The sequence below is a fragment of the Affinundibacterium flavidum genome (genome assembly GCF_014284175.1).
GTDB classification, from domain to species: Bacteria; Pseudomonadota; Gammaproteobacteria; order Burkholderiales; family Burkholderiaceae_D; genus Undibacterium; species Undibacterium flavidum.
This window is the reverse complement of record NZ_JACOGA010000009.1, coordinates 173,015-230,101: the sequence shown is the minus strand read 5'-3', so window position 1 is coordinate 230,101 and position 57,087 is coordinate 173,015. Positions and strand designations below refer to the sequence as shown.

General features: G+C 45.5%; 64 protein-coding genes and 1 riboswitch (2 of these 65 only partly in view). Of the genes, 15 read left to right on the top strand and 49 right to left on the bottom strand.

Annotation, left to right across the window (positions count from 1 at the left end; genetic code table 11):
* Positions 1–460: the 3' portion of an indole-3-glycerol phosphate synthase TrpC gene (gene trpC / locus H8K55_RS11510; protein WP_186942216.1), read on the top strand. Its footprint begins 341 nt before the window's first position; 460 of the gene's 801 nt are visible here — the last part of the coding sequence; the start codon falls outside the window, past its left edge; it ends in the stop codon at positions 458–460.
* A gap of 74 nt (positions 461–534) precedes the next feature.
* Here trpC and metF read toward each other — a convergent pair whose 3' ends face one another.
* From metF to H8K55_RS11485, 5 genes are all read right to left on the bottom strand, one after another.
* On the bottom strand, positions 535–1,362 hold the full coding sequence (gene metF, locus H8K55_RS11505) for a methylenetetrahydrofolate reductase [NAD(P)H] (protein ID WP_186942215.1): 828 nt from the start codon (positions 1,360–1,362) through the stop codon (positions 535–537).
* Positions 1,349–1,702: a phage holin family protein gene (locus tag H8K55_RS11500; protein WP_186942214.1), complete on the bottom strand. Its 354-nt coding sequence runs from the start codon at positions 1,700–1,702 to the stop codon at positions 1,349–1,351. Before H8K55_RS11500 ends, metF begins: the two co-directional genes overlap by 14 nt.
* A 153-nt stretch (positions 1,703–1,855) precedes the next feature.
* On the bottom strand, positions 1,856–3,274 hold the full coding sequence (gene ahcY, locus H8K55_RS11495; protein ID WP_186942213.1) for an adenosylhomocysteinase: 1,419 nt from the start codon (positions 3,272–3,274) through the stop codon (positions 1,856–1,858).
* 48 nt (positions 3,275–3,322) lie between these two features.
* Positions 3,323–3,455: riboswitch (S-adenosyl-L-homocysteine riboswitch) on the bottom strand.
* Positions 3,456–3,543: 88 nt separating this feature from the next.
* Positions 3,544–4,086 carry an adenine phosphoribosyltransferase gene (locus tag H8K55_RS11490; RefSeq protein ID WP_408057969.1) on the bottom strand — a complete coding sequence of 181 codons (543 nt, stop codon included), beginning with the start codon at positions 4,084–4,086 and terminating at the stop codon, positions 3,544–3,546.
* A gap of 20 nt (positions 4,087–4,106) precedes the next feature.
* Positions 4,107–6,089, bottom strand: coding sequence for a monovalent cation:proton antiporter family protein (locus tag H8K55_RS11485; RefSeq protein ID WP_186942211.1), 1,983 nt, complete (start codon positions 6,087–6,089; stop codon positions 4,107–4,109).
* Between the two features lie 379 nt (positions 6,090–6,468).
* Between H8K55_RS11485 and H8K55_RS11480 the strand changes: the two genes are divergently transcribed.
* The 8 genes from H8K55_RS11480 (at position 6,469) to H8K55_RS11445 (ending at position 13,476) form a co-directional block, all read left to right on the top strand.
* Positions 6,469–7,503: a KpsF/GutQ family sugar-phosphate isomerase gene (locus tag H8K55_RS11480; RefSeq protein WP_186942210.1), complete on the top strand. Its 1,035-nt coding sequence runs from the start codon at positions 6,469–6,471 to the stop codon at positions 7,501–7,503.
* Positions 7,504–7,592: 89 nt separating this feature from the next.
* Complete coding sequence (locus H8K55_RS11475) at positions 7,593–8,096, top strand: KdsC family phosphatase (RefSeq protein ID WP_230408579.1); 504 nt, start codon at positions 7,593–7,595, stop codon at positions 8,094–8,096.
* On the top strand, positions 8,086–8,739 hold the full coding sequence (lptC, locus tag H8K55_RS11470) for an LPS export ABC transporter periplasmic protein LptC (protein ID WP_186942208.1): 654 nt from the start codon (positions 8,086–8,088) through the stop codon (positions 8,737–8,739). Before H8K55_RS11475 ends, lptC begins: the two co-directional genes overlap by 11 nt.
* Before the next feature lie 5 nt (positions 8,740–8,744).
* Positions 8,745–9,359, top strand: a complete 615-nt coding sequence (gene lptA, locus H8K55_RS11465; protein WP_186942207.1) for a lipopolysaccharide transport periplasmic protein LptA — start codon at positions 8,745–8,747, stop codon at positions 9,357–9,359.
* A 10-nt stretch (positions 9,360–9,369) separates the two neighbouring features.
* A complete protein-coding gene (lptB, locus tag H8K55_RS11460) occupies positions 9,370–10,113 on the top strand; it encodes an LPS export ABC transporter ATP-binding protein (protein WP_186942206.1) in 744 nt (247 codons plus the stop codon).
* Positions 10,114–10,129: 16 nt separating this feature from the next.
* On the top strand, positions 10,130–11,620 hold the full coding sequence (locus H8K55_RS11455; RefSeq protein ID WP_186942205.1) for an RNA polymerase factor sigma-54: 1,491 nt from the start codon (positions 10,130–10,132) through the stop codon (positions 11,618–11,620).
* A gap of 258 nt (positions 11,621–11,878) precedes the next feature.
* Complete coding sequence (gene hpf, locus H8K55_RS11450; RefSeq protein ID WP_186942204.1) at positions 11,879–12,232, top strand: ribosome hibernation-promoting factor, HPF/YfiA family; 354 nt, start codon at positions 11,879–11,881, stop codon at positions 12,230–12,232.
* Between the two features lie 152 nt (positions 12,233–12,384).
* Positions 12,385–13,476, top strand: a complete 1,092-nt coding sequence (locus H8K55_RS11445; protein ID WP_186942203.1) for an enoyl-CoA hydratase/isomerase family protein — start codon at positions 12,385–12,387, stop codon at positions 13,474–13,476.
* Positions 13,477–13,604: 128 nt separating this feature from the next.
* On the opposite strand, the gene H8K55_RS11440 is transcribed toward H8K55_RS11445, so the two are convergent.
* From H8K55_RS11440 to H8K55_RS11400, 9 genes are all read right to left on the bottom strand, one after another.
* Positions 13,605–14,351 carry a DUF4197 domain-containing protein gene (locus H8K55_RS11440; protein WP_186942202.1) on the bottom strand — a complete coding sequence of 249 codons (747 nt, stop codon included), beginning with the start codon at positions 14,349–14,351 and terminating at the stop codon, positions 13,605–13,607.
* Between the two features lie 29 nt (positions 14,352–14,380).
* The gene (locus H8K55_RS11435) at positions 14,381–15,526 is read right to left on the bottom strand and encodes a deoxyguanosinetriphosphate triphosphohydrolase (protein WP_186942201.1); all 1,146 of its coding nucleotides are present in this window, start codon (positions 15,524–15,526) and stop codon (positions 14,381–14,383) included.
* A 53-nt stretch (positions 15,527–15,579) separates the two neighbouring features.
* The gene (gene aroKB, locus H8K55_RS11430) at positions 15,580–17,262 is read right to left on the bottom strand and encodes a bifunctional shikimate kinase/3-dehydroquinate synthase AroKB (RefSeq protein ID WP_186942200.1); all 1,683 of its coding nucleotides are present in this window, start codon (positions 17,260–17,262) and stop codon (positions 15,580–15,582) included.
* A 34-nt stretch (positions 17,263–17,296) separates the two neighbouring features.
* Positions 17,297–21,886, bottom strand: coding sequence for a beta strand repeat-containing protein (locus H8K55_RS11425; protein WP_186942199.1), 4,590 nt, complete (start codon positions 21,884–21,886; stop codon positions 17,297–17,299).
* Positions 21,887–21,967: 81 nt separating this feature from the next.
* Positions 21,968–24,139 carry a type IV pilus secretin PilQ gene (gene pilQ, locus H8K55_RS11420; RefSeq protein WP_230408574.1) on the bottom strand — a complete coding sequence of 724 codons (2,172 nt, stop codon included), beginning with the start codon at positions 24,137–24,139 and terminating at the stop codon, positions 21,968–21,970.
* A complete protein-coding gene (locus H8K55_RS11415) occupies positions 24,136–24,669 on the bottom strand; it encodes a pilus assembly protein PilP (protein WP_186942197.1) in 534 nt (177 codons plus the stop codon). Before H8K55_RS11415 ends, pilQ begins: the two co-directional genes overlap by 4 nt.
* A complete protein-coding gene (locus H8K55_RS11410) occupies positions 24,666–25,340 on the bottom strand; it encodes a type IV pilus inner membrane component PilO (RefSeq protein ID WP_186942196.1) in 675 nt (224 codons plus the stop codon). Before H8K55_RS11410 ends, H8K55_RS11415 begins: the two co-directional genes overlap by 4 nt.
* Before the next feature lie 13 nt (positions 25,341–25,353).
* Positions 25,354–25,986, bottom strand: coding sequence for a PilN domain-containing protein (locus tag H8K55_RS11405; RefSeq protein ID WP_186942195.1), 633 nt, complete (start codon positions 25,984–25,986; stop codon positions 25,354–25,356).
* Positions 25,986–27,065 (bottom strand): pilus assembly protein PilM, encoded by a 1,080-nt coding sequence (locus tag H8K55_RS11400; RefSeq protein WP_186942194.1) that lies wholly within the window; start codon positions 27,063–27,065, stop codon positions 25,986–25,988. The genes H8K55_RS11405 and H8K55_RS11400 overlap by 1 nt, the downstream gene beginning before the upstream one ends.
* A 327-nt stretch (positions 27,066–27,392) precedes the next feature.
* Here H8K55_RS11400 and H8K55_RS11395 point away from each other — a divergent pair, with 327 nt between their 5' ends.
* Positions 27,393–29,705: a penicillin-binding protein 1A gene (locus tag H8K55_RS11395; RefSeq protein ID WP_186942193.1), complete on the top strand. Its 2,313-nt coding sequence runs from the start codon at positions 27,393–27,395 to the stop codon at positions 29,703–29,705.
* A 103-nt stretch (positions 29,706–29,808) separates the two neighbouring features.
* Here H8K55_RS11395 and cyaY read toward each other — a convergent pair whose 3' ends face one another.
* Positions 29,809–30,123 (bottom strand): iron donor protein CyaY, encoded by a 315-nt coding sequence (gene cyaY / locus H8K55_RS11390; protein WP_186942192.1) that lies wholly within the window; start codon positions 30,121–30,123, stop codon positions 29,809–29,811.
* Between the two features lie 63 nt (positions 30,124–30,186).
* Here cyaY and lptM point away from each other — a divergent pair, with 63 nt between their 5' ends.
* On the top strand, positions 30,187–30,375 hold the full coding sequence (lptM, locus tag H8K55_RS22330; RefSeq protein WP_222612452.1) for an LPS translocon maturation chaperone LptM: 189 nt from the start codon (positions 30,187–30,189) through the stop codon (positions 30,373–30,375).
* Between the two features lie 13 nt (positions 30,376–30,388).
* Here the strand turns inward: lptM and H8K55_RS11380 are convergent, their stop codons facing one another.
* From H8K55_RS11380 to H8K55_RS11360, 5 genes are all read right to left on the bottom strand, one after another.
* On the bottom strand, positions 30,389–31,000 hold the full coding sequence (locus H8K55_RS11380; protein ID WP_186942191.1) for a protein-methionine-sulfoxide reductase heme-binding subunit MsrQ: 612 nt from the start codon (positions 30,998–31,000) through the stop codon (positions 30,389–30,391).
* Positions 31,001–31,008: 8 nt separating this feature from the next.
* Positions 31,009–31,989, bottom strand: a complete 981-nt coding sequence (gene msrP, locus H8K55_RS11375) for a protein-methionine-sulfoxide reductase catalytic subunit MsrP (protein WP_186942190.1) — start codon at positions 31,987–31,989, stop codon at positions 31,009–31,011.
* Between the two features lie 275 nt (positions 31,990–32,264).
* Positions 32,265–33,401, bottom strand: coding sequence for a c-type cytochrome biogenesis protein CcsB (gene ccsB, locus H8K55_RS11370; RefSeq protein ID WP_186942189.1), 1,137 nt, complete (start codon positions 33,399–33,401; stop codon positions 32,265–32,267).
* Positions 33,402–33,454: 53 nt separating this feature from the next.
* On the bottom strand, positions 33,455–35,635 hold the full coding sequence (locus tag H8K55_RS11365) for a cytochrome c biogenesis protein ResB (RefSeq protein ID WP_186942188.1): 2,181 nt from the start codon (positions 35,633–35,635) through the stop codon (positions 33,455–33,457).
* Positions 35,636–35,711: 76 nt separating this feature from the next.
* Entirely contained in the window at positions 35,712–36,383 is a 672-nt protein-coding gene (locus H8K55_RS11360; RefSeq protein WP_186942187.1) for a c-type cytochrome, read from the bottom strand.
* Positions 36,384–36,636: 253 nt separating this feature from the next.
* Here H8K55_RS11360 and yihA point away from each other — a divergent pair, with 253 nt between their 5' ends.
* The 4 genes from yihA (at position 36,637) to sbcB (ending at position 41,206) form a co-directional block, all read left to right on the top strand.
* A complete protein-coding gene (gene yihA, locus H8K55_RS11355) occupies positions 36,637–37,353 on the top strand; it encodes a ribosome biogenesis GTP-binding protein YihA/YsxC (protein ID WP_186942186.1) in 717 nt (238 codons plus the stop codon).
* A 161-nt stretch (positions 37,354–37,514) separates the two neighbouring features.
* A complete protein-coding gene (gene hemB / locus H8K55_RS11350; protein ID WP_186942185.1) occupies positions 37,515–38,519 on the top strand; it encodes a porphobilinogen synthase in 1,005 nt (334 codons plus the stop codon).
* Between the two features lie 68 nt (positions 38,520–38,587).
* A complete protein-coding gene (locus tag H8K55_RS11345; RefSeq protein WP_186942184.1) occupies positions 38,588–39,727 on the top strand; it encodes a magnesium transporter CorA family protein in 1,140 nt (379 codons plus the stop codon).
* A gap of 39 nt (positions 39,728–39,766) precedes the next feature.
* On the top strand, positions 39,767–41,206 hold the full coding sequence (gene sbcB, locus H8K55_RS11340; RefSeq protein WP_186942183.1) for an exodeoxyribonuclease I: 1,440 nt from the start codon (positions 39,767–39,769) through the stop codon (positions 41,204–41,206).
* Between the two features lie 92 nt (positions 41,207–41,298).
* Here sbcB and dsbD read toward each other — a convergent pair whose 3' ends face one another.
* From dsbD to rplC, 29 genes are all read right to left on the bottom strand, one after another.
* Positions 41,299–43,089 carry a protein-disulfide reductase DsbD gene (dsbD, locus tag H8K55_RS11335; RefSeq protein ID WP_268978001.1) on the bottom strand — a complete coding sequence of 597 codons (1,791 nt, stop codon included), beginning with the start codon at positions 43,087–43,089 and terminating at the stop codon, positions 41,299–41,301.
* Between the two features lie 300 nt (positions 43,090–43,389).
* A complete protein-coding gene (rplQ, locus tag H8K55_RS11330) occupies positions 43,390–43,788 on the bottom strand; it encodes a 50S ribosomal protein L17 (RefSeq protein ID WP_186892604.1) in 399 nt (132 codons plus the stop codon).
* A 129-nt stretch (positions 43,789–43,917) separates the two neighbouring features.
* Positions 43,918–44,895 (bottom strand): DNA-directed RNA polymerase subunit alpha, encoded by a 978-nt coding sequence (locus H8K55_RS11325; protein WP_186892603.1) that lies wholly within the window; start codon positions 44,893–44,895, stop codon positions 43,918–43,920.
* Between the two features lie 103 nt (positions 44,896–44,998).
* Positions 44,999–45,622, bottom strand: a complete 624-nt coding sequence (gene rpsD / locus H8K55_RS11320; protein WP_186942182.1) for a 30S ribosomal protein S4 — start codon at positions 45,620–45,622, stop codon at positions 44,999–45,001.
* A gap of 218 nt (positions 45,623–45,840) precedes the next feature.
* A complete protein-coding gene (rpsK, locus tag H8K55_RS11315) occupies positions 45,841–46,245 on the bottom strand; it encodes a 30S ribosomal protein S11 (protein WP_186892601.1) in 405 nt (134 codons plus the stop codon).
* Positions 46,246–46,283: 38 nt separating this feature from the next.
* Complete coding sequence (gene rpsM / locus H8K55_RS11310) at positions 46,284–46,649, bottom strand: 30S ribosomal protein S13 (protein ID WP_186892600.1); 366 nt, start codon at positions 46,647–46,649, stop codon at positions 46,284–46,286.
* 27 nt (positions 46,650–46,676) lie between these two features.
* On the bottom strand, positions 46,677–46,790 hold the full coding sequence (rpmJ, locus tag H8K55_RS11305; RefSeq protein WP_014004415.1) for a 50S ribosomal protein L36: 114 nt from the start codon (positions 46,788–46,790) through the stop codon (positions 46,677–46,679).
* Positions 46,791–46,822: 32 nt separating this feature from the next.
* Complete coding sequence (infA, locus tag H8K55_RS11300; RefSeq protein ID WP_005663428.1) at positions 46,823–47,041, bottom strand: translation initiation factor IF-1; 219 nt, start codon at positions 47,039–47,041, stop codon at positions 46,823–46,825.
* Between the two features lie 25 nt (positions 47,042–47,066).
* Positions 47,067–48,404 (bottom strand): preprotein translocase subunit SecY, encoded by a 1,338-nt coding sequence (gene secY / locus H8K55_RS11295; RefSeq protein ID WP_186942181.1) that lies wholly within the window; start codon positions 48,402–48,404, stop codon positions 47,067–47,069.
* A 23-nt stretch (positions 48,405–48,427) separates the two neighbouring features.
* Positions 48,428–48,916: a 50S ribosomal protein L15 gene (gene rplO / locus H8K55_RS11290; protein ID WP_186892598.1), complete on the bottom strand. Its 489-nt coding sequence runs from the start codon at positions 48,914–48,916 to the stop codon at positions 48,428–48,430.
* A gap of 28 nt (positions 48,917–48,944) precedes the next feature.
* A complete protein-coding gene (gene rpmD, locus H8K55_RS11285; RefSeq protein WP_186892597.1) occupies positions 48,945–49,124 on the bottom strand; it encodes a 50S ribosomal protein L30 in 180 nt (59 codons plus the stop codon).
* A 10-nt stretch (positions 49,125–49,134) separates the two neighbouring features.
* Positions 49,135–49,653 carry a 30S ribosomal protein S5 gene (rpsE, locus tag H8K55_RS11280; protein ID WP_186892596.1) on the bottom strand — a complete coding sequence of 173 codons (519 nt, stop codon included), beginning with the start codon at positions 49,651–49,653 and terminating at the stop codon, positions 49,135–49,137.
* An 11-nt stretch (positions 49,654–49,664) separates the two neighbouring features.
* Positions 49,665–50,027 carry a 50S ribosomal protein L18 gene (rplR, locus tag H8K55_RS11275; RefSeq protein WP_186892595.1) on the bottom strand — a complete coding sequence of 121 codons (363 nt, stop codon included), beginning with the start codon at positions 50,025–50,027 and terminating at the stop codon, positions 49,665–49,667.
* A gap of 13 nt (positions 50,028–50,040) precedes the next feature.
* Positions 50,041–50,574, bottom strand: a complete 534-nt coding sequence (gene rplF / locus H8K55_RS11270) for a 50S ribosomal protein L6 (RefSeq protein WP_186921443.1) — start codon at positions 50,572–50,574, stop codon at positions 50,041–50,043.
* A 10-nt stretch (positions 50,575–50,584) separates the two neighbouring features.
* Entirely contained in the window at positions 50,585–50,980 is a 396-nt protein-coding gene (rpsH, locus tag H8K55_RS11265; protein ID WP_186892593.1) for a 30S ribosomal protein S8, read from the bottom strand.
* A gap of 14 nt (positions 50,981–50,994) precedes the next feature.
* Positions 50,995–51,300 carry a 30S ribosomal protein S14 gene (rpsN, locus tag H8K55_RS11260; protein ID WP_186892592.1) on the bottom strand — a complete coding sequence of 102 codons (306 nt, stop codon included), beginning with the start codon at positions 51,298–51,300 and terminating at the stop codon, positions 50,995–50,997.
* Between the two features lie 7 nt (positions 51,301–51,307).
* A complete protein-coding gene (rplE, locus tag H8K55_RS11255; RefSeq protein WP_186892591.1) occupies positions 51,308–51,847 on the bottom strand; it encodes a 50S ribosomal protein L5 in 540 nt (179 codons plus the stop codon).
* A gap of 4 nt (positions 51,848–51,851) precedes the next feature.
* Positions 51,852–52,166, bottom strand: coding sequence for a 50S ribosomal protein L24 (gene rplX / locus H8K55_RS11250; RefSeq protein WP_186942180.1), 315 nt, complete (start codon positions 52,164–52,166; stop codon positions 51,852–51,854).
* 9 nt (positions 52,167–52,175) lie between these two features.
* On the bottom strand, positions 52,176–52,544 hold the full coding sequence (gene rplN / locus H8K55_RS11245; RefSeq protein ID WP_006464924.1) for a 50S ribosomal protein L14: 369 nt from the start codon (positions 52,542–52,544) through the stop codon (positions 52,176–52,178).
* Between the two features lie 256 nt (positions 52,545–52,800).
* Positions 52,801–53,085 (bottom strand): 30S ribosomal protein S17, encoded by a 285-nt coding sequence (gene rpsQ / locus H8K55_RS11240; protein WP_186942179.1) that lies wholly within the window; start codon positions 53,083–53,085, stop codon positions 52,801–52,803.
* The gene (gene rpmC, locus H8K55_RS11235) at positions 53,085–53,276 is read right to left on the bottom strand and encodes a 50S ribosomal protein L29 (RefSeq protein ID WP_186892588.1); all 192 of its coding nucleotides are present in this window, start codon (positions 53,274–53,276) and stop codon (positions 53,085–53,087) included. Before rpmC ends, rpsQ begins: the two co-directional genes overlap by 1 nt.
* Positions 53,277–53,289: 13 nt before the next feature.
* Positions 53,290–53,709: a 50S ribosomal protein L16 gene (gene rplP, locus H8K55_RS11230; protein WP_186892587.1), complete on the bottom strand. Its 420-nt coding sequence runs from the start codon at positions 53,707–53,709 to the stop codon at positions 53,290–53,292.
* 2 nt (positions 53,710–53,711) lie between these two features.
* A complete protein-coding gene (gene rpsC / locus H8K55_RS11225) occupies positions 53,712–54,551 on the bottom strand; it encodes a 30S ribosomal protein S3 (protein ID WP_186892586.1) in 840 nt (279 codons plus the stop codon).
* Between the two features lie 9 nt (positions 54,552–54,560).
* Positions 54,561–54,890, bottom strand: coding sequence for a 50S ribosomal protein L22 (gene rplV / locus H8K55_RS11220; protein ID WP_186892585.1), 330 nt, complete (start codon positions 54,888–54,890; stop codon positions 54,561–54,563).
* A gap of 1 nt (position 54,891) precedes the next feature.
* Positions 54,892–55,167: a 30S ribosomal protein S19 gene (gene rpsS, locus H8K55_RS11215; protein ID WP_186892584.1), complete on the bottom strand. Its 276-nt coding sequence runs from the start codon at positions 55,165–55,167 to the stop codon at positions 54,892–54,894.
* 10 nt (positions 55,168–55,177) lie between these two features.
* Positions 55,178–56,005, bottom strand: a complete 828-nt coding sequence (gene rplB, locus H8K55_RS11210; protein WP_186892583.1) for a 50S ribosomal protein L2 — start codon at positions 56,003–56,005, stop codon at positions 55,178–55,180.
* Positions 56,006–56,007: 2 nt separating this feature from the next.
* Entirely contained in the window at positions 56,008–56,319 is a 312-nt protein-coding gene (rplW, locus tag H8K55_RS11205) for a 50S ribosomal protein L23 (protein WP_186892582.1), read from the bottom strand.
* On the bottom strand, positions 56,316–56,939 hold the full coding sequence (gene rplD / locus H8K55_RS11200; protein WP_186892581.1) for a 50S ribosomal protein L4: 624 nt from the start codon (positions 56,937–56,939) through the stop codon (positions 56,316–56,318). The genes rplW and rplD overlap by 4 nt, the downstream gene beginning before the upstream one ends.
* Before the next feature lie 3 nt (positions 56,940–56,942).
* A protein-coding gene (gene rplC / locus H8K55_RS11195; RefSeq protein ID WP_186892580.1) for a 50S ribosomal protein L3 crosses the window boundary here: on the bottom strand, positions 56,943–57,087 show its 3' end. The gene runs 512 nt beyond the window's last position; only the last 145 of its 657 coding nucleotides appear in the window; its start codon lies beyond the right edge, outside the window; the stop codon is at positions 56,943–56,945.

The following is a 57,087-nucleotide window of genomic DNA, read 5'->3' as shown; positions in this document are numbered from 1 at the left end:
CCGCGCAGCCTGCTCTTTGCCAATATTACGTAAGGATTTCATGATCGATCCCTATCAGGTGTATCAAGCCAGAAGCTGGGGTGCGGATTGTATTTTGCTGATCGTCGCAGCACTCGATCATGGCCTGATGGCAGAACTCGAAGCCTGCGCGCATGAACTCGGCATGGGTGTTTTGGTTGAAGTGCATAATGGTGAAGAACTCGACGCAGCATTGAAACTCAAGACCAATCTGCTTGGCATCAACAATCGTAATCTGCGTACATTCGACGTCACACTCGATACCACGCTTGGCTTACTACCACGCATTTCCGAAGACAAACTCGTCATCACAGAATCAGGCATTATGAATCGAGACGATGTCCTGCGTATGCGTGATGCGAATGTGCATGGATTCTTGGTGGGTGAGGCTTTTATGCGTGCAGATGAGCCGGGTGTCGAACTTGAGAAATTATTTTTCTAAGTCTCTGGCGATATTTCACTAAAAAAAACCACGATAGGTATCGTGGTTTTTTTATTCATGCCTAATCTAAAAAATTACACTAATCTATTCCAAATCGCCGTAGTCGCCGCGGCCTGATTCAAAGAATAGAAATGCAAACCCGGTGCACCGCCGGCAAGCAGGCGCTCACACATTTGCGTCACCACATCCAAACCAAAAGCCTTGATCGATGCGCTGTCATCACCGTAGCTCGCCAACTTCAAACGTACCCAACGAGGAATTTCTGCACCGCACATTTCTGAGAAACGCATAAGTTGACTGCTGTTGGTGATCGGCATGATGCCCGCAACGATAGGTACATTCACGCCGGCTTTTTGCGCATTCTCTACGAATTGAAAATAGGCATCGGCATTGTAGAAATACTGAGTAATCGCGGCATTCGCACCGGCTTGTATCTTGCGCACGAAATTCTGTAAGTCATCTTGCGGCGATTTTGCTTGTGGATGCATTTCTGGATAAGCCGCCACTTCGATGTGGAACCAATCACCCGTTTCGGCGCGAATAAATTCAACGAGTTCATTCGCGTAACGAAATTCACCACCCATACCATAACCGCTGGGCAGATCGCCACGCAAAGCAACCAAGCGATGAATGTCTTGATCTTTATACGTTTGCAGAATTTGGCGAATTGAATCACGTGTACCACCGACGCAAGACAGATGCGGCGCGGCATCAAAACCTTCTTTGCGGATTTCAACAACAGTATCCAAAGTCCCCTGTTGCGTCGTACCACCAGCACCAAAAGTCACCGAAAAATACTTAGGATTAAGTTCTGCCAGTTTGGCACGTGTCACCCGTAATTTTTCGGTTCCTTCTTCCGTTTTTGGCGGGAAGAATTCAATACTAAAATTATGTGGATTCATTTTTTGAAAGAAGTAAGGTGGAGAGTGTCCATGAAATTACGCTGTACAACAAAGCCCCGATCACCGCTGACCAAAATCCTGCCACATGAAAGCCATCAAACATACTGGCCACTGCCCAGAACATCAATCCATTAATCACCAAAATAAATAAGCCTAGGCTTAATACAGTCACAGGTAAGGTGAGGATTAATAAGATAGGCCGAATCACGGTATTCACAAAACCCAAGACCACGGCGACTAACAAAGCAGTCGTGAAACTATTGATCGTGATCGAGCTGAGCAAATATGGCAGCGCCAATAGCGCCAGTGCGTTAATTAACCAGGTAGCAAGTAAGCGCATGGTATCTCCAGAATTTTTACAAATTTGAAAAGCTAAGATCGACAGAAATTCAATTACTGGGATGCAGACCGCGAAGTGAAACGCAGCAATATGTCGATATTGCGAGTATTCACGACAAAGGTATGCGCCCAGTAATTGGATTTATGGCGCATCTTAGTAGCGATAGTGCTCTGGTTTATACGGACCTTCTTTTTTCACGCCAATATAGCTCGCTTGTTCATCCGTCAAAACACTCAGTTGTGCATTGAGTTTTTTCAATTGCAAACGTGCGACTTTTTCGTCGAGATGTTTCGGCAAAGTGTAAACGCCGACTGGGTATTGGGCAGTATTGCAGAACAATTCGATTTGCGCGATGGTTTGATTCGCGAAAGAAGAGCTCATCACATACGATGGATGACCAGTACCGCAACCGAGATTCACCAGACGACCTTCAGCCAACAAGATAATACGACGACCACTAGGGAAAATCACGTGATCAACTTGTGGTTTGATGTTGTCCCACTTGTATTGTTTGAGTGCCGCGACGTCGATTTCATTATCGAAGTGACCGATGTTGCAAACAATCGCCTGATCCTTCATCTTCAACATGTGCTCATGTGAAATCACATGGTAGTTACCAGTCGTCGTCACGAAGATATCGCCGTGTTCACACGCGTAATCCATGGTCACCACACGATAGCCTTCCATCGCCGCTTGCAAAGCGCAGATAGGATCGATTTCTGTGACCCAAACTTGCGCAGACAAGGCACGCATCGCTTGGGCGGAACCTTTACCTACATCACCGTATCCAGCGATCACCGCGACTTTACCCGCGATCATCACGTCAGTGGCGCGTTTGATGCCGTCAACTAAAGATTCGCGGCAGCCATACAAGTTATCGAACTTGGATTTGGTTACGGAATCATTGACGTTGATTGCTGGGAAAGCGAGCTTGCCTTCTTTATGCATTTGGTACAAACGATGTACGCCAGTCGTCGTTTCTTCGGTCACGCCTTTGATTGCCGCCAGACGTTTAGAGTACCAAGTTGCATCAACCGCTAAATGTTTTTTGATGGAGTTGAACAAGCAAGTTTCTTCTTCTGAACCTGGGTTATTCAATACGGAAATATCTGTTTCTGCACGTGTACCGAGATGCAGCAACAAAGTCGCATCGCCGCCGTCATCCAAGATCATGTTGGAATAGCCGCCATCTTGCCATTCGAAAATACGATGTGTGAATGCCCAATATTCATCCAGATTTTCGCCTTTGAATGCGAACACTGGTGTACCGCCAGCAGCGATTGCGGCAGCAGCATGATCTTGGGTTGAGTAAATATTGCAAGATGCCCAACGTACTTGTGCGCCGAGTGCATTCAAGGTTTCAATCAGCACGGCGGTTTGAATCGTCATGTGCAAAGAACCCGTGATGCGCGCGCCTTTCAAAGGTTGACTAGCTGCGAATTCTTCACGAATTGCCATCAAGCCTGGCATTTCGGTTTCTGCGATTTGAATTTCTTTGCGACCCCAGTCGGCCAAGCTTAAGTCAGCGACGTGGAAATCTTGCGTTGTTGTAGATACGGTTTGAGATGTCATGATGGTGGCGTTCTCACGCCCTCCTTTCCAAGAATGTTCAAGAAAAAAGTAACGTGAGCGCAGTTGCTGTGAGTGTGATTTCTAGAATTCTCTATCAATCCACTCGTCTAATCCAAGCCTGGCAGTTGATTTCATACAGATCCATGAAATCAGAAAAACTGTCGCAGCGCTCCTTGGAGAAACGCAAGTATAGCGCAATTCAGACTTGCTTGCGACAGCAGCAAAATATATTCGCTTAAATTTTAAGCAACAACAATATCATCTCAAGTCTAATGTCCAGCGAAGTCACACACTTTGAAGAGCGGCAAACCAGTCGATTCTATCAATCTGGAACCACCTAATTCTGGCAAATCCACAATCACTGCGGCTTCAATGATTGTCGCACCAAGACGCTCTAATAATTTCTTTCCAGCCATCATGGTTCCACCAGTAGCGATCAAATCGTCGATCAACAAAACTCTGTCGCCAGGCTTGCAAGCATCGGTATGCAACTCTACGGTAGCGCTGCCGTATTCCAGCTCATATTCCTCGGACACCGTCGTGAATGGCAATTTGCCTTTTTTGCGGATAGGAATAAATCCCACATTCAATTCATACGCAATGACGGAACCGAGAATAAAGCCACGTGCATCCAGTCCAGCGACCGAATCCAACTTCGCATCCGCATAGCGCGCTAAAAACACGTCAATCAAGGTACGAAATACGGTGGGATCTTGTAGCAAAGGAGTGATATCCCGAAATTGTATGCCAGCTTGTGGCCAGTCTGGCACTGTACGAATATGATCTTTAATGTATAGGCTAGCGCTCTGCATCATATGCTCTCTTATCTTATTTATTTTAATAGTTGTTGTTCCGCTTTAGCGACACCTTCTGCAGTGCCACGCAAGACCACCACATCGTTTGCTTGCAAAACCAAATCAGCGCTGGGTTCGAGTCGATTTTTACCACGACGTATCGTGGTCACGTCAACCTCAAATTCACTTAAGGCAAGCTCTGCAATACTTTTACCCAGCATTTTTCCGCGCTCACTCAGGGCGACGGTGTGCAAGCGAATTTGCATATTTTCCGCATCATCAGTGACATCACTAGCACCATGAAAAAATCCGCGCAAAGATTCATAGCGTGCATCACGCGCCATTTGCACAGTATGCACAACACGCCTTAATGGCACGCCCAATAAAACCAGCGCATGGGAAGCCAGCATCAAACTGCCTTCCATTAAATCCGGCACCACTTCCGTCGCACCAGCGGCGCGCAATTTTTCCAGATCGGTATCGTCATGGCTACGCACTATCACAGGCAAACTAGGATTCAGTTCATGTACCAGATGCAAAATTTTCAGTGCGGATGGGGTATCGGTATATGTAATGACCAAAGCTGCGGCACGATTAATACCGACGGCGGTCAGACTTTCACGCCGTCCGGCGTCGCCATAGGACACGTTCGCGCCGGCATTCTGTGCTTCACTGATACGATCGGGGTCCAAATCAAGTGCGTGGTATTCAATTTTTTCGTCCGTCAGCAAGCGCGCCAAACTTTGCCCACTACGACCAAAGCCAGCAATAATCACATGCTTCTTCACCTTCATAGTTCTGGCGGCAATCTGTGTTAAAGCCAAAGATTGCATCATCCATTCGCTGGAGGAAAGCTTTAATACTATCCAATCGGATTTGGCCAAAATGAAAGGCGAGATCAACATCGACAGCACCATAGACGCCAACATCAGTTGCAACAATAAGGGGTCGATCAAATTCAAACCGCCAGCTTGATTCAACAAGACAAAACCGAACTCACCTGCTTGCGCCAAGCCTAAACCGGTACGTAATGCGACACTGGTAGGGCAAGAAAACAAACGTGCCAGTGCAAAAATCAAACCAAACTTCAACATCACCGGACCGATTAGCAGCAATAAAATCAACCATCCGTATTCCAGTACCAATTGCAAATTGAGAAGCATTCCGACGGTGATAAAAAACAAGCCCAACAACACATCGCGGAAGGATTTGATATCCTCTTCCACCTGATGTTTGTATTCAGTTTCTGAAATCAACATGCCGGCGACAAATGCGCCCAGAGCTAACGACAAGCCAGCTTTCTCGGTCAACCACGCGGCGCCTAAAGTAAATAATAATAGGTTGAGCATGAAGAGTTCTTGCGAGCGGCGTCTGACAACAATCGCAAACCATTCACGCACAACTTTTTTACCAACAAAAAACAACAAAAATAAAACGATTGTTGCCTTCGCACCAGCCATGGCCAAACTCATGCTCAAATTCTCAGAATCAGCCGCGAGCGCCGGTACCAAGATCAATAAGGGAACGACCGCCAAATCTTGGAACAACAAGATGCTGATAATTTGCCTGCCGTGCTGGCTTTCCAATTCCAGTTTTTCGGTCAACATCTTCGAAACGATCGCGGTGGATGACATTGATAAAGCGCCACCAATCGCAAATGCAGCTTCCCAGCTCATCGTAAAATATTGTGGCAACACGAACGCAGCGCCAAAACACAAGAGCATCGCTAGGCCTATGGTACCGATCACTTGTGCCATGCCTAGACCGAATACCGCCCGACGCATAGAGATCAATTTAGGCAGCGAGAATTCCAAGCCTATAGAAAACATCAAAAATACGACACCAAACTCTGCTAGCAAATGAGTCGTCGAGCTTTCTTGCGCCCATCCCAAAGCATGTGGGCCGATCAAAATACCGACTGCCAGATAGCCGAGCATAGGCGGCAAATTCAACAACCGTAAGGCGACGACGCCTAACACGGCGCTACTGAGCAAAAGTAAAGTGGTATCGAGTGCATTCATGCTGAGTATTATTACCGATTATGGCGGTCTATAGAGACGCTGAATCACGATATGCGAGGTAGCTGCACATAAAAATCACAGAACTCATAAAATCTTGCCTTGAGTTTTGTTCTTTACAAGGCGAGTCCTAGAAAACCAATTGATAAGAGTAAATAGAAATAGGAAGAACGAAAGGCAACGCGAAGATTTGCAGAATCAGAATTACCTTAACTAAAAGTTAATTTATAAAGCTCTTGAACCACGGCTTCGTGGCAAACCACACTCAAGTCTTTGATTTTATGTTTAGCCACCAAATCCAAGCCGGATAAACGTGATTTATGATAGCGATTTTATATCTGGCAGAGTTCTTGCTTATCCATATTTAGTTTATACTCCGCACATGAACTCATTAAAATCATTTTCTGACCCGCTATCAACATCTTCTACAGATGCGACAGCGAATCACGCATTGCAATTAGCATTCGACACTTTACAAATTGAAGCGGATGCCATTCTTAGCCTCAAACAACGCATCGCTGGCGACGACGCTCTGGCGTTTACCGAAGCGATCAAGTTGGTTTTACAGTGCAAAGGCCGCTTAGTCGTTTCAGGCATAGGCAAGTCCGGTCATATTGCGCGCAAGATTGCAGCAACTTTTGCATCGACCGGCACGCCGGCATTTTTTCTGCATCCGGCTGAAGCGGCACATGGCGATCTCGGTATGGTGACTTCGCAAGATGTATTTATCGCGATTTCTTATTCGGGTGAAGCTGGCGAATTGGTGTCTATTTTGCCTATCTTAAAACGCCTGGGCGTCAAATTAATTGCGATGACAGGCAACCCACAATCAACTTTAGCTAAACTGGCAGACTTACATTTAAGTGTGCATGTCGATAAGGAAGCTTGTCCTTTAAATCTGGCACCCACAGCGAGTACTACGGTAACCTTGGCTTTAGGTGATGCCTTAGCCGTCGCCGTGCTAGATGCGCGCGGTTTTAAAGAAGAAGATTTTGCCCGCTCACATCCGGGTGGCGCTTTAGGTCGCCGCCTATTAACGCACGTCAAAGATGTGATGCGGACAGGGAATGCGATCCCTCAGGTCAAACCCGATACGAAGTTAAGTAGCGCTTTATTAGAAATCACGCAAAAAGGCATGGCGATGACAGCGATTGTCGACGACGACAATCACATCGTTGGCGTGTTTACCGACGGTGACTTACGTCGCCTAATGGATAAGCCATTGAATTTTTCCGAATTAATTATTGCCGACATTATGCGCAAAAATCCGCATCGTATCGGCCCTGAGCAATTAGCCGTAGAGGCCGTGGAAATCATGGAGCAGCATCGGATTAATCAATTGCTGGTTGCAGATGCACAAGGCAAATTAGTTGGTGCTTTGCATATTCATGATTTAACCCGTGCTAAGGTGATTTGATGAGTGCGCTTTCCTCCGACAATGTAGTGAATGATGCACAGCAAAACGCAACACAAAACGCAAATAAGCACGCAGCGCAAGTGCGCCTGATGATTTTTGATGTCGACGGTATTTTGACCGATGGCAGTCTTCACTTTGGCCCGGATGGCGAAATGATGAAGACTTTCAATGTCCTCGATGGTCAGGGCATCAAGCTGTTACAAGGTGCTGGCATTGCGACGGCGATTATCAGCGCAAGACAATCTGCGATCGTGAGCAAACGTGCTAGTGATCTTGGAATTAGTCATGTGATGCAAGGCATACATGATAAAAAATCCGCCTTCCTCGCACTGACCAAAGAGTTAAATATTCCACATGCCGCTTGCGGATTTATCGGTGACGATGTGATCGACTTACCAATACTATTGCGCGTAGGATTTTCAGCCAGTGTACCGAACGGACATGCGGAAGTGCGCAGTCGCGTTTGCTACGTCACTCATGCAAGCGGGGGCCGTGGAGCGGCGCGCGAAGTGTGTGATTTTATTTTGCAGGCACAGGGTAAATATACTGCGGCTTTAGCCACTTTTTTGGATGTGAGTGACGATGACCGCTGATCGTATCCGAGTCTGGCTAGGCGTCGCCTTATTGGGCTTGATCATGCTGGGCAGCTTTTGGGTCTATGAAGTCATGCGCCGTCAAAGCGAGGATGCATTGTCCAGTACCAAAGATCGCAGCGAACCAGATTATTTCGTTGAGCATTTTAATTTTGTCCGTTTATCACATTCACAAAAAACGAACTACCGCGTCACGGGCGATAAGTTAATTCATTTTCCCAAAGAAGATGAATTTGAAATCATACAACCGAGAATCGTCGGGATTGATCAGGAAAAAATGCCTATGACGATGAGCGCGGAACGTGCCATTGTTAAACAGAAAGTACAAGAAAAATCGCAAAGCAAACCCGAGGATCAGATTCATCTCGTAGATAAAGTGGTGTTTGAACGTGTGGGTAAAGATGGCCACAGCAATATTCGCCTGCAAACCTCTTTCCTTATCCTCTATCCTGACAGCGAAAAAATGCGCACGGATAAAGAGGTAAAGATGAATACGAATTACTCTGAAATTACCGCAACCGGAATGCGTGCTGACAACGCACAGCAAAAAATTGAGTTATTAAGTAAGGTGCATATGGTGATGGAAAAACCACCTGTGCAACATGAGAAGAAACCAGCCTCTCCGACCAAGAAAAAAGCATAATGACCATGAATTATTTCGATCATAAACAAACTCTGGGCGAATCCAAAATCACGTCCACATCGACATCCACATTTACATTTGCGGCACGTGCTATTTGCGCTGGCATCTGCTTGTTGTCACTGAATGTGTATGCGGAAAAAGCCGATAGCCAAAAGAAGACTAAGGTTGATGCGGAATATAGTTCTTACGACGGCAAAACCGATACCAAAGTATTGAAGGGCAATGTCGAAGTCACACGTGGTACTTTGCAAATCAAAGCGGAAGCAGCAATCGACAAAGAAACCCCTGATGGAGGCGGTAGCGTGACCTTAACCGGCGGTTCAGGACGCCAAGTTTTCTTTCGTCAAAAACGCGATGGCGGTGCTGATTTGTGGATAGAAGGTTATGCGGATCGCGTCGAATACGATAAGAAAACCGAGGTCGTAAAATTCCTCGCCAATGCCAAAGTACGTTATTTGAATCAGCAAAAAGTAACGCAAGAACAAGCGGCAGAATTTTTCTCTTATGACAGCATCAACGATGTTTTTGAGGCGACAAATTCCTCAACCGGTAAGCGGATTCCGGGTGGCGGCCGCGTGACAATTACGTCTGAACCTAAAGAAAAAAAACAAGACAAATAAGCAGACCAATATGACCAGTACATTAGTAATCCAAGGACTGCAAAAACGCTATGGCATGCGCCAGGTAGTGCACGATGTCTCTTTGCAAGTCAAAAGCGGTGAAGTCGTCGGCTTGCTTGGTCCGAATGGTGCCGGCAAGACCACATCGTTCTATATGATCGTGGGCTTAGTGCCGTCTGACGCTGGCAAAATCGATGTGGATGGTGTGGATATTTCCAACTTTCCTATCCATCAGCGCGCTCGTTTAGGGCTCTCTTACCTGCCACAAGAAGCATCCGTTTTCCGCAAATTGTCAGTCGAAGACAATGTCAGAGCGGTACTCGAATTGCAACGTAATGAAGCTGGTCAGCCTTTATCAAAGATTGAGATTGATCAACGCCTCAATACCTTATTAGAAGAGTTGCAAATTGATGGATTACGTGAGAACCCTGCACGCGCTTTATCTGGCGGTGAACGACGTCGGGTTGAAATCGCCCGCGCATTAGCCACCAATCCACGCTTCGTACTGTTAGACGAACCTTTTGCGGGTGTTGATCCGATTGCCGTCATCGAAATTCAACGCATTGTGCGCTTCCTGAAGGAGCGCGACATCGGCGTTCTGATTACGGATCACAATGTGCGCGAAACTTTAGGCATCTGCGATCACGCTTACATCATCAATCAAGGATCCGTGTTAGCAAGTGGACGTCCCGACGAAATCATCACCAATGAGACGGTAAGACGCGTCTACTTGGGCGAACATTTCCGCATGTAAAGAACACGAAGACGCCATGAAGCAAAGCCTACAGCTACGTACTTCGCAACATCTTGCGCTAACCCCGCAGTTGCAACAGTCGATACGCTTACTCCAATTATCCACCTTAGAGTTACATCAAGAACTTGAAGTTTTGTTGATAGAAAACCCCATGCTGGAACGGGTCGATGACGCCCTGGACAATGCAGTGCGTTTGCTCGCGGACGGCTCGCTGAATAATGCAACAAATCAAAGTGAAACTGAATTCAAAGCAGTAGAAAATACGCCTTCTGAAACAACAGAAATCTCAGCCAGCGCAGATGCCGCCGAAACTTCCGCTGAGGCAGAAGCGCCGGCCAGTAGTGATGACTGGAGTTTTGACGAAGCACCAGCATCGGGTTCTAAGAATAATGATGAGGAAGATGGCCGACCACAATTAGAAGCGGCGCAAACCACTTTGCGCGACCATTTGCTTGAGCAGATGCGCATTTCTATTCGTGAGCCACGTGATCGCGCTCTGATTGAACTAGTGATCGATGCCATAGATGAAAATGGATATCTGTGTGAATCCTTAGAAGATATCCATGCCAGTTTGCCTATCGATTTGTGTGTAGAACTAGAAGAACTGCAATTTGCTTTAAATATGTTGCAAAGCTTTGAACCGGAAGGTGTAGGCGCGCGCACGACGGCCGAATGTCTGGCGATTCAAATAAGACGTTTTCCAAAGATTCCCTTTGTAACACGGCGCCTGGCACTACAAATTGTGCAGGAACACTTAGCGCTATTCGCGCAACGAGATTTCACGAAATTGCGCAAATTTCTGCATTGCGACGACGAAGACCTGCGCGAAGCACAAGTCGTGATTCGTCAATGCAATCCTAAGCCTGGTTTGGCGTTTGCCGCAGCAAAATCTGATTATGTGGTGCCCGATGTCGTGGTGAAGAAAATTGGTGACGATTGGCAAGTGATGCTCAACCGCGATGTCATGCCGCGTTTACGTATCAATCAGATGTATGCCAACTTAATGAAGCAACAACGTGGCGACGCCAGCCTCAACCCGCAATTGCAAGAAGCACGTTGGCTGATCAAAAACATGCGACAACGCTTCGATACAATATTGCGCGTTGCACAAGCCATAGTGGAAAGACAATATAATTTTTTCACGCATGGTGCCGTCGCGATGAGACCCCTTGTTTTGCGCGAAATAGCTGATACACTAGGATTACACGAGAGCACTATTTCACGTGTAACAACTCAAAAGTTTATGCTGACACCACACGGCATGTTTGAGTTGAAATATTTTTTTGGCAGTCACGTCGCAACGGAAACAGGTGGTGAAGCATCTTCCACAGCGATACGGGCGCTAATCAAACAATTAATAGGAGAAGAAGACCAGAAGAAACCTCTCTCGGATAGCAAGATCGCCGACATATTGGGAGAACAAGGCATGGTCATCGCGCGGCGCACAGTTGCCAAATATCGCGAAGCTCTGAAAATTCCTCCAGTTAGTCTACGAAAATCTTTTTAAACAGTTCTTGAATTATTGCTTTCTAACGTTATATATGATTTAGCTCAAAACCAAGTTCTACCAATGAGCGATTGTAGTAGCGAGTTTGAAAAACTCTGATAAAGCTTAGTGAAGGTATTAAGTTTGCGTTGAGAAGTGAAGCTGTATTCAGGTGCAGCAAACACAGCAAATTTCGCAAAAATAAACATCTGCTTAGTTTTAGCAAATTTTTCTAAATTTAGATAGCAAATAAAAGCAATATCACCATAGGAGCGCAGTATGAATCTCACCATCAGTGGACACCACGTCGAAGTAACTCCTGCAATTCGTGAATATGTACAAAGCAAGCTAGAGCGGGTAAGACGACACTTCGATCAAGTCATTGATATCGCCGTTATCTTGACGGTTGATAAGCTCCGAGAAAAGGAAAAACGTCACAAAGCGGACATTAATTTACATCTGAGTGGGAAAGACATCCACGTTGAAAGTCTGGCACATGATTTATATGCTGCCATTGATGCATTGATCGACAAACTCGATCGTCAAGTAATCAAACATAAGGACAAAATTCAAGAACATCAACACGATGCAATTAAATATATTCCTGACCCAGCTTCAACACAAACTGATTAATCATTGAATTTCTAATTCGCCATTCTGATTAAAGTTTTGATTCACTACAAGTGATGACCCGAGGACGCTTTTTAGCGTCCTTTTTTATTGCCGCTTCTGCTATCTACAGCACTGAGTTAAAATCTGCGTATAACAATTTCTCTGAAAAACACATGAGCTCCTACGTCATCACCGAAATCAAAAATCACATCGGCTTCATTACTTTAGACAGACCGAAAGCACTCAATTCTTTATCACTGGAAATGGTGCGTGCAATCACGGCCAGCCTGCTAGCATGGCGCGACGACCAAAATGTGCGTGCCGTGTTCATACACAGTAGCAGCGAGAAAGCCTTTTGTGCTGGCGGCGACATTCGCTTTTTCTACGATGTTGGCACACAAACGCCGATGCAAGATAGCGCCTTATTGGAAGATTTTTTTACCGAGGAATATGCACTCAATCACTTAATCCATTTCTATCCAAAACCTTATATTGCTTTGATGCACGGCGTTGTTATGGGTGGCGGCATGGGGATTGCGCAATCAGGTGTATCAAGTCGATTGAGGATAGTAACTGAGCGCACCAAGATGGCGATGCCGGAAGTAAATATTGGCCTATTTCCTGACGTGGGCGGTGGATATTTTTTGAATCAAACACCAGGAGAAATCGGAACCTATTTGGGTCTGACCGGAGAAATCATACAAGCAGTCGATGCAATCTACGCGAACTTGGCTGACGTGTATATCCCGAGCGCAGCAATACCTGATTTAATGCAGTTACTTGAGAGTTCGACAGTGGCCGATGTACGCCAAGCTATTCGTGAATTCGCTACACAATTTGCGCAGCAATTAGTAATTGAAGACTGTCAATTAGCGACGCACAGATCGGCGATTGATCAGCATTTCAGTGCAAATGAACTTGCTGCGATTGATGCAAGCTTGCACACGGACGACTCCACATTTGCGAGCACAAGCTTAGCAACGATGGCTAAGCGTTCACCACTGATGATGGCGGTCACCTTGGAACAACTACGTCGTTGTCAGCAAATGACCGTTGCCGAATGTTTGCGTGTAGAGCGCACCATGGTTCGCCATTGTTTTAAGCATGGTGAAGTATTGGAGGGCGTACGTGCTTTGGTGGTAGATAAAGACAATTTGCCACGCTGGTCACCACCTAGCATTGCGGATGTGGACACGACCTTGGTGCAAAGTTTTTTTGATGAAGTTTGGCCAGCCTATGCACATCCTTTGGCGCATTTGAACTAGACATTTTTAAATGCCGAGACACAATCAATCGACAAATAAAACACGGTGATCCGTGCTATTTTTTTCAGCCTGCACGCAAAATTTGTGTGCAGGCTCGCTGACCTAAATCGATTCTGTGTAGCAGTTACTTATTTCAGCAACCCAAAGACTTTACCAATAATTTTACTGCCAGTTCCTATCGGATCTTGGCGGATTTTTTTCTCTTCTTCTGCAATCATCGTGTACAGAGCATCTACAGCGCGCCCCGAGACATAGGACTCGACCGTCGCTTCGTTCTCAGGTACAGCTCCCATTTTTTGCGCCTTGCCCATTACGGCATTGTACTTGGTCGCTAATCCCACTTTATCCGTGACACCTTTGACTATCGGGGAGAATTTTGTACCTAATGCGGTCGACGTTTTTTGTCGAAAAAAGTCTGTTACGGAAGTGTCACCGCCAGTCAAAATGTTTTTTGCATCGGTTACTGACATACCTTTAATCGCGTCGAGTAATAAAGGTTTTGCCATTGGCACTGCAGACTCTGCCGCGCGATTCATGGCAATCACCAATTCGTCGAGCTGCTTACTTTGTCCACTCAATTTCAACAAGGGTTTCGCTTTTTCCAGAATTGATGGCAAAGGAATTTTTACTTTGTCATTCCCCAAAAATCCATCAGTTGCCCCTAACTTGCCGAGCGCCGCATTTGCGCCTTGCTCCAGTGCTGCCTTAAGCCCGCTGTTTGCGTCTTTATTACTCAATTGACTCAAATCTGCTGCGCCGGCTGAAAAACTTAACAGCAGCGAGGACAAAATAACGGAGACAGTTTGAAGGGAAATTATGGAGGAAGTTGAAGATGAAGATATCGTTGAAGATAAGGCTAAGAGCGAAGCACGCATAACATTTCCTTTTCAAATTGAATGAATGGTCAAACTTCTTCTATCAAATACAAACGTCGATGTTCACGAATGGCAAAGCGATCCGTCATACCTGCAATGTAATCGGCGATGCGTCGCGCTTGCAACAACTGTGTCTGATCATCTTGTCTTGCAACACGATAATCTGGTGGTACTAAACTAGGCTCGGCCATCATCAAGGTGAATAATTCACGAACCGTATTTTTCGCCTTGTTGCTCATACGATTAACCAGATAATGTCGATATAAATGCTCGTACAAAAACGATTTGAGTGCTTTCGCTTCTTGATACATGCCATCGGAAAAAGCGATCATCGCAGGCATAGAGCGAACGTCCGCTATCGACTGCGGCTTGCAGTCAGCAATCCTTTTTTCAGAAGTGCTGATCAGATCCATAATCAATAGATTGATCATACGCCGTATTGTTTCAGAAATCGCGCGTCGCCCCGAAATTCCCGGATAAGTTGAGTCAACCTCACGTCTAAAACGAGCATAGCAATCAACTTCCATCAATTGAGATTCCGTTATCAATCCTGAGCGCAAGCCGTCGTCAATGTCATGATTGTTATACGCGATTTCGTCCGCCAGATTGGTTAATTGCGCTTCCAGACTTGGTTGAGTTTTGTCGATAAAACGCAAACCCAGCTCACCCAATTGCTTAGCGTTATTCAGCGAACAATGCTTTAATATGCCTTCACGTGCTTCGAAAGTTAAATTCAAGCCCTCAAAGCTGGCATAGCGTTCTTCCAACACATCAACGACCCGCAGACTTTGGAGATTATGTTCAAATCCACCGTAATCCTTCATACAAGCATTTAATGCATCCTGACCGGCATGGCCAAATGGCGTGTGACCAAGATCATGCGCCAAAGAAATCGCTTCGACCAGGTCTTCATTCAAACTTAAATTACGCGCAATTGAACGGGCGATTTGGGCGACTTCGATGCTATGTGTTAAACGGGTGCGGAACAGGTCGCCTTCGTGATTGACAAAGACTTGAGTCTTATATTCAAGCCGTCGAAATGCGGTGCTGTGAATAATACGATCACGATCCCGTTGAAATTCGGAGCGTGAATTTGGCGCTGGCTCCGAAAATCGCCGCCCCTTAGATTGCGCTGATTGTGCGGCATAAGGAGCAAGCTGATGATCGGAAAACATGATTTTTATCTCTTTTTGGAGGTAGGTTCTACCGAATAAATCGATTGAATACGCTATTGAATGCAGGCTCGTAATGTCGCCAGCAGCATGTCTTTTGGCACCTCGGTAATCACACTGGTTCCTAGAGGTTTTAACAAAATGAATTTGATTTGACCGCCTTCATTTTTCTTATCAACTTCCATTAGCTCCGACCAAGTCTGTTCACCCAAATCTGGTGCCGTCGTCGGCAATCCTGCGGCTTCAACCAATTGCACAATGCGCGTCTTGGTTACAAAATCAATATAGCCCAATCGATACGATAAATCAGCAGCCATGACCATACCGCATCCAACGGCTTCACCATGCAGCCAATTTCCATAACCCAGGCCAGATTCAATTGCGTGACCAAATGTATGACCAAAATTCAAAATCGCGCGTAATCCACCTTCGCGCTCATCTTGCTTAACTACATTGGCTTTGATTTCACAGGAGCGCAACACTGCATACGACAAAGCATCCATATCTTTGGCACGCAATTTTTCAATATTATTTTCTATCCAGGTAAAAAAACCTGAATCGATAATAGCGCCATGCTTAATGACTTCAGCCAATCCTGCGGACAATTCGCGATCAGGTAAAGTATTCAAAGTACTGATATCTGCAATTACCGCTTGGGGTTGATAGAACGCGCCTATCATATTCTTGCCCAATGGATGATTTATCCCTGTCTTACCGCCGACAGAGGAATCCACTTGAGCTAGTAGCGTTGTAGGAATTTGCACGAAAGGAATTCCACGCATATAGGCTGATGCTGCAAAACCAGTCATATCGCCAATAACACCGCCACCTAAGGCAAGCAGAGTAGTTTTGCGATCGCATTTTTTCGCTAGCAAAGCATCAAAAACCTGCATCAGGCTTTCCCAATTTTTATACTCTTCACCATCGGGCAAAACAATTGCTTCCACTTGCTTACCCAATTGAAGCAATTGCTGCGTCAATGACTCTAGATACAAAGGAGCGACGACTGTATTGGTCACAATCACCACACGCTGCCCTTTAACCCGGCTCTGTAATAAAGTTGAATTCGACAATAAACCTTCACCTATCGTGATCGGATAAGCACGCTCTCCTAAATCGACTTGTAGCGTTCGCGCCTGATGTATTTCCTGTTCCATAATCACTTTGGTTTGATTTACTGCAGATAAAGTCTGGATGACTTGCGTCGCCGTTTGCATGGTGGGTTTGGTTGAAGCGGGTAACTTCTCTACGATGGTTTGCACTAAGGTCTGCAACTGAGGTTGTCCTGTCTCAATGACGACATGCGCTACTTCGCGATAAAGAGGGTCGCGCTGTGTTTCCAGCTCTTCTAATTTCTTACGTGGATCAGCGGTACGCAATAAGGGACGTTTCTTATCATGCCGCGTACGATGCAGAATATTGCTGATGCTGGCTTTCAGATAGATTACCGTACCATGCTCGTGAAGCAAATGTCGGCTTTGAGGATTGAGCACAGCACCACCGCCAGTAGCGAGGACTATGTCTTTTTGCTGACAGAGATCGCGAATCACATCGGCCTCACGCTGACGAAAACTCGCTTCTCCTTCAATTTCGAAAATCACCGAAATAGCGACGCCGGTACGCGCCTCTATTTCGTGATCAGAATCAACAAATCGCTTATTCAGCTTTTTCGCGAGGGCTCTGCCAACAGTTGTCTTGCCAGAGCCCATCAAGCCTACTAAAAAAATATTACTTGTCACTCGATTTACTTTAAAAGAACACTGAGGTCATCCATTATAAACAACCTGCGCCTCCCTTAGCATTATCTTTAATTGACAGTTTCGATGTCGCTGAAGCGCCTTTACTATCGACAACTGAAATCGTGACATCATACAAACCACCGAGGATAACTGTACCGGATACGTCTTTTACCACGACACAACGATTTCCTTGTGACCCTAATCCTACGTTAAACGGAGTACCACCAATCACTTGAGCGACATTCCCAACTGGCAAGCTCGTATAGACTAAATCTGTCGTATATAGACGGTATGGGCCTGTACCGCCATAAATCATGAGATCAAGCACCGTATTGCTGTCCTCAGAGAACGACAAGGCAGATGGAGATATCCGTAACGTAGAAGGATTCGCATTGGCTGTAATTGTAATTTTTTTATTGACACCTTGAGAATCTAAAATATTCACCTCAGTTGCACCGACGTTCAACAAAGTCGCTGTGAACACCCCTCCTGCACCCAAGTTGGTCGGCGTCACCGTCGCAATACTCGGATTATTATTGGTGATAGTAAAGTTTGGTGTTCCACCAACTATTTTAAATGTCAATACATCACCCACCGCACCAGTAGCACTTCCAGGCAATACATCGAGTGCTGTAACGAGTATTGGAGTGACAGTGATCGAACGTGTTATGAGCTTACCTACAGCATCTTGAATTGATATCTGCAAATCCCCCGGAGAAATACCCGACACGCTAAAAGAATTGCCGCTCAAACTCGTCGTGAGCATCGCAGTATTACTACTTGTTACGGTATAGGGAGCAGAACCTCCAGAGATGACATAAGTAGCCGAAACACCTTGTCCAATTGTGATTTGGGCGGGCGCGGTCGTAAACAAATCAAGAACATTTCCACTGTTCACGGTCACGTTTATTACCACTGGTGTCCCCACGCTATCAGTCAAATTGATTTTCGAATTTCCAGCCACGACACCACCCAAAGTCAACGTAGTGCCATTCACACTCGCGGTGACAACGCTAGGATTGCTGCTAGTTACCGCATAAGGTGCTTTGCCTCCTCCGATGACGAAAGTTGGGCTTGCTCCTGGCGCGACTATAATATCCGATGCTGCCGTAGTGAAAAGAGGTATAGGAATCGCAGATCCTACAGTAACGTTAATTGTTACGCTTCCGGTCGTAGTATCACGAACGACAATTGTTGCCTTACCTGCGCCCACGCCTGTAATGACAATGTCGTTGCCCGAAATTACCGCCTGAGCAACGGCAGTATTACTACTACCAACTGTATAGACACCAGTTCCGCCCCCAACCTTAAAGGTATTTGCTCCTCCAACCTCAAGATTAATATCGGTAGCCGCAGTTGAGAACATCGCATCTACTGTTCCTACGATCACATCAATCTTAACTTCTTTGCCAGTAGAGTCTTTTACAGAAACAACCGCTTTACCACCGCTCTTACCGGTGATGACAAATTCTTTATTCGTATTCTGTCCGACTACAACAATATTATCATTACTACTAGAGACGGAATATACCTCACTACCGCCACCAATTTTATAGATTTGCGAACTGGCATTTACTGCGACAATTACACTCGTAGGCGCGGTGGTATAGAGATCAATACCGGATCCAACCGTGACGCTAATTGATTTTGTAGCACCCTTCGCATCAGTCACAATTAAATTACCTTTTCCAGCAGAATTACCAGTGATCTTAAATGAGGATCCAGTCAGAGTTACTGAAAACACCTGTGTATTGCTGCTTGCAACAGCATATGGCGAAGTTCCACCACCAATATTATATTGTGGCGATGTACTACCAACTCCGATTGTCAGATCTAAAGGTGATGTCACAAATAGATCTAAAGGTGAACCTACTGTGACATCGATTTTCTTGGACGCGCCTAATGAATCAGTTACAAAAAGTGAGGTTTTTCCTACAGCCACACCTGTTACTGTGAACGTGTTGTTCAGAATACTAATAGTCGCAATCTGTGCGTTAGATGTGGAAACAGAATAAACTAAACTACCGCCACCGATTACAAACGGTGACGTAGTAACTCCTACCCCAACGTTTATTTCAGATCCTGCATTCGTGAATAGGTCAGAGCCTGTGCTCACGGTAACGTCAATGCTCTTACTGCCACCGACACCGTCTGTAATCAATACAGTTGCCTTGCCAGTAATGCCACCAGTCAAGAAGAACTGAGCGCCAATCGACGTAACTGTCACTACCGCAGAATTACTACTTGCAACAGAATAAGGGGCTGCGCCACCACCAATGACGTAGGTCGCAGAGCTTACTCCGACACCAACAGTCAATGCACTAGGTGCAGTGGTGTATAACTGTAATCCGTTAACCACACTGACGTCTATAGTTCTAGCAGCGCCAAGAGAGTCAGAAATAGTGACTTTGACTACACCCAAATTCTCACCCTTCAACACGAATTGGTTTCCATTCTGAGCGACTGACACAATGCTACTATTACCTGAAGAAACACTGTAGACCTTGCTTCCGCCACCAATTGTATAGGTACTAGATGTTAAGCCTAATCCTACACTGACCGTGGTAGGAGCTGTGATATACAAATCAGATCCCGAACTTACATTCACGTTTAATGAAACTTTTTGACCAAATTTATCAATGATGGTGACAATCGCTTTACCTGATGATACCCCCGTCACTGAAAATTTATTCAAGGTATTGGAAACCGAGGCCACCAAACTATTACTTGTGGTTACTACATACGCTGGATCACCACCGCCAATTTCAAAGGTTGCCGAAGTTGATCCAATTCCAAGATCTAGAGTGGTTGGAGCAGTGACGAATAGCGCTTGATTTGAGCCAACTGTTAGGTTAATTCGCTTAATCGCTCCAACTACGTCGGTAATTACAATTGTTGTTGAACCTGGAGCAACACCAGTAATCACAAATTCACTGCCAATTTGGCTTACCGTCGCTATTTGCTGGTTACTTGAAATTACGGAGTAGGCTTGCGCGCCGCCACCAGCTCTAAAGCTTTGTGTTGGCACACCAACTCCAATTGTTAAGGTATCTGGTGCGGTGGTAAACAAGGGTTGACTTGAGCCCACCGTTACCGACACTACTTTTCTGGCACCGGACGAATCGGTAATTGTGACAGTACTTGCCCCTGGAGCGACACCAGAAATAACGAATGTATTTCCCGATTTAATGACATTCGCAATCGCTAGGTTACTAGAAGCAACTGTATAGACTTGGGTACCGCCGCCAATCGCAAAACTTTGGGTGCTCGCGCCAACTCCAACAGTCAATGACTCGGGCGCCGTCGTGAACAAATCTGATCCAGAAGTAACATTGACATTCACTGAAATTTTTTGACCGAACTGATCACTGATGGTGATGACTGCCTTACCGGAAGATACCCCAGTAACTGTAAATTTATTGGTGCTGTTTGACACGGCTGCGACTGAACTATTACTTGAAGTCACAACATATCCTGGCTCACCGCCACCAATATCAAAAGTCGACGAGGTCGAACCAATTCCGATATCTAAAATCGTCGGAGCGGTACTAAATAGAGCCTGAGTGGATCCAACTGTTAATGTGATTCGTTTGATCGCTCCAACCACATCCGTAATTACGATCGTTGTTACGCCAGGCGCCACACCGGTGACCGCAAAATCACTTCCTGTCTGTTTTACAGTTGCGATTTGCTGATTACTTGAAATAACTGTATATGCTTGCGCACCACCGCCAACTCTAAAGTTCTGCGTAGTAGCCCCAACACCAACGTTCAAAGTCTCAGGCGCAGTGGTATAGAGAGGCTGAGTTGAGCCAACAGTTACAGCTACCACCTTACTTGCGCCAGCCGAATCAGTGATAGTAATAGTGCTAGTTCCAGCAGATACACCTGAAACTACAAATGTATTACCAGTTTGTTTAACCGTGGCGACTTCTGAATTACTTGAAGTAACTGTATAAACTTGCGTTCCACCGCCAATTGTAAAACTCTGTGTGCTTGAGCCGATTGCAACTGTTAAGGACGCAGGTGCGTTGATAAACAAAGCGACCCCCGAACCGACGGCGACTTCAATTGATTTTTTCCCACCCGCATTATCAGCAGCACTAATCGTCGCATTACCTGCGGTCACGCCGACAACATAGAACTGCTTACCATTGGTTATTACTTTAGCAATATCTGGATTACTACTTGTCACGGTATAAATACCACTACCACCACCAAAATCAAAAGTAGAAGACACGCCACCGGCCGAAATTGTAATTTTGTCTGGAGCATTCACAAAGAAGTCAAATCCTGTGCCAACTGTGACGTCAATCAGTACCTTTGCTCCGGCTGAATCTGTTACTGTAACAGTAGATCTTCCTGACGCACTGCCTGTAATAGTCAATGTCTTTCCGTTAACACTAACCGAAGCAGCACCGGAACTTGAAGTCGCTGAATAATTCACTACACCGCCGCCGATGGTATAGGTCTGCGAAGCACCTGGTAATACGGTTATCCTTTCCGCCGCATTTGTATACAACGCAACCCCACTCGTATTTCCAGGGGATCCGCCGCCACCGCCGCAAGCTGACAGCAAAGTGAGCATAATCATTGCTAAAAAAGCGCGAATTAACTTCGTCATGTAACACCTATTTAATATAAATTAATACAGAAATTTCTGTACCAGAATCAAAACTTTCACTAGAAACGCTTGCTACAACATTTATTGATTTGCGAACGTTCCTGTCATTTGCACTTTTGGCGTAATAAAAATGAGTAATTCAGTTTTATTATTTGTCTTACCCGTTGACTTAAATAAATTCCCGAACAATGGAATATCGCCGAGGAAAGGAACTTTCGTGACATCCGCACGTTCCTCCTGCGTATAAATCCCACCCAACACTACGGTTCCCCCATTTTCAACAAGGACATTAGTCTTCACTTGTTTGGTATTGATAACCGGTCCGCCACGTGTTTCTTCGCCTCGACTGTCTTTGTGCACATCGACCGCCAAAATGATGGTTCCATCTGGTGTAATTTGAGGAGTGACGTCCAAACTCAACGTCGCCTTTCTAAAGAAGATCGCAGTTGCGCCACTAATGGTCGCGACTTGATATGGAATTTCTTGCCCTTGCTCAATATGAGCAGGCGTTTGATCCGCGGTCACAACCCGAGGGCTGGAAATGATTTTTCCATCCCCGTCAGCCTCTAATGCCGACAATTCCAGATTCAAGAATCGGTTCGCAGCAGCTGAAAACAAACTAACAGCTAAACTACCTGCATCCAGACCACCAATTCCCGCAGCAGGCAAATTCACAAATTGGGTATTTGGCAAATAGCTCTTGTCTGTAATTTTTGCCTGTCCAGTCTGTTCACCAACCCCTAGATAATTGCCTGTTAAAGCTGCACGTTGATTTCCAGATACTTGGAATCCAGTATCGCCACCTTTGATCCCACGCAAATCAGCAAATCCCAACTTGGCTCCAAGATTACGGCTAAATTTATTATCAGCTTCCACAATCCGCGCTTCTATCACCACCTGCTTGGTTGCTATGTCCGTTTTTTGAATTAACTTACGAACCTCTTCGATTTTCGAAGAAATATCTGTGATAAACAATTGATTTGTCCTTGGCTCAATCATCACGCTACCACGCTTAGACAATATGCGATTTGTAGTAGTACCCTCAATACCGAATAGCTTCTGAAACGCTTCAGCTTTTTGATATTTCAACTGAAATGACTCTGTTTTTAGCGGCTCAAGGTCGGCAATTGCTGCTTTCTGCTCCAATTCTAATTTCTCTTTCGTAAGCAATTCATCTTTAGGGCCAATCAAAATAACGTTCCCATTCTTACGCATATCAAGTCCTTTGATTTGCATAACAATGTCTAATGCCTGATCCCAAGGGGTGTCAATTAATCGAATTGTAATGTTCCCGTTGACCGAATCACTAGCAATAATATTGACCCCACCTTGTTCTGCCAATATTTGCAAAACAGCGCGTACATCTACGTCTTGAAAATTCATACCAAAACGATCACCTTTGTAGCCCTGGGTTCCTTGCGTCAATTTATTCGGGTCTTCTTTGATGGGCTTCACCTCAATCACTAGCTGGCTATCACTTTGGTAAATACTATGTTCCCACAATCCTTTAGGCTCGATCACCATACGAACGTTATCACCTTGTCTCGTAGTGGAGACTTTTTGAATTGGCGAGCCATAGTCTGCGACATCAAGAGTTCGCTTCAAAATATCTGGCAAACCAACTTTCATAAAATCAACAACAATCGTTTGCCCTTGCAAATGTGCGTCAATCGCTATTTGATTGCTTGGCAGATCAACTACTACGCGACCATCGCCGGCTACACCACGACGAAAATCAATATCTCGAATAAACTGCTTAGCTGATTGAGCAATTTCTTTCTGACCAATGACGGGCAGTCCGCTCGCATTCACTGGCGTGGCAAGCCCGCCGGAACCATCAATTGTGACGATCAGTGAATTACCTTCGATAAAAGTTGCGTAATTCAATGACCTGTTCAAATTGAAAACCATACGAGCTCGTTCGGGTACCTCAATCAAATTCACACTACGGACTTCCCCCAAACCAATATCAACCGTGTTCTTTCCAATGCCATTACTGGTATTTGCAAAATCAAAAGCTATGCGGGCGGGATTCGTAATTGAAAAGGCGACAGGAGGCTTAGTTAATGGTGACTTGAAATTGATTTTGACGATAATGTTCGCACCCTGCTGATTCCCGGTGATGGACTCTATCGTATTGGCTGGTTGCACGGCAGTTTGAGCATGAGTAAATTGACTCAGGATAAGTAAACCAAGAAAAATATACTTCATACCAGCAACACTCCGTTTTCCTGCATTGATCAATCTATTCATTTTTTCGCCTCTTGCAATTCTAAGCTTGCTTTTCTTTCGGTCCATTCACCTGTAGCGTCTTGCACGATCTCTACTAAATCTATGCGAGTCTCGTTAATGCTGATTACCTTTCCAAAATTTTGCCCCACATAACCACCGACAACAACTGGAAATACCGCTTTGCCAATTTGCACTAGGCCTTGCAATGATTTGTGATTATCAAAGATCCCCACCATTTTCATATTTTCTAAAGCGTAACCTTCCAGAGCTTCTTTGGGGCGATCAAAATCAGGTTTCAAGCCATTACTATTAGCAGCCTTCAAGCGCGCAAAAACCACTAATAATTTACTGGGATCAAAAGGATCAATTAAACTTGCTCCGCTATAGGAGACTGGGACAAACACTTTTGGCTCAGCTACAGACGCAACTTTAACACTTGTTTCTTTCTTAACTTGCTCCATCCACGCTTTTAATTCTGTCAGGCCATTATCACCACAAGCACTCAAGGAAGTGACTAATAATATCAAACCAATTTGACTAAGAATTTTCATTTCTTGGCCTCTTTACTCTCTTTATTCTTCTTACGTTCAGCGGCTTGGGTTGCGATTTCTTCAGGATCTAAGTAACGATAAGTTTTTGCGACACCATCCATGATAATTCCTGGCTTTTTTGCGTCTTTACTCACTGTTAAGGTAAGGTTATTCAAAGTGACGATACGCGGCAAGCGGGCAATATCCGCGACAAATTGAGCCATATCGTGATAATTAGCAACCATTTGAATTTCAATTGGTAACTCAGCGTAATAATCCTTAATAGTAGCAGCGGCGGGTCTAAATATATCCATACTTAATCCACGCCCATTTGCCGCTGAGTTGATATCGTCCAACACGGCAGCATACTCAGCTGTACTTGGCAATTGTTTCTCCATACGTGAGACATATTGCAAGACCAATTTACGTTGTTCTTTCAACGCCTCCAAACTAATTGATTGCTGCACCTTCATCTTGTAAGTGTCTTTTAGTTTTTGCTCTTCCTGCTGACCCAAGTCAATCTCTTCTATTTGCGTACTCCAATAAAACCACCAACCAACAAACAGAACAAAAAAACACAACCCAATAGTTGCAAGTAATCTTGGCGCAAGCGGCCACAAACCAGGATGCAATCCATTTAAATCCTGAAATTGACTGGCAACCGAATCGAATTTTTCCTTAATATTTGACATATTCTTCTCTTCGTTAAGGCGATTTTGGTTTAGCTGAATTTTTTTTCGCTGAACCAGCTTCTGCCGCGCTCGCTGCAGCAGACTCTAACTCACGTGGACGGCGAATTCCCACATTTAGATCAAACTCAATCACCCGCTTTGCGTCACGCCCTTGCCCTAAGCCCACGGCTTTATTTTGAATAATTTCTGGCTTACTCATCCATTCAGAAGAACCCAACTCATTTACAAAAAGACCAACCACAGAATGGGATTGTGCGTAGCCTTTAATTGCGATTCGCTGGCCATCTTGCTTAATCAAAGTAAGGTATAAACCTTCAGGTGCCAGCTTTACCAACTCATTCATCATAAAGACGGGTTGATTCCTATCTCCTTGAAGATCTTCTACGGCTTGTTGGCGCGCCTTCAAAGCGTCAATTTCTTGCCTCAAGTTAGCAACTTCTTTGATCTTCTTATCCAACTCTTCATTTTCTAGTTTAATGAAAGCATTGCGCTCAGCTTGCGCGGAAAGTTGAGTCGAAAATACAAAACCAATCGCAATTACAATGACAGTGCCAAGCAACCCGGCAAACATCATCAATGAATAAAACTGATTTTTGAGTTCTTTACGTCTAGCTTCACGATGTGGAAGCAAGTTGATTTTTATCATTATCCGAACCTCCGCATCGCCAAACCACATGCGACCAAGTAGGAGGGTGCGTCATTTCGCAATGACTTCTCGTTGACGCTTGATCCCAAATCCATACCTTTGAAAGGACTAATCACGGAAGTTGATAGTTTGGTTCGCTCAGCAACAATATCGACTAAGCCTGGCAACATTGCGCAACCGCCTCCCAAGAAAATCTGATCTATGCGAGTGTATGGGGTAGAGGTGAAGAAAAATTGAATTGCTCGCGTGACTTCCAATGCGGCATTTTCCAAAAATGGTTCAAGCAGTTCCATTTCATAGCTATCGGGCAAATCACTTTGACGCTTCTTAGTTTCAGCTTCCTCGAAGGATAGTCCGTAATTTCGTACAATATCTTGCGTCAATTGATTCCCACCAAACTGCTGATCACGCTCATAGATCACTTCTCCATTGAGCAGGATAGAAATGTAAGTAACTTTTGAGCCGATTTGAAACAGTGCATAAATTTGATCTTGACCACCATTCGGCTGCTGCTCTATCAAGCGCTCTACCGCAGCCCGTGCCGCATATGATTCAATATCCATGACTTTGGCTTGCAAACCCGATGCCTGTGCGGCAGCAACCCTGTCCTCAATCTTTTCTTTGCGAGACGCGGCCAAGAGCACATCAACATCTTCGTCAGAATTGGCAGTTGGGCCAATCACGCAAAAATCGATACTGACCTCATCCATTGCAAAGGGAATATATTGACTTGCTTCGGATTCCACCTGAAATTCCAATGCCTGCTCGGTCAAGCTACCCGGGAGTATCATCTTTTTGGTAATCACAGAAGACGCCGGCATAGCCAGGGCGACATTTCTAGTTCCGGAACCGCTGCGTTTTAAAACACGCATGATCGCCTCTGAAACTTGCTCCAGGTTTTCAATATTACCGTCAACGACCGCGCCTTTTGGCAAAGGCTCAGATGCGCAACGCTCCAATTTAAAATCTTTTTCGCCGGAACGAGAGAGTTCTACCAGCTTGACGTCAGACGTGCTGATATCCAAGCCCACTAGGGGCGGATTCTTTTTTCCGAGCAATGATGCTAGATCTAAAGCCAAGGATATCCCCTCATATAAATAATTTTTTTCATGCCAAATGTATCAAAAATTCAGCTGGCGGGCGGCGATATTATTGCTCTACAAAAACAATGTATGCGATCTCAAAATCCATTTTTTCTTTTAAAAACCGCGATTTAGCTGACACTCATACTAGCTTACGTTAAATCCTAGCAATAAGGGGAGTGTAATGTAAAGCATTTTCAAGGCTAACTTGCGCTTTTGCGTTGTCAATTCTCCACTTAGGGCAAAAAAACGCCGAAATGCATTTTTTATAGTTGATTGGCGACAGTTATAATGCGCATCTGTATTCTATTTCTAGAAGTTGCCATGTCATCAACACCATCTATCGAAGCGCCCAACGATGCACCGAGCTCCACACCTAAGCCAAAAAGTGTGGCCTTAAGCATCTTCTTACAGATTTGCCTGGTTTTATTCGGTTTATTTCTGGCTGGCTTGCTGGTTCTAGTGTTTGCTATCACGATGGCTTATCCCAATTTACCAGAAATCGACGCAATTACCAGTTATCGTCCGAAAATGCCGATGCGCGTCTTCTCAGCCGACAATGTGCTGATTGCGGAATTTGGTGAGGAACGTAGAAATGTCGTCCATTTCGCAGAAATCCCCGAGGTCATGAAAAAAGCGGTGCTGGCCATCGAAGATGATCGTTTTTACGAACATGGTGGAGTTGATTACATAGGGATTACCCGCGCCGCTATCAACAATGTCACTAGTGGCAACAAACAAGGTGCATCGACGATCACGCAGCAAGTTGCAAGAAATTTCTTTTTATCCACCGAACAAACCGTCAAACGTAAAATTTATGAAATTTTATTGGCCTGGAAAATCGAACAGAACTTGACCAAGGATCAGATTCTGGAAGTGTATATGAATCAAATTTATCTGGGACAACGTGCTTACGGATTTTCATCAGCTGCCCAAATTTATTTTGGTAAGAACCTCAAAGAAGTCACCGTGGCCGAAGCGGCCATGTTGGCAGGCCTGCCCAAAGCGCCATCTGCCTACAACCCGGTCGCTAACCCAAAACGAGCGACAGTGCGTCAACAATACATTTTGCAACGCATGAAGCAACTAGGCTACATCACGGAAGCGCAATTTGAACAAGCTAAAGTCGAAAAACTACATATCAAAACTAATAGTGCAGAATTTGGTATTCATGCTGAGTATGTCGCCGAAATGGCGCGTCAGTTAGTCTACGAACAATTTAAAGAAGAAACCTACACACGTGGCTTTAATGTCTACACCACGATAACGAAAGAAGAGCAAGAAACTGCTTACGCATCTTTGCGCAAAGGTGTCCTCGATTACGAACGCCGTCATGGCTATCGCGGGCCAGAAGCCATCATCGAATTGCCCCGCAATAAAGAGGCAGCGGATGAGATGATAGAAAAAGAATTGGCAGACCATCCTGACAGTGGTGACATCTTAGCTGCCATGGTGACCGAAGCTAGTCCAAGCGCGGTGAAAGCAGTACTGTCCAATGGTGAAGAAATACAAATTACCGGTCCAGGATTAAGCTTTGGTGCAACTGGCTTAAAACCCAATGCGCCCGCTAATAAACGGATTCAACGCGGTGCTGTGATCCGTGTGATTCTTGATGGCAAGAACTGGTCGATTATTCAAATGCCAGAAGTACAATCGGCATTTGTCGCTGCAGATACCCAAGACGGTGCGATTCGCGCCCTCGTAGGTGGTTTTGACTATAACCTCAATAAATTTAACCACGTGACCCAAGCTTGGCGTCAACCTGGTTCTAGCTTCAAGCCCTTTATCTATTCATCATCACTGGAAAAAGGTTTGTCGCCTCTCACCATCATCAATGATGCACCTATCAGTTTTGATGCTGGTCAAACGGGCGGACAAGCATGGGAACCCAAAAATTACGACGGCAAATATGAAGGCCCAATGTCAATGCGTAAGGGTTTAACAAAATCAAAGAATATGATTTCTATTCGTATCCTGCAAAAGGTGGGCGCGAAATACGGACAAGAATATACGAGTCGATTTGGTTTCTTGCCTGAGAAAAATCCTCCCTACTTAACTTTAGCACTAGGCGCCGGTGCGGTGACGCCATTGCAAATGGCAGGTGCTTACGCCGTGTTCGCGAATGGCGGCTATAAAATTAATCCGTACTTGATCGCCAAAATTACCGATGCCAATGGCAAAATCATTTCGCAGGCAAAACCAGATACCGCAGAAGATGAAGCGAATCGCGTGATTGATGAACGCAACGCCTTCCTAATGGATAGTATGCTGCGCGACGTAGTACGCTTCGGTACCGCAACTAAAGCGCTAGTACTGAAACGTCCGGATATCGCAGGCAAGACTGGTACTACGAACGATTCTATCGATGCGTGGTTTGCTGGTTATCAAGCAAAGATCGTTGGTGTGGCATGGATAGGTTACGACCAACCACGTAATCTTGGCAATCGCGAAACAGGTGGTGGGCTCGCCTTACCAATCTGGATAGGTTATATGCAACGCGCCTTGCGCGATATTCCGATTATGGAACGCCCGATTCCGAACGGCATTATTCAAGCAGAAGGTGATTACTTCTATGTCGAAAACCCACCAGGATCGGCATTGCGAAATCTTAATGCGGACGAAGTGATTATTGAATAGCGTAATATCGGCAAGTCACATAAATTACGTACAAAAAAATAGCGAGAAAATTTCTCGCTATTTTTTTGTGTCGCCGTTTAATTAGCTATCTACAATGAATGGTCTATGCCTTATTTTGAACCTCAGCTATGCTACGCAGCACGGCAAATAATTCAGAACTATCGCGGGTATTACGCCAGAACTCACCGTCATGCTTATAGTGAAATCCGCCGGAACGCGCGGCCACCCACATCTCCTGCATAGGCGCCTGGCTATTGACGATAATCTTTGAGCCGTTGTCGACAAACTCAATTTCCAGCACATTGCCACTGCGTTTGGTATCGACATCCCAGACATCATTTTCAAATGCCTGCTCAAACATATCTTGCACCTGCTGCAAGCAGCTATCGGCCATTACTAAAAATTCTGATTCCGTCATGTTACACTCCCGCTTGGATTGATATTCTCTGCACATGCAACATTCTATACGGGTTCTTAGATTTTGAATAAACGCACTCACATCTCCCTGCTCTCGTCAGGGCTAATTTTATCTAGCACGTTGTTGCTCAGCGCCTGTGGTCAAAAAGGTCCTTTGTACCTGCCTGAGAAAAAACCCGTAAGTCCTGCCGCTACTACTGCACCAACTGCACCAACACCACCAGCTTCCGTGGAAAAGACGCAGCAACCGTAGAACCAAGATTATGTTAAGCGCGCTTAGATTGCAGTCGCCAATACAAGCGCAAACCCAACAAAGTGCTTACTAGCGCAGCGAACAATAGCGGTTGCAGCAATAAATTCTTGCCGGCCTTCATCCAGAAATAATGCAACACACCGAGTGGCACGATCAGATAAATCAGTCTATGTAATAACTGCCATTGCTTACCTCCTAAGCGCCGTATCATCGCGTTATTGCTAGTAATCGCCAATGGCAGCAAAAGCACAAACGTAATGAAACCAATGGTAATAAAAGGCCGCTTGACGATATCGCGCCACATATCGCCGATATCAAAAAAATGATCAAACCACAAAAACGTCAGAAAGTGCAAAAACGCGTAAAAGAAGCTATATAAGCCCAGCATGCGACGTAAGCGTATTAACCAATGCCAGCCGAGCAATTTTCTCAACGGCGTTACTGCCAGCGTGATGCAGAGAAAATACAAGGTCCAGTCACCGGTATTACGTGTAATAAATTCCAGTGGATTAGCACCTAAATTGTCTTGATAAACGGCATACGCCAAACGCAAGAATGGCAAGGCGGCAAGCACAAAAAGAAAGAGCTTCAGTAGTTGCAATTGACGATTGCTCAATGACTTCATGGTCAACCTCAATAGTTTTTTCTTAAATCCATACCGCTGTATAAACTAGCTACTTCGCTATAGCCATTAAACATCAGCGTCTTACGCTTGCGACTCAAAAATCCATCTTCACCGATACGTCGTTCGGATGCTTGCGACCAACGCGGATGATCGACTTCTGGATTCACATTCGAATAGAAACCATATTCATCGGGTGCAGATAAATTCCATGAGGTACGCGGCTGATCTTTGGTCAGGCGAATTTTGACGATCGATTTTGCCGATTTGAATCCGTACTTCCATGGCACGACCAAGCGCACTGGCGCTCCGTTTTGATTCGGCAGCACTTCGCCGTACATGCCGAGCGCCATCAAGCTTAGCGGATGCATAGCCTCATCCATACGCAAACCTTCGGTATATGGCCATTGCAATACGCGACTACTCACACCCGGCATCTGACGCTTATCCGCCAGTGAGATGAACTCTACATAGCGCGCATTGCTGGTTGGTTCCACTTTTTTCAATAAATTCGACAGGGAATATCCTATCCACGGGATCACCATCGACCAGCCTTCGACACAGCGCAGTCGGTACACACGCTCTTCCAACGGCGCCAGTTTCAGCAAGCTATCGAGATCGAGAGTAATCGATTTCTTCACTTCACCTTCTATCGTGATCGTCCATGGACGAGTTTTCAGGCTACCGGCGGTTTCCGCAGGATCTGCTTTGTCAGTGCCGAATTCGTAAAAATTGTTATAGCTAGTCGCATCTTTGTAGGCGGTTTTTTTATCCATGACGACAAAGGCAGGATTAGCCATCGCTGCCAGCTTTTGCGCTCCAGCGCTTTGAGCAAACACCTCGCGACTTGCCATTTCCACCAAAGAAGCGCTGGCAATCGACCCCACTGCCAACTGGCGCATAAAATCGCGGCGCGACTCAAATATCTCACGCGGCGTAATTTCTGCCGCGCTCGGTGGATGGTCACCATATTGTTGAAACGGATTGCGCATAATCATTCCTCTTTATTTTCTCGATTTCTCGATTTCTCAATTGCTCGCCTACTAGTAAATTCGAGCATGGCTTTGTTAGGGCGCTAACTACGCTTGACTTGATCTGCAAAGATCATCTAAGTGTCTCATAAGTCGGAGATTAGGTTTGAACCTTACAAGAAATCAAAAGTTTCCTTCAACATCATAAAAAAACCCCAATAGCTGGTGACCAACTATTGGGGTTCAGATCATCGACCATGAAAGTCGATGCCGTTTTTCTCAACGAAGCAATTGAATTACAGTGCGCCGTATGAATGCAAACCAGACAAGAACATATTCACGCCGAGGAAAGCAAAAGTCGTCACCAGCAAGCCGATTACTGCCCACCACGCCGCAACCTGACCGCGCAATCCTTTCATCAAACGCATGTGTAGCCATGCGGCATAATTTAACCAGACGATCAAGGCCCAGGTTTCTTTCGGATCCCATGACCAATAGCCGCCCCATGCCTCAGCCGCCCATAAAGCCCCCAGAATCGTGGCAATCGTGAAGAATGCGAAGCCGACGGCAATCGCCTTATACATGACGTCGTCCAGCACTTCCAAACTCGGCAAGCGATCTTGCAACATCCCTTTTGATTTAAACAGGTACGCCACACCGACCATCGCCGCTAAAGAAAACGTGCCGTAACCAATAAAGTTTGCCGGTACGTGTATCTTCATCCACCAACTCTGCAAGGCTGGTACCAAAGGCTGAATATCGGCTGCATCACGACTCACGGTGTACCACAACAAAAATCCCACTGCAGCAGAAATGACCAGCAAAACAAAAGCGCCCAACTGACGTGTGCCATAACTTTGCTCGTAATACAGATAGAACAAAGCTGTAATCATCGAGAACAAAATGAATACTTCGTACAAATTGGAAACAGGAATATGACCAACATCGGCACCTATCAAATACGATTCATACCAGCGCACTAATAAACCGGTAAAGCCCATGATCACCGCCGCCCAGCATAAACCGGAACCAACTGACGCACCAAAATCAGAACGCGCAATTAAACCGCCCCAGTAGAACAAAGTCGACAACACGAAGAAAGTGCTCATCCACAAAATCGCCGACTGGCTCGACAATAAATATTTCAAGAAGAACTTCTTATTCGCCAAATCTAAAGAGCCTGCGTATTGCGAGATCGCAAATAAAGATAAAACTGCCAACACGATCATCAAAGCACGCACCGGCTTCCAATTCCACCCCAATACAGCGAAGGTTGGCGCGCTTAAGAGCAAAATCGCCTCTTCATAAATGTCCATATGCGCACCATACATCTTGAAGGCATATAGGGCACCCGCACTCAACATGAGCGCATATAGCCAATCAAAAGCGCCTAAACGCTTCCAATAACTTTGATAGGTCAGACTAGTTTCCATACATATCCTGTGTGAATAATTTTTAATACTTTATACACCAATCGCGAGTTGCTTCAGATTGAGGAGTCAACTGATTTGCCCGGCGTCGAATCCGTCGCTGTCGCTTGCGGTCTCAACTGCAGCTTCAGTTGCAGCTTCAGTTGCTCGAACTCTTTCTCAAAATCGAGCGTCTTGCGCTGTGAACTCAATGCCATCAAAACCTGACTTCCAGCGTCATCTTGCTTAATCCATAACCATAAACGACGTTCGCGAATGTAGAACATAGCGAACACCCCGATCACGAGGAACAAACAGCCAAGATACACCACATTCTGTCCCGGTGCCCGCGTTACCTGGAACACCGAAGCTTTGATCTCTTCAAAGCCTGTCATTTGCAAATAAACAGGCGCACCGTAGAAAAATGCATCCGACAGCGCTGAAGTAGCTTGCTGCAAGAATAGTGCCCGCTTTTCGGTCAACTCCAACACAGGCAAACCATCTTTCACGCGTGCCAATTGCCACAGGTCCCACATGCTGCCATTCAAAATTTTCATGAATATTTCGGCGGTTCTGGATTGTTCAGCTTCGGGAATTTTTTTTAAGAACCCGTTAATTGCACTAAGCCCAACTAACTTATCTTCACCTTCCCCTGCAAAAATCGCTAAACCTTTCTTAGCAGAAGTGGCTAACTGTGTTTGCATTGCTGCCGCACTGGTGGCAGGCAAAGCGCGTTTCGCGTAGGCCTCTGCCGCGCGTTCACGTAATTCAGGATTGGCTAAAGCGGCACGCAAACGCATCCATTCATCTAACTTATCGTTTTCGTCTGCAGGAATTCTCAAATAACGGAATTGCTCATTCGGAGAGTCTCGCGCACCTGCCAAAAATACCCAATTACCTTCTAACAAAATTGGCTGCATGTAGTTATTGAATTCACGTGCCTGCCCTGTTTTATCCCGCAATTTATATTGCATACTTGGGCCTACATTTTTCAGATCTTTATTATTCGCGTTTTTGGCGGCGGAACCTGAATGTTTATCCAAATCTGCAGTCAGTTGCTGTGTAAAATTTTTATCTGGATTCACTGCACGTAAATCTTGTCCATCACGTGCCAAATTTTCCACGTTAAATGGCCGGAATGCAGTCCACTCTATCGTGTATTCGCCACGGCCACTGGTCTGCTCCAAGGTCAAAGGGTTTGATCCGCCCATTTTGGCATCAATCGGAAACTGGTGCGCATTCGCACCCGCCATCGCATGTGCTTTAATTTGTAATTTACTGCCGCCGTCATCAAAACTAGACTGGAAAACCGCATAGCCTTTGTACAGCAGAGGATGATTGACTTTCACCGTTGCAGGGAAACTCTTGCCAGTTTCGTGATCCTTGATCACTACATCGCTGGCAAATAATTTAGGCATGCCTGTCGAATAGAAATCGATGTTGAATTTTTTCAGCTCTATCGTGAATGGTAAGTCTTGCAATAACACGCCTTTGGTTTGTGGAATCACCGCGGTGTTCCCACTCATGCCTTCAGGGATAGCAATATTGCCGCGAAAGGTTGGGTTCGCTAAGGACAGCTTGTGTTTTTCAGGTATTTGCGAAATCAATACGCCACTGCCTTCAAATGGCACTTTGCCACCGAACCAGGTCTGGAAACGTATCGCCAAGTCAGAATCCAGCAAACCGCCAATACAAATCACTACGATCGCGGCATGCGCAAAAATATAGCCCCATTTATTGCCAGCACCTTGTTTCGCAGCGATCAACGTTGCATTATCTTTTTGTACAATTTTGAATTGATAGCCTAGCCGCTTGATTTGCGAGCTCAGTTGAGTCGTCAAGAGCTCCTTGTTCGATTCGCTACTCCACTCCGCTTTATGATGAAAATTACGCAAAGATTGTTCACGTACGTTTTCACGCCAACTCCGCATATCTTTCAACATTTTGGGTGCATTGCGAATCAGACACAAACTGGTGGATAGCACCAAGAAACCCATAATCGTCAAGAACCACCAGGCCGAATACAGTGAATATAAGCTCAGATGTTGAAACACTTCAAACCAAAATGGCCCCAATTGATTCACATAATTGGGCAAGGGTTCATTTTGCTTCAGTACTGTCCCGATGATCGACGAGATCGCGATAATCGTGAGTAAGCTGATCGCAAAACGCATAGACGATAGCAACTCAACTGTGTGCGCCAACCACAGACGTTGCGTCTTAATTTCCAGACCAGAAGTATTGGTTTCGAGTTCCATACATTTCCAAAAGCAAAAAGGGGATGGCATTTGCCACCCCCTCCGTTAATCATGTTGCTTGTATTGAATGATGTGCTTATTTCAAACCAGCGACATAATCAGCAACTGCTTTAATTTCTTCATCCGACATACGTTTAGCAATTGTTACCATTTGTGGACTGTTCTTACGCGCACCTGTGCGGAAGTTAGTCAATTGCGCAATCGTGTAATCCTGATGTTGACCAGCAATACGTGGGAATTGCGCAGGAATACCAGCACCGTTCGGGCTATGGCAACCAGCACATGCAGCAACATTTTTCTCTGCGATACCAGCGCGGTAGATCGTTTCACCCAATTTCACAATATCTTTATTTTTTGCTGCGCCAGCTTTTGGTTTCTGTACAGCCAAGAAAGCTGCAACATTTTTCATATCGTCTGCAGTCATCAACTTAGAAAAAGTTGTCATCACCGCGTTATTACGTGCTGGGCCAGTGAAATCTGTCAATTGCTTGACGATGTAAGCTTCGTGCTGACCGGATAATTTTGGATTCACACTAATAGTCGAATTACCAGCAGCACCATGACAGGATACGCAAGCAACGATACTGCGCGCTGCATCACCGTTGGTGTACAAGGCTTCACCTTTAGCCGCATCAGCTTTTGCTGGTTTGGCTGCATGTTCGTTTGCAGAAGCAACAGAAACGAGTGAAGATGCCGCTAAGGCAAGAATGCTGAGAGACTTGGAAAAGGATAAAAATGCACGATTCATTCAAACACCTTGAGACTAAAAATTGGAAATCGATTCTATTGACATGCCAGAAAAGCAAAAAGCGTACGGAACCTGCAATGAAGTCATGAAGCCCACGTAGCTAACCCCTTATTGTACAATAGCTTTAGTGGAAATGTTGAGCTATTCCAAGTCAATTGACGTAAGGAAACCTCATATTTCGGGCTAAAACCGCTCGTTTTACCCCTATTTTTTGCATTTTTTTGCACCATCCCTTTTAGATTGGCCCCCATTTATGTCTATCCTTTGGCAAGCGCGCTTCTTTACCACTGTCAATCACCTGCGCGATCTCCCGACTTTGCCCGTGCCAGAAGTGGCCTTTGCGGGTCGTTCAAATGCGGGCAAATCGACCGCAATCAATATCCTCTGCAATCAGAAAAAACTGTGCTTTGCATCCAAAACACCGGGGCGCACTCAGCACATTAACTTTTTCTCAATTGGTGGTGCGCATGTAGGACAACATCGTAAAGATGAAACGCGTCAAGATGAGATTCGTGCCTTGCTAGTAGATTTGCCAGGATATGGTTACGCCGAAGTTCCGGGTGCTGCCAAAAACCATTGGAACGTCTTACTCGGCAACTATGTACAAACGCGCGATCAATTGGCCGCTTTGATTTTGATCATGGATTCACGTCGTCCATTCACGGATCTGGACAAACAAATGCTAGAGTGGTTCGCTCCAACGGGACGTCCTATTCATTGTTTGTTGACTAAGGCTGATAAATTAAATCGAAATGATGCAACCAATGCATTACGTCTGGCACAAAATATTTTGGCAAGTTACGTTGATGCGAATGGCACGCCCTATCCATTTACTGCACAATTATTTTCAGCGTTGAATCGTACCGGGATTGAAGAAGCAGATGCCAAAATTCGTGAATTGACTGGCTTAGATGTATTGCCAACAGTAGCCGCATTAGACGACAGTGAGGATGCTGGCGCTCCGCAATAAAAAAAACCCCAGTACTTTGCGGTACTGGGGAAAAAATACGCCAATCGAATGGGAACAAGTGGCGCCCGCTTAGGGAGGACCAGCGGTAAGCGTAATGCCTAATCCTAAGAGCCAAATTCGTAAGAAAAGTTTCATTAACCTCGAGAATTTTTTTATTTCATATGTCCACTACACTTTCCGCCCAATTTCCGCACTTGCGTATGCGTCGCATGCGCCGTGATACTTTTTCTCGCAACCTGATGCGTGAAAATCATGTGACTGCCTCCGATTTAATTTACCCGGTCTTCTTGGTCGATGGTAATAATAGAGTGGAAACAATTGCCTCTATGCCTGGTGTAGAACGCATGAGTTTAGATAAGTTATTAGAGGTTGCGGATGACTGCGTCGCCTTAGGTATTCCAGTGCTAGCCTTATTTCCCTCCATTGATAATCACTTAAAAACGGATGATGGTGTAGAAGCGACCAATCCCGATGGCTTAATTCCGCGCGCGATTCGTGCTCTCAAAGCGCGTTGCCCAGAGCTTGGCATTTTGACCGATATCGCTTTAGATCCATACACCAGTCACGGTCAAGATGGTTTGATCAATGAGGATGGTTATGTGCTCAATGATGAAACTACAGAAATGTTGGTCAGACAAGCGCTTACACATGCCGCAGCCGGAGCCGACATCGTTGCGCCCAGCGATATGATGGATGGCAGAATTGGCGCAATCCGTAGCGCCTTAGAAGAGCAAGGATTTATCTATACCCGCATCATGGCTTACTCGGCAAAATATGCGTCTGCATTTTATGGCCCGTTCCGCGATGCGGTTGGTTCAGCCGGCAATCTCGGTAAAAGCAATAAAGCAAATTACCAAATGGATCCAGCCAATAGCGATGAAGCCCTGCGTGAAGTTGCTTTAGATTTAGCCGAAGGTGCGGACATGGTGATGGTGAAACCTGGCATGCCTTACCTCGACATCGTGCGTCGTGTGAAAGATGAATTCAAAGTACCGACCTTCGCTTATCAAGTTAGTGGCGAATATGCGATGATCAAAGCCGCTGCGCAAAATGGCTGGCTCGATCATGACAAAACAATGATGGAAGCGATACTCGCATTTAAGCGTGCGGGAGCCGATGGAATATTGACTTACTTCGCCCGCGACATTGCACGTTTGCTAAAATGAATAAGCGCAAGTCGACCCAAATCAACATAAATCAGATCAAACCAATGGAATGGCTTAGTTTGTAAAACATGGATATTTTCTTCATCAGCGAATCACAGGTCACACTCAATGCACTAGCCGATACCAAGGACCACGGTCTGATTGGCGACGGCGAAAACGATCAGCTTGATGAAGCACCAGGTTTTCGATGGATAGATTGTACGCACGACGAAGTTGCTTGTGATACCGATGTCTGGCGCGATCAGATTGAAAACCTAACGGGTATCCGCGTTTACGATTTACATGTAAAAGACATCTGCAACCTAAGCCATCCATCCTACTTTGATGCCACCCAAGATTACGAGCTAGTCGTCTTTCAAAAGTTAGCCTTAAATGGTGAAGCGAATACTACGGTCGAAGTAAATAAAAAGAAAATCCCAGCAGCCTTGCATCGTTTGCAAACGCAGCCTGTTTCTTTTCTTTTGCTAGGCAATACGCTAGTCACAATTCGCGCCACACAAAGTCGCACCATAGAAGGCATGCGCACACGCCTACTCAATTACAAGCCCAAAGATGGCAATAACCTGAGCAGTCGCTTGCCAGCATCACCCGAAGATCTAATGCTGCGTTTATTAAACTTGATGGTGGATCAGTATCTCGATTTGCGTCAGCCTTTGACCAATCAATTGGATCGTTGGCAGCATGCATTACTTGATCCACGCAAGCCATTTAATAACTGGGTTGCCCTACTCGATTCCCGCGTTGAATTACGCAAGCTCGAACATCTGTGTGAAGAACAATACGACGCGATACAAGAATTACGCGATCATTTTGTGGATACTTATGATGCCAAAGGTGGCGAGCTTAGCCGCGCCAAAGATTTGTTATTAGTGCGCACAAATGACGTGATGGAACATATTAATCGTGTCTTAAATCATACGCGCAGATTAGAAGCATCATTGGAATCTTCCGTGCAAATTCATTTCGCGGCAGTCGCGCATAAGACCAGTGAAATCATGCGACTCTTGACCGTGATTACCGCGCTGTTTATGCCTTTGACTTTAATCACCGGCATCTTTGGTATGAACTTTACTAAGATGCCTTGGATTAATGAAGAAACTGGTTTTAAATGGACTATAGGCTTAATGGGTCTGTCGGTATTATTGTTTCTCGTTGCGATCGGACTACAAAGCTTTATCAGAAATCGCGGACAACGCTCCGACAGTTGATCGTTTAAGCGCATATCAATCCTACACAAATCTACAGGCATGCATACACATAGCTTTCTCTGGCACGACTATGAAACCTTTGGTTCTCAGGCCAGACGGGATCGACCTGCGCAATTTGCCGCGATACGTACCGATGCAGATTTGAATGAAATCGGCGAACCTATCAATATTTTTTGTAAGCCTGCGAATGATTTTTTACCTGACCCGCAGTCTTGCTTAATCACACACATCACGCCGCAACAATGTCTGGAGCAAGGCTTACCAGAACATGAATTTGCAGCGCAGATAGAACGCGCATTGGCGGCCACGGGCACCATAGGCGTGGGCTATAACACGATACGTTTTGACGATGAGATTACGCGCTTTATGTTTTGGCGCAACTTGATCGATCCGTATGCGCGTGAATGGCAAAATCAATGTGGTCGCTGGGATATTATGGACATAGTGCGTACCACTTACGCGTTGCGGCCAGAAGGCATCAATTGGCCTGTAAACGACGAGGGAAAACCTAGCTTTAGGCTCGAACATTTAACGGCAGCAAATGGCATTTCTCATACTGCTGCACATGATGCCTTATCTGACGTACGCGCTACAGTCGCTTTAGCAAAACTAATCAAAGATAAGCAACCCAAGCTGTTTGATTTTTGTTTCGCATTACATAAGAAAGACAGAGTTGCTACTGAGATCGGCTTGCCCTTACTGGGCAAACCATTTCTACACATCTCTGGCATGTTCAGCACAGAGCGCGGCTGTCTTGCAGTGATGTGGCCTTTAGCCATACATCCGACCAATAAAAATGAAGTGATCGCCTGGGATTTGCAATTTGATCCTAGCGAATTACAGCATTTGGATGTCGCCACGATACAGCAACGCATGTTCAGTAAAACGGCGGATTTACCTGAGGGTGTATCGCGCTTGCCGGTGAAGAGCATACATCTGAACAAATCGCCTATCGTGATTGGCAATCTGAAAACGCTCAGCAGTGAAATGGCGGCGCGTTGGAACATCGATATGCAGCAAATAATGGCACACGCTGAAGTCGCACAAAACATGCAGGCAACTCTCAGTCTGCAGCTATGGGAACAAGTCTATGCGCGCCCAGGCTTCGAGGCTGTCGATGTGGATGAAGATTTATATGGTGGATTTATCAGCGGTGCAGATAGAAAAATATTGAATGATTTACGTCAAATGAATCCACAACAATTGGCAAACGCGCATCCGCATTTTAATGATCAACGCTTAAGCGAATTATTGTTCCGTTACCGTGCGCGTAACTTCCCCGAATCACTCAGCAATGACGAGAAGGCCGCATGGGAAGAACACCGCGTGGCACGATTGTTGGACGGCGAAGCGAATGCCCGCACTGTCGACATGTATTTCAACGAGATTGATCAACTCTCTGAATCGGCCGATGAAAGTGCGGAAGAAATTCTTGGTGCGCTTTATGATTATGCCGAATTAGTAGTGCCCGTTCGCTAAGACGAAAAAAAAGCTGACTTGGTATAGAACTATGCCAGCTTTGATGCACACGTCAGCCTAAAGAGGTCGACTGACTCATTAGGCTGACTGTCTCATTTCGGCTTCTGCAAAGAGCCCAAAAATTTATCCGCATTTTGATAACCAATGACGCGCGTATTTGCTATTTCTTTTCCTTCCGCACCAAAGAAAATAATTCCCGGTGGCCCGAATAAGCCAAAGCGTTTCAATAGCGCTTTATCATCGGCATTATTCGCAGTGACATCGACTTGCAGCAACAACATCTGATCCAACTGCGCTTTGACTCTGGGCTCGACAAAAGTCAGTTTTTCCATCTCTTTACACGACACACACCAATCTGCATAAAAATCTAGCATCGCGAGCTTGCCTTTGGATTGTGCCAACACAGCATCCAATTCTGCGGAAGATTTAACACGTTGAAACTTCACATGTTGTACTTGACCAGTAAGGTGTGCAATCGGTGCCAAGGCATCACGTCCACCAGTCACTACTCCAACAAGTTGCGTGCCACCAGCCAGCATACAGAGAATGGCAATTAATTTAGAAAATACTTTACCGTGGTAGAAAACCAACTGATAAATCCCGTATCCAAGCAACAAAATCGCCCAGGCACTCATCTGCACCACAGGTGGTAAAACTGGCGATACCATCCAAATTGCCATCGCCAACATCAATACACCGAAGAAGCGCTTAATCTGCTCCATCCACACACCAGCACGCGGTAACAAACTACCTGCGGAAATACCTACCAACAGTAAAGGGACACCCATGCCCATCGCCAATGAAAACAAAGCAGTGCCGCCCACCACAACATTTTTAGTCTGGCTAATATAGACCAATGCACCAGCTAAAGGTGCGGCCACGCACGGTCCCACAATCAAGGCAGAAATCGCTCCCATCAAAAACACACCAGCCATTTTTCCATTACGCTGACCTTCGGAAAAATAGGTCAGTCGTGTTTGAATCGCTCCCGGCATTTGTAACTGATAAACCCCAAACATCGACAGCGACAATGCAATCATCAAAAGTGCAAATGCTGAAAGCACCCACGGGTTTTGCAGCGCAGCCGATAAGCCCTCGCCCAACAAACCAGCCGCCACGCCCAAACTGGTGTAGACCAAGGCCATGCCTAATACGTAACTCAACGACAGAAAGAAGCCACGACTACGCTTTACGGCGGCACCTTCACCAACAATAATGAATGAAAGTATTGGCACCATAGGCAATACGCAAGGTGTCAGCGACAAGCCTAAGCCAAGTACCAAAAACAAAGGAATGATCAAACTTAAACGACCACTTTTTAAAGCGTCAGCGATGCTTGATTGTTCGCCACTTTCTTGGACAGTCTGTGGCGTTGCAACTGGTACTGTTCCAACATTTGCGGCGATATCTGCCAGGACCACAGGCAAGTTCAATTCCATAGGTGGATAGCATAAACCCGCTTCCGCACAGCCTTGCAATTCCAATTTCAATTGAAAATCAGAGGCAGCCTTCACAGGTATCAGCACGACCAATTCATGATGATAAGTTTCCACATCCTTTTGAAAGGTTTCATCGAATTTGACTTTACCGGTGGGAAGTTGAATCGCCCCCAACTCGGCACCTTGTGCAGCGAATTTTAAGCGCTCGCGATAAAGATAATAGCCATCTGCGATGGTGTAAGTAATGCGCACCTGATCGCTGCTTACCATCTGCACCTTGACTTGGAATGCCTTCTCGGGCTCCAGGAAGTCTTCTGCCTTTGCCATCGATACGAACAGCATCAAAGCAATTAACAACCCTACAAGTAGCCTTAAATAGGAACTCTGCAGAGATAGTGAATGCAAGTTATCACGCATCAATGGCAAACCGGGAAAAGATTTCATAGCTCTCTTTGAAATTTAAAACATTGGCTTTCTGATTCGACCAGGTCAATATGGTTCATTTTAATCAAAGCCAACAGACCGACGGCCAGATTCACCATCTTAACGGAATACTGAAACCGACGTCAGCGAAGCAAATTTTGACTGGCAACAAGACTCGATTACTAAGACCAATATCAACGATTCTCCAAGGTAGGAAGAGATTCAACTCATCGCTATCCAAACAATCACCCGATAGAAATAAAAAAGCCGTTCATTTTACTGAACGGCTTCTTATTTCAGAACTGCTAATTACAACTTAGCTTATTCGTCAACTGTTGGTGCATCTGCAGCGTCAGAGACTTCTGGACGATCCAACAATTCTACATAGGCCATAGGCGCATTGTCACCAACGCGGAAACCCATTTTCAAAATACGCAGGTAACCACCATTGCGATTTGCAAAACGTGGACCCAATTCAGCGAACAATTTTTGAACGATTTCACGATCGCGCAAACGGTTGAATGCCAAACGCTTGTTTGCCAATGTGTCTGTTTTACCCAAAGTCAAAATTGGCTCAACAACGCGGCGCAATTCTTTTGCTTTTGGCAAAGTTGTTTTGATTGCTTCGTGGCGCAACAGGGAAACTGTCATATTGCGCAACATTGCTAAACGGTGGGATGATGTACGATTCAGCTTACGTAAGCCGTGACGATGACGCATGGTACTTCCTTTCGATTGTTTAAAATTTCCAGTTCTTCTATCGTCAAACCATTTGACGCGGACCGGTAATGTTCTTACTACGCACTACAAATAAAACATCGGGTCAAACAAGTCGACCCGACGCCAAAATTACTTCTCTAAACCAGCTGGAGGCCAGTTTTCTAACTTCATGCCCAAAGACAAACCACGGGAAGCCAATACTTCTTTGATTTCATTCAAAGATTTGCGACCCAAGTTTGGTGTCTTCAACAATTCGTTTTCGCTACGTTGGATCAAATCACCAATGTAGTAAATATTTTCTGCTTTCAGGCAGTTTGCTGAACGTACTGTCAATTCCAAATCATCGACTGGACGCAACAAGACTGGATCAACAGCAGGTGCACGTGATGGTGCTTCTGCCGCTGCTTCTGTGCCTTCCAATGCGGCAAATACGTGCAATTGATCGACTAATACGCGAGCAGATTGACGAATTGCTTCTTCTGGAGTGATCACACCATTTGTTTCGATGTTGATGATCAACTTGTCCAAATCCGTACGTTGTTCAACGCGAGCAGATTCAACAGAGTAAGAAACACGACGTACTGGAGAGAAAGACGCATCCAAAATGATACGACCAATTGTTTTGTTCGCATCTTCAGACAAACGACGTACGTTACCAGGAACGTAGCCACGGCCTTTTTCTACTTTGATTTGCATGTCCAATTTGCCGCCAGCGGTCAAATTAGCAATCACGTGATCTGGATTAATCAGTTCTACGTTATGTGGCAAATCGATGTCGGAAGCCAAGACTGCGCCTTCGCCTTCTTTCTTCAAAGTCAAAGTAACTTCATCACGTTCGTGCAACTTGAAGACTACGCCTTTCAAGTTCAACAAAATATCCACGACGTCTTCTTGCACGCCATCGAGAGTTGAATATTCATGCACAACACCGGCGATCGTCACTTCAGTTGGCGCGTAACCAACCATAGAAGACAATAAAACGCGGCGTAGAGAGTTACCGAGTGTATGACCGAAACCACGTTCAAATGGCTCCATCACTACTTTTGCTGAGCCAGGGCCCAACATTTCAACGTCGATAATACGAGGCTTAAACAGATTGTTTTGCATTATTTGTCCTTTTCAATACCCTCGGCTCGTTACACCGATAAGGCTGATGGCAAAAAGAAAAAAGCCTGCCCATCGCAAAATGAGCAGGCGGTGAAACTTAATATTAACGTGAGTACAATTCAACGATCAAAGATTCGTTGACATCGTGAGCGATGTCGCTACGATCAGGCATAGCCTTGAAAGTACCTTCCATTTTCTTGGAGTCTACAGACACCCAAGATGGCATACCAATTTGTTCTGCCAAAGACAAGGCTTCAACGATACGCACTTGTTTTTTGGATTTTTCACGAACAGCAATAACGTCACCAGCTTTAACTTGGTAAGAAGCGATATTCACTACGCCGCCATTAACTGTGAATGCTTTGTGGCTAACCAACTGACGCGCTTCAGCACGTGTGGAGCCGAAACCCATACGATATGCAACGTTGTCCAAACGGGATTCCAACAATTTCAACAAAGTTTCGCCAGTATTACCTTTTTGACGATCAGCTTCTGCGAAATAACGACGGAATTGACGCTCTAACACGCCGTACATACGTTTAACTTTTTGTTTTTCACGCAATTGATTACCGAAGTCAGATGTACGTGCGCCAGATTTCGCGCCGTGTTGACCTGGTTTTACGTCTAATTTGCATTTTGAATCCAAAGAGCGACGTGCGCTTTTCAGGAACAGATCCGTGCCTTCGCGACGGGATAATTTTGCTTTAGGTCCGATATAACGTGCCACAATAATTTCCTTTAAAAATGACGTAAGTGCCGTTAGACAACCTACGCTAGTCTGATCTACTCGCAATCAGACAGTGGTCTTATTAAATAAAAAATCGAATAAGAAAAATAAAATCGTATCAAAAATACGAAAGACAAAACCCACCAAATGAATTGGCGGGCTGCATTCTAACATGATTGTTAGAATTATCCAAAGCTTAGCCTAGGCTAAGCAATGAATTAGATACGACGACGCTTTGGAGGGCGGCAGCCGTTGTGTGGTACTGGCGTAACGTCTTGGATCAAGGAGATCTTGATACCCAAATTATTCAAAGCACGCACAGAAGATTCACGGCCTGGACCTGGACCTTTGATGCGAACTTCGAGGTTTTTGATACCGCACTCAACCGCAACTTTACCTGCTGCTTCCGCTGCAACCTGAGCCGCGAAAGGAGTAGATTTACGTGAGCCTTTAAAACCTTGACCACCAGCTGTTGCCCAAGACAATGCATTGCCTTGACGATCAGTGATCGTGATGATGGTGTTGTTGAAAGATGCGTGAACGTGTGCGATACCTTCAGCAACATTTTTCTTAACTTTTTTACGAGCGCGTGCTGCCGCTGCGTTATTTTGTGCTTTTGCCATAATTGGTTCCTTGAATCCAGTTGATCAACTACGCTGGATTATTTTTTCAATGATTGCGCTGCTTTACGTGGGCCCTTACGTGTACGTGCATTCGTACGTGTACGTTGACCACGAACAGGCAAACCTTTGCGATGACGCAGACCGCGGTAGCAGCCTAAGTCCATCAAACGCTTGATGTTCATCGAGATTTCACGACGAAGATCACCTTCAACAACGTATTTTGCAATACTGTCGCGAAGCTTTTCTAACTCGTTGTCGTCCAGATCTTTGACCTTTTTAGTTGTCAATACACCCGTTGCTGCACAGATATCTGCTGCGCGTGGGCCGCCAATACCATAGATTGCTTGTAAGCCAATTACGGTATGCTGATGATTTGGGATATTAACCCCTGCTATACGTGCCATTCGTTATTCCTCGTTCAATAACGTTAATTAACCTTGGCGCTGTTTATGGCGTGGTTCTGTGCAAATAACACGAACAACACCTTTGCGCTTGATGATCTTGCAGTTGCGGCAAATCCGCTTAACTGATGCGAGAACTTTCATTTTTGCCCTCTTCCCTTCTAGTTCAATTTAATTTACTTGGTCCTGAACACAATACGTGCTCGGCTCAAATCATAAGGCGTCAATTCTACTGTCACCTTATCACCAGGAAGAATGCGGATATAGTTCATTCGCATTTTTCCTGAAATATGGCCAAGCACAACATGCCCATTTTCCAACTTAACTCGAAATGTTGCATTCGGAAGATTCTCTAGAATCTCTCCCTGCATCTGTATAACGTCGTCTTTTGCCATTCGATCTGCTGTTCCTTTGGTGTGCTTACCGTGAAGGTATGCCGCCCTTGAAATTTGCTTTACGAAGAAGCGATTCGTATTGCTGTGACATTACGTAATTCTGCACTTGAGCCATAAAGTCCATGGTCACCACCACAATAATCAACAGCGATGTGCCGCCGAAATAAAATGGTACTTTCCAATGAGCGATCAGCAATTCTGGTAACAAGCAAACTAATGCAATGTAGACCGCGCCAATCAAAGTCAAACGCATCAAAATCTTGTCGATATAACGGGATGTTTGATCACCTGGACGAATCCCTGGGACAAAAGCACCACTCTTCTTCAAATTATCTGCAGTCTCTTTGCTGTTAAATACCAGCGCAGTGTAGAAGAAGCAGAAGAAAATAATCGTTACAGCGTACAACAATGCATGAACAGGTTCACCAGTTGTCAGCGAACTTGCTAAATCTTGCAAGAACCGGACAAATCCAGAATCCTGATCTTGCGCTCCCTTTGCAAACATGCCAGTAATCGTGGCAGGCAGCATAATAATAGAAGAGGCAAAGATCGGAGGAATTACACCTGCCATATTCAACTTGAGTGGCAAATGACTGCTTTGACCACCATAAACTTTATTGCCAACCTGACGCTTCGCATAGTTGACCAGAATCTTACGTTGGCCGCGTTCTACGAACACCACCAGATAAGTAACTGCAGCAACCATCACGCAAATAATCAACGCGGAAAACGCTTGCATAGAACCGGTACGAACTAATTCGAACAAACCTGCTAATGCACCTGGCAAGCCAGCGACGATACCTGCAAAAATGATGATAGAAATACCGTTACCTAAACCGCGCTCAGTGATTTGTTCACCTAACCACATTAGGAACATCGTACCAGTTACCAAAGTAACGACAGTAGTAAATCTAAACGCCATTCCAGGATCTAACACCAAACCTGCTTGCGTTTCCAAACCAAAAGCAATGAAGAAAGCTTGCACCACACCGAGTACCAAAGTACCGTAACGTGTGTATTGAGTAATCTTACGACGACCCGACTCGCCTTCTTTCTTCAGTGCTTCCAGCTGCGGGGACACAACTGACATCAACTGCATAATAATAGAGGCAGAAATGTAAGGCGTAATTCCCAGCGCCAAAATTGTGAAGCGAGACAAAGCACCACCAGAGAACATGTTAAACATACCCAAAATACCATTTTGGTTTTGCTTAAACAAATCTTCTAATACCTTTGGATCAATTCCAGGAACAGGTATATGTGCGCCTATCCTATATACAACCAGTGCTGCTAGCAAAAACCACAGTCTTCCCCAAGGAAAACCACTTGCAGCACTTTTAGTTTGTTGAGGAGATGTTGCCAATGTTTGCTCCTGTTATGACTTAATTAAGCAGATGCTTTAGCTTTAGCAGGTAATTTCTTAACCACTGGTGCAATCACTAATTCAGTCACTGTTCCGCCAGCAGCTTCGATCGCAGCTTTAGCACCTTTGGTGACGATTAAGCCATTCAAAGTTACTTTTTTAGTGATCTCGCCTGACAAAATCACGCGAACAACGCGTGCCAATTCAGAAACGACACCAGCTTGCTTCAATGCCAAAACGTCGATTTCTGTGACTGGCAAACTTTCCAGGTCAGACAAACGAACTTCTGCTTTGTAAGGCGTTGCCAAAGATTTAAAACCACGCTTAGGCAAACGACGTTGCAAAGGCATTTGACCGCCTTCGAAACCGACTTTATGAAAGCCGCCTGTACGAGATTTTTGACCTTTATGACCACGACCCGCTGTTTTACCGATACCAGAACCGATACCGCGACCAACACGACGTTTGTAGTGTTTAGCGCCATCAGCTGGTTGGATTGTATTTAATTCCATAATTTGCTCCGATCGTCAACCCAAGGGCTTACGATACAACCTTCACAAGATACGAGACTTTATTGATCATACCGCGCACTGCTGGTGTGTCTTGCAATTCAGAAACTGAATTTACGCGACGCAGACCTAAGCCGCGCACAGTAGCACGATGTGACTCGCGCGTACCGATCAAACCCTTGACCAATTGTACTTTAACTGTAGTTGTCATTTCGCTCACCTTAGCCCAAAATTTCTTCAACGGACTTACCGCGCTTTGCAGCGATATCGGAAGGCGTACTCATTTTCGACAAACCGTTCAAAGTTGCACGAACCATGTTGTATGGATTAGTAGAGCCATTTGACTTAGCAACTACATTCACCACACCCAACACTTCGAAAATCGCGCGCATTGGACCACCAGCAATAACGCCAGTACCTTCTTTAGCAGGCATCATCATGACTGATGAGGCGCCGTGCTTACCAGTCACTGCATGTTGCAATGTACCGTTTTTCAAAGTTACTTTAATCATTTTGCGGCGGGCTTCTTCCATCGCTTTTTGTACGGCTACTGGAACTTCTTTCGACTTTCCTTTACCCATACCGATGCGACCATCACCATCACCAACGACTGTCAGTGCTGCGAAACCCATGATACGACCACCCTTAACCACTTTGGTTACACGGTTGATCGCGATCATTTTTTCGCGCATGCCATCATCCGGCTTGTCGGCTGCTGTTTTTGCTTGCATTTTTGCCATGACAATATTCCTTAGAACTTCAAGCCGGCTTCACGCGCGGCTTCTGCCAACGCCTTCACACGACCGTGGTAACGAAAACCGGAGCGATCAAACGCGACTTCGGTAACTCCTGCTTTCAATGCTTTTTCCGCAACGCGCTTACCAATCAAAGTGGCTGCCGCAGCATTACCACCGTGCTTAGATGCCGCTGCCAATTCTGCACGCACTTCAGCTTCCACTGTAGAAGCAGATGCCAATACTTTGGAATCTGCATCAATGATGCTGGCGTAGATATGCAGGTTCGTACGGTGCACAGATAAACGTGTGACCTTGAGCTCTGCGATCTTGGCACGGGTTTGAGTCGCGCGGCGCAGACGTGATTGTTTCTTATCCATCGTCTAACCCCTATTACTTCTTCTTGGTTTCTTTAATCACAACCACTTCGTCCGCGTAGCGGACACCCTTGCCTTTATAAGGCTCTGGGCTGCGGTATGCACGAACTTCTGCTGCGACCTGACCAACTTGCTGCTTATTCACACCTTTGATGAGAATTTCAGTTGGAGTTGGTGTTGCACATGTCACGCCAGCTGGCATGTCATGAACGACAGGATGAGAAAAACCCAAGGAGAGATTCAACTTGTCGCCTTGCGCTTGCGCTTTATAACCAACGCCGACGAGGTTCAACTTCTTCTCAAAACCTTTAGTAACACCGTTAACCATGTTATTAACCAAGGCACGCAAGGTACCAGTCATAGCATTAGCTTCACGGCTGTCATTTGCGGGTTTGAAATTCAGGACACCACTTTCGTTAGCGATTGTCACTAAGCCGTTTAAGCTTTGTGTCAACACGCCCATTGGACCTTTTACTGTAATCGCCGCTGCTGAGATTGCAACTTCTGCACCTGCTGGCAACGCGATTGGCATTTTACCTACTCGAGACATCTTGCACTCCTTAGGCGACGTAGCAAATAACTTCGCCACCGACACCGGTTGCGCGCGCTTTGCGGTCAGTCATAACGCCCTTAGGTGTGGACACGATGGCCACGCCCAAACCGTTCATCACACTTGGGATCTCGTCTTTACCTTTGTAAATACGGAGACCTGGACGTGAAACACGTTCCAAGCGTTCGATAACAGGACGTCCTGCATAATATTTCAAACCGATTTTCAATTCAGATTTACCAGCAGCGTCAACTACTGCGAAATCCTCAATGTAGCCTTCGTCCTTCAGTACGTTTGCAATTGCAACTTTTACCTTAGAGGACGGCATCGCGACGGCAGTCTTTTGAACAACTTGCGCGTTACGGATGCGGGTCAGCATATCGGCGATAGGATCGCTCATACTCATTGCTTATTCTCCTATTACCAGCTAGCTTTAGTCATACCCGGGATTTCACCACGCATGGCGAATTCACGGACTTTAATACGGCCCAAACCGAACTTACGGAATGTGCCACGTGGACGACCTGTCAAAGCGCAGCGATTGCGCTGACGAGTCGGATTAGAATTACGTGGCAATGCCTGCAACTTCAAACGAGCTAAATATTGCTCTTCTGGAGTTTTTGATTGGTCATCAATGATGGCCTTCAATTCGGCGCGTTTGCCAGCGAATTTCTTCACCAAATCTGCACGCTTTTGCTCACGATTAATCAGTGCCAATTTTGCCATGGCGACCTCAGTTTCTGAACGGAAATTTAAATGCGGCGAGAAGCGCTTTTGCTTCTTCGTCGGTCTTAGCTGTCGTAGTAATACTGATATTCATACCACGCAACGCGTCAATCTTGTCGTACTCGATCTCAGGGAAAATGATCTGTTCCTTAACACCGATATTGTAGTTACCACGACCGTCAAATGCGCGGCCAGATACACCACGGAAGTCACGAACGCGTGGCAAAGCCACAGTCACGAAACGATCCAAGAATTCGTACATATGATTACCACGCAGGGTGACCATACAACCGATTGGATAGCCTTCGCGGATTTTGAAACCAGCGATCGCTTTACGTGCCTTAGTTACGACAGGTTTTTGACCTGCAATCTTCGTCAAATCGCCAACTGCGTGCTCGATAATTTTCTTATCAGCAATCGCTTCGGACAAACCCATATTCAGGGTGATCTTCAAGATGCGAGGAACTTCCATTGGTGATTTGTAAGAGAATTTCTCAGTCAAATCAGCAACGATTTTTTCTTTATATAATGCTTGTAGACGGGCCATGACTTTATGCCTTCACAACTTCGCCAGTAGATTTATAAACGCGGACTTTTTTGCCATCCACATCTTTAAAACCTACACGGTCTGCTTTACCAGATGCAGCATTAAATAACGCAACATTGGAAACATGAATCGGCATCAATTTATCAACGATGCCACCAACTGCTCCAGTCATTGGGTTAGGCTTAGTTGCTTTTTTGGCAACATTAACGCCTACAACAACAACGTAATTCGCATCAACGCATTGCTGCACTTGACCACGTTTACCTTTGTCTTTACCCGTCAAGACGATGACTTCGTCGTTTTTACGAATCTTATTCATCACGACTCCTTACAGCACTTCTGGAGCAAGCGAAACGATCTTCATGAAACGCTCAGTACGCAATTCGCGCGTTACTGGGCCGAAAATACGAGTTCCGATAGGCTCAAGTTTTGCATTTAACAACACTGCAGCATTGCCGTCGAACTTTACCAAAGAGCCATCTTGACGACGAACACCTTTAGCAGTGCGAACTACAACTGCATTGTAAATTTCACCTTTTTTTACGCGACCGCGTGGAGCAGCAGACTTGACTGTTACCTTGATAACATCACCGATCCCTGCATAACGACGCTTAGAGCCACCCAATACTTTAATGCACAAAACTTCACGCGCACCAGTATTGTCAGCCACTTCTAGCCGGCTTTCTGTTTGAATCATATTGTTCTCTTTCCCAACTTAATCCACACAATCCGCACATTGCAAATCTGTAGTCAGTCTTGGTCCCGCCAGCCAACTCTTTTATTGTCAGACGCCTTAGAAGCACAAATAACAATGCACGAGTCAACCGATTAGGTGGACGATTTTTTAACCACTCTCAAATTACTAGCCTGAGAGACATTTAAGCTGTCATTTGCAAGCTTTGCAAATGACAGCCCATCATTATTACATCAAAAAACGATTACTGCAACAACTATTATAAAACTGGCGCAACTTGTACAACGCGAGTCAATGTCCAAGCTTTAGTTTTAGAGATTGGACGACCTTCTTGAATCTCGACTGTATCACCGGCTTTTGCTTGGTTAGCTTCATCGTGTGCATGGTATTTCGCTGTACGCACAATGATCTTACCGTACAAAGGATGTTTAACGTGACGCTCAACTAATACTGTCACTGTCTTGTCCATCTTGTCGGAGACAACTTTGCCAATCAATGTGCGCTTCAGTGCAACCTTTACTGGTACATTCGCTTGATCGTTCATTATTTGGCATCCTTCTGATTCATGACTGTTTTAACTCTGGCGATGTCACGACGAACTTTTTTGAGTTGCGAAGTGTTATTCAACTGTTGCGTAGCGATTTGCATACGCAGGCTGAATTGTGCCTTCAACAAATCATTCAATTCTTTCGTCAAAGCTGCGGAGTCTTTGCCTTGGAGTTCAGATACTTTCATTTACAACTCCCTATTAAGTGCCGACTTGACGTACGACAAACGTTGTCAACAATGGTAATTTAGCAGCTGCTAAGCGGAAAGCTTCGCGTGCCAGCGCTTCATCAACGCCATCCATCTCGTACAACATTTTGCCTGGTTGAATCTCGGCTACGTAGTACTCTGGATTACCTTTACCATTACCCATACGAACTTCAGCTGGTTTCTGAGAAATTGGCTTATCTGGGAAAATACGGATCCAGATACGGCCACCACGTTTGATATGACGAGTCATAGCGCGACGTGCCGCTTCAATTTGACGTGCAGTAATACGGCCACGTGCAATTGATTTCAAACCAAATTCACCGAAAGAAACTGCTGTGCCACGGTCATGGGATATACCCTTGTTGCGGCCTTTTTGTTCCTTACGATATTTTCTGCGTGCTGGTTGCAGCATGATTATTCTCCTGCTTTCTCAGCTGGTGCCGCTGCGCCGTCAGCTGCTTTCGTGCGAACACGTTTAGCTGCTGGAGCTGCTGCTGTACCAGTTGGAGTTTGACCTTCAGGGCGCTTTGCACGTGGACGGCTATTTGGCTTGCCATCTTCGCGACGTGGGCCACGACGTTTTTTGTCGTCTTCTGGTGTGGATTCGATTACAGGAGCGTCGCCATTAGCTAAACGATCACCTTTGTAAACCCAAACTTTAACGCCAATAATACCGTATGTCGTAGATGCTTCACTTGTACCGTAATCGATATCGGCGCGCAAAGTATGCAGAGGCACACGGCCTTCGCGATACCATTCTTTACGAGCAATTTCGATACCATTCAAACGACCACTAGACATGATCTTGATACCCTTAGCACCCAGACGCATTGCGTTTTGCATCGCACGTTTCATCGCGCGGCGGAACATAATACGTTTTTCGAGCTGCTGAGAGATAGAATCAGCGATCAATTGAGCATCGATTTCTGGCTTACGAATTTCTTCGATATTTACGTGCACAGGCACGCCCATGATCTTTGCCAAATCCGCTTTCAAGGATTCGATATCTTCGCCTTTTTTACCAATCACAACGCCTGGACGGGAGCTGTAAATAGTAATACGTGCATTTTTTGCTGGACGCTCAATAGTGATACGACCTACTGATGCATTTTTCAGTTTCTTTTTCAGGTATTCACGTACTTTGATATCTTCATTGAGCATAGTGGCAAAGTTACCATTGCCAGCATACCAACGTGAAGACCAATTACGTGTTACCGCTAAACGGAAACCGGTTGGATGTATCTTCTGTCCCATCGTGACTCCTTAGTTACCAACAGTCACATAAATGTGACAGGATTGTTTAGAGATACGATCACCACGACCTTTTGCGCGCGCTGTAAAGCGTTTGAGAATTGGTCCTTTTTCGACATAAATCGTCGTAACTTTCAATTCATCGATATCGGCACCATCATTGTGCTCGGCATTAGCAATTGCTGATTCCAAGACTTTCTTAATGATAGTCGCGCCTTTTTTCGGACTGAAGGCTAAGATGTTTAATGCTTGATCGACTTTCTTACCACGGATCAAGTCTGCTACCAAGCGACCTTTTTGCTCGGACAGACGTACACCCTTCAATATTGCTTTGGTTTCCATATTATCTCTTCGCTTTCTTATCCGCGATATGACCTTTAAATGTGCGAGTCAATGCGAATTCGCCCAATTTATGGCCTACCATGTTTTCAGAAACGTACACTGGTACGTGCTGCTTACCATTGTGTACAGCGATAGTCAGACCGATGAAATCAGGCATGATTGTCGAACGACGTGACCAAGTCTTAATTGGTTTTTTGTCTTTATTTGCTTGCGCAGCTTCGACTTTCTTTACCAAATGGGCGTCGCAAAACGGCCCTTTTTTAGCTGAACGTGTCATGTGTTACCCCTTATTTCTTGCCACGGCGTGAAACGATCATGGAAGTCGTACGCTTGTTGCGACGTGTCTTCTTACCCTTAGTTTGCTGACCCCATGGAGAAACTGGATGACGTCCTGCTGCTGTCTTACCTTCACCACCACCGTGTGGGTGATCGATAGGATTCATGACAACACCGCGAACTGTCGGGCGTACACCGCGCCAACGCATCGCACCAGCTTTACCAATTTTACGGAGGTTATGCTCACCGTTACCGACTTCACCGATAGTTGCACGGCATTCGATATGGATACGACGAACTTCACCAGAGCGCAAACGCACTTGAGCGTATGTACCTTCGCGAGCCATCAACACCACACCAGCACCAGCAGTACGAGCGATCTGCGCACCCTTGCCTGGCAACATTTCTACGCAATGCATAGTTGTACCGACTGGGATATTGCGGATTGGCAAGCAGTTACCAGATTTGATCGGCGCTTGTGAGCCGTTCATGACCTGATCACCAGCAGCCATACCTTTGGATGCAATGATGTATGCACGTTCACCATCCGCGTAGCACAACAAAGCAATGTGCGCTGTACGGTTAGGATCGTATTCAATGCGTTCAACTTTCGCAGGAATACCATCTTTAGAACGCTTAAAATCGACTAAACGATAGTGCTGCTTATGACCACCGCCGATATGGCGTGTAGTGATATGACCATTGTTGTTACGGCCAGCAGTTTTATTTTTCTTTTCCAACAAAGCAGCAAACGGACGACCTTTATGCAGACCTTCAGTTACCACTTTAACCATACCACGACGGCCTGGTGAGGTTGGCTTCATCTTAACGAGTGCCATGCTTATGCCCCCTCGGTAAAGTTAATTTCTTGACCTGGTTTCAAGCATACAAAAGCGCGTTTTGTATGATTGCGACGGCCATTAAATTTACCAGTACGTTTTTGTTTGCCCAAGCGGTTAGCTACTTGCACAGATTCAACCTGAACCTTAAACAGCAACTCAACAGCAGCCTTGATTTCTGGCTTAGTTGCATCTGGCATTACCAGGAACACAACTTGCTCGTTTTTCTCTGCAACCATAGTTGCTTTTTCAGAGATCACCGGAGCCAGCAACACCTTCATCAGGCGTTCTTCACTATGCTTGATTACGCTCATGCCAGCATCTCCTCAATCTTTGTCAAGGCCGCTTTTGTGATCAACACTTTCTTGTAGAACACCAAAGAAACTGGATCAGCATAACGTGGCTCAACAACCAAAACGTTAACCAGATTGCGAGCAGCCAACATCAAGTTTTCGTTGAAGTCTTCAGTAATAATCAATACTGAATCCAAGCAACCCATCGTCTTCAATTTTTCAGACAACAACTTAGTTTTTGGCGCATCAACAGTCAGACTGTCAACAACATTCAAACGACCTTCACGAGCCAACTGAGACAAGATCGAGCAGATACCTGCGCGATACATCTTCTTGTTAACTTTGTGAGAGAAGTTCTCATCAGGAGAATTAGGGAAAGCACGACCGCCTCCACGCCACAATGGGGAAGATGACATACCAGCACGAGCACGACCCGTACCTTTTTGACGCCATGGCTTCTTCGTTGTGTGGTGAACTTCGTCACGACCCAATTGTTTGCGGTTACCACTGCGAGCATTTGCTTGGTAAGCAACAACTACTTGATGAATCAAGGCTTCATTGTAGTCACGACCAAAAATAGTATCTGGTGCAGCAACGTTAGAAGCAGATTGACCATCCGCATTTAGGAGCTTCAGTTCCATAAATTAAGCCCCCTTCTTTGCTTTAACTTTAACAGCTGGCGATACAATCACCTGACCGTTTTTCGCGCCTGGAATAGCACCTTTCACCAACAACAATTGGCGATCAGCATCCACACGAGCGATGACAAGATTTTGCACTGTACGCGTA

Bases quoted from the DNA above. Each gene is read 5' to 3' on its own strand.
- cyaY (WP_186942192.1), bottom strand. From the start codon at position 30,123: ATGACGGAATCAGAATTTTTAGTAATGGCCGATAGCTGCTTGCAGCAG.
- rplV (WP_186892585.1), bottom strand. From the start codon at position 54,890: ATGGAAACCAAAGCAATATTGAAGGGTGTACGTCTGTCCGAGCAAAAA.
- H8K55_RS11445 (WP_186942203.1), top strand. From the start codon at position 12,385: ATGAGCTCCTACGTCATCACCGAAATCAAAAATCACATCGGCTTCATT.
- H8K55_RS11475 (WP_230408579.1), top strand. From the start codon at position 7,593: ATGATTTTTGATGTCGACGGTATTTTGACCGATGGCAGTCTTCACTTT.
- dsbD (WP_268978001.1), bottom strand. From the start codon at position 43,089: ATGAAATCTTTTCCCGGTTTGCCATTGATGCGTGATAACTTGCATTCA.
- ahcY (WP_186942213.1), bottom strand. From the start codon at position 3,274: ATGACATCTCAAACCGTATCTACAACAACGCAAGATTTCCACGTCGCT.
- ccsB (WP_186942189.1), bottom strand. From the start codon at position 33,401: ATGGAAACTAGTCTGACCTATCAAAGTTATTGGAAGCGTTTAGGCGCT.
- rpsS (WP_186892584.1), bottom strand. From the start codon at position 55,167: ATGACACGTTCAGCTAAAAAAGGGCCGTTTTGCGACGCCCATTTGGTA.
- rpmD (WP_186892597.1), bottom strand. From the start codon at position 49,124: ATGACAACTACAGTTAAAGTACAATTGGTCAAGGGTTTGATCGGTACG.
- H8K55_RS11500 (WP_186942214.1), bottom strand. From the start codon at position 1,702: ATGCGCTTACTTGCTACCTGGTTAATTAACGCACTGGCGCTATTGGCG.
- sbcB (WP_186942183.1), top strand. From the start codon at position 39,767: ATGCATACACATAGCTTTCTCTGGCACGACTATGAAACCTTTGGTTCT.
- rpsK (WP_186892601.1), bottom strand. From the start codon at position 46,245: ATGGCAAAAGCACAAAATAACGCAGCGGCAGCACGCGCTCGTAAAAAA.
- H8K55_RS11325 (WP_186892603.1), bottom strand. From the start codon at position 44,895: ATGCAAAACAATCTGTTTAAGCCTCGTATTATCGACGTTGAAATGTTG.
- H8K55_RS11410 (WP_186942196.1), bottom strand. From the start codon at position 25,340: ATGTCAAATATTAAGGAAAAATTCGATTCGGTTGCCAGTCAATTTCAG.
- H8K55_RS11380 (WP_186942191.1), bottom strand. From the start codon at position 31,000: ATGAAGTCATTGAGCAATCGTCAATTGCAACTACTGAAGCTCTTTCTT.
- lptB (WP_186942206.1), top strand. From the start codon at position 9,370: ATGACCAGTACATTAGTAATCCAAGGACTGCAAAAACGCTATGGCATG.
- H8K55_RS11395 (WP_186942193.1), top strand. From the start codon at position 27,393: ATGTCATCAACACCATCTATCGAAGCGCCCAACGATGCACCGAGCTCC.
- H8K55_RS11425 (WP_186942199.1), bottom strand. From the start codon at position 21,886: ATGACGAAGTTAATTCGCGCTTTTTTAGCAATGATTATGCTCACTTTG.
- hemB (WP_186942185.1), top strand. From the start codon at position 37,515: ATGTCCACTACACTTTCCGCCCAATTTCCGCACTTGCGTATGCGTCGC.
- rplR (WP_186892595.1), bottom strand. From the start codon at position 50,027: ATGGATAAGAAACAATCACGTCTGCGCCGCGCGACTCAAACCCGTGCC.
- rplO (WP_186892598.1), bottom strand. From the start codon at position 48,916: ATGGAATTAAATACAATCCAACCAGCTGATGGCGCTAAACACTACAAA.
- rplN (WP_006464924.1), bottom strand. From the start codon at position 52,544: ATGATTCAAACAGAAAGCCGGCTAGAAGTGGCTGACAATACTGGTGCG.
- rpsN (WP_186892592.1), bottom strand. From the start codon at position 51,300: ATGGCAAAATTGGCACTGATTAATCGTGAGCAAAAGCGTGCAGATTTG.
- lptC (WP_186942208.1), top strand. From the start codon at position 8,086: ATGACCGCTGATCGTATCCGAGTCTGGCTAGGCGTCGCCTTATTGGGC.
- H8K55_RS11345 (WP_186942184.1), top strand. From the start codon at position 38,588: ATGGATATTTTCTTCATCAGCGAATCACAGGTCACACTCAATGCACTA.
- metF (WP_186942215.1), bottom strand. From the start codon at position 1,362: ATGAATCCACATAATTTTAGTATTGAATTCTTCCCGCCAAAAACGGAA.
- rplX (WP_186942180.1), bottom strand. From the start codon at position 52,166: ATGAATAAGATTCGTAAAAACGACGAAGTCATCGTCTTGACGGGTAAA.
- lptA (WP_186942207.1), top strand. From the start codon at position 8,745: ATGAATTATTTCGATCATAAACAAACTCTGGGCGAATCCAAAATCACG.
- msrP (WP_186942190.1), bottom strand. From the start codon at position 31,989: ATGCGCAATCCGTTTCAACAATATGGTGACCATCCACCGAGCGCGGCA.
- rplF (WP_186921443.1), bottom strand. From the start codon at position 50,574: ATGTCTCGAGTAGGTAAAATGCCAATCGCGTTGCCAGCAGGTGCAGAA.
- rpsE (WP_186892596.1), bottom strand. From the start codon at position 49,653: ATGGCAAAAATGCAAGCAAAAACAGCAGCCGACAAGCCGGATGATGGC.
- H8K55_RS11405 (WP_186942195.1), bottom strand. From the start codon at position 25,986: ATGATAAAAATCAACTTGCTTCCACATCGTGAAGCTAGACGTAAAGAA.
- H8K55_RS11365 (WP_186942188.1), bottom strand. From the start codon at position 35,635: ATGGAACTCGAAACCAATACTTCTGGTCTGGAAATTAAGACGCAACGT.
- rpsC (WP_186892586.1), bottom strand. From the start codon at position 54,551: ATGGGACAGAAGATACATCCAACCGGTTTCCGTTTAGCGGTAACACGT.
- H8K55_RS11485 (WP_186942211.1), bottom strand. From the start codon at position 6,089: ATGAATGCACTCGATACCACTTTACTTTTGCTCAGTAGCGCCGTGTTA.
- rplE (WP_186892591.1), bottom strand. From the start codon at position 51,847: ATGGCCCGTCTACAAGCATTATATAAAGAAAAAATCGTTGCTGATTTG.
- H8K55_RS11360 (WP_186942187.1), bottom strand. From the start codon at position 36,383: ATGAATCGTGCATTTTTATCCTTTTCCAAGTCTCTCAGCATTCTTGCC.
- H8K55_RS11440 (WP_186942202.1), bottom strand. From the start codon at position 14,351: ATGCGTGCTTCGCTCTTAGCCTTATCTTCAACGATATCTTCATCTTCA.
- rplP (WP_186892587.1), bottom strand. From the start codon at position 53,709: ATGCTGCAACCAGCACGCAGAAAATATCGTAAGGAACAAAAAGGCCGC.
- rpsM (WP_186892600.1), bottom strand. From the start codon at position 46,649: ATGGCACGTATAGCAGGGGTTAATATCCCAAATCATCAGCATACCGTA.
- rpmC (WP_186892588.1), bottom strand. From the start codon at position 53,276: ATGAAAGTATCTGAACTCCAAGGCAAAGACTCCGCAGCTTTGACGAAA.
- H8K55_RS11415 (WP_186942197.1), bottom strand. From the start codon at position 24,669: ATGAAAATTCTTAGTCAAATTGGTTTGATATTATTAGTCACTTCCTTG.
- rplQ (WP_186892604.1), bottom strand. From the start codon at position 43,788: ATGCGTCATCGTCACGGCTTACGTAAGCTGAATCGTACATCATCCCAC.
- hpf (WP_186942204.1), top strand. From the start codon at position 11,879: ATGAATCTCACCATCAGTGGACACCACGTCGAAGTAACTCCTGCAATT.
- rplW (WP_186892582.1), bottom strand. From the start codon at position 56,319: ATGAGCGTAATCAAGCATAGTGAAGAACGCCTGATGAAGGTGTTGCTG.
- pilQ (WP_230408574.1), bottom strand. From the start codon at position 24,139: ATGAATAGATTGATCAATGCAGGAAAACGGAGTGTTGCTGGTATGAAG.
- rpsQ (WP_186942179.1), bottom strand. From the start codon at position 53,085: ATGAACGATCAAGCGAATGTACCAGTAAAGGTTGCACTGAAGCGCACA.
- H8K55_RS11490 (WP_408057969.1), bottom strand. From the start codon at position 4,086: ATGCAGAGCGCTAGCCTATACATTAAAGATCATATTCGTACAGTGCCA.
- rpmJ (WP_014004415.1), bottom strand. From the start codon at position 46,790: ATGAAAGTTCTCGCATCAGTTAAGCGGATTTGCCGCAACTGCAAGATC.
- yihA (WP_186942186.1), top strand. From the start codon at position 36,637: ATGTCTATCCTTTGGCAAGCGCGCTTCTTTACCACTGTCAATCACCTG.
- H8K55_RS11455 (WP_186942205.1), top strand. From the start codon at position 10,130: ATGAAGCAAAGCCTACAGCTACGTACTTCGCAACATCTTGCGCTAACC.
- H8K55_RS11480 (WP_186942210.1), top strand. From the start codon at position 6,469: ATGAACTCATTAAAATCATTTTCTGACCCGCTATCAACATCTTCTACA.
- rplB (WP_186892583.1), bottom strand. From the start codon at position 56,005: ATGGCACTCGTTAAGATGAAGCCAACCTCACCAGGCCGTCGTGGTATG.
- rpsH (WP_186892593.1), bottom strand. From the start codon at position 50,980: ATGAGTATGAGCGATCCTATCGCCGATATGCTGACCCGCATCCGTAAC.
- infA (WP_005663428.1), bottom strand. From the start codon at position 47,041: ATGGCAAAAGACGACGTTATACAGATGCAGGGAGAGATTCTAGAGAAT.
- rplD (WP_186892581.1), bottom strand. From the start codon at position 56,939: ATGGAACTGAAGCTCCTAAATGCGGATGGTCAATCTGCTTCTAACGTT.
- H8K55_RS11435 (WP_186942201.1), bottom strand. From the start codon at position 15,526: ATGTTTTCCGATCATCAGCTTGCTCCTTATGCCGCACAATCAGCGCAA.